Origin of the sequence: Halomonas sp. SSL-5 (genome assembly GCF_030708455.1) — a bacterium.
Taxonomy (GTDB): Bacteria; Pseudomonadota; Gammaproteobacteria; order Pseudomonadales; family Halomonadaceae; genus Halomonas.
Genome location: NZ_JAUYWF010000004.1, coordinates 1 through 55,290, shown reverse-complemented (window position 1 = coordinate 55,290; position 55,290 = coordinate 1). Strand labels below are relative to the sequence as shown.

Genomic DNA, 55,290 nt, shown 5'->3' with positions numbered 1-55,290 from the left:
AGCATGGATTGGTCATGGCTGCCCGAGTAGACCACCTCGTAGTCCTCGCCGGGGACGATGCCCTCTTCCGGGAACAGGGCGCGCGGCGCCTGGTTGCCGGAGTTGGAGGTGGGCGAGGTATGGGCGACGCGCTTGCCCTTGAGGTCCTCCATCTCGTCGATGCCGGAATCGACGTGGGTATAGAGCTGCAGGGTGTAACCGAAGCGTCCATCATCCGAGCCCATCAGGGCGAAGGGGACGGCACCGGCCAGGTTGACGGCGAAGGGCGTCGGGCCGGTGGAGAAGCCGGCGATATGCAGGCGGCCGCTGCGCATCGCCTCGACCTGAGCCGAGTTGGACTGCACGGCGAAGAAGCGCACGTCGCGGCCGGTCACGTCCTCGAGGTGGTCGATGAACGGCTGCCAGATGTCGGAGTAGATGGCCGGATCCTCGACCGGTGTGTAGGCGAAGATCAGGGTGTCGGGGTCAACCCACTTGGATTCATCCGCCGGGCGGTCGGCGACCATGTCGCCGTTCTCGTCGCAATAGATGGCGTCCAGGGCGCCGCGTTCGCACTCCTGCTGAGCCTGCGCCGTACCGGCGCTGAGCAGGGCGAGGGGCAGCAGGGCGGTGAGGGCACGGCAGGCGAGAGGGCGCCCGTGGCGTCCGGCGAGAGGGGTAGGCATGGCGTACCTCGCGTTTGTTGTTATCGTTGCGTTATGTTCGGTTATCGACACGCATGAGCGGCGATGGTTATTTCCGAATTGCCTCATCAATTTAGGGTCGGCGCCAACACCATGTCAAACTCCCTCTCCCTCGCCTCTCGCCCCCTGCACAATGCCTATCTGCTGATGCGACACGGTCACAGCGAGGCCAATCTGGCGGGCATTATCGTCAGTACCCCGGCGCGTGGACTCGACGGCTTCGGCCTCTCGACGCAGGGGCGCGACCAGCTGGCCGCCGTGCTGGCCGAGTGGCGCTGGGCTCCGCCGCATCGCGTGGTGCACTCGGACTTCCTGCGCACCACCGAGACGGCCGAGCGCATCGCGCGCCGCTTCGGGCTGGACGCCGAGGCGGAGCCGCGCCTGCGGGAGCGTCACTTCGGTGATCTCGAGGGGGAGGGGGACGCACGCTATGCCGAGGTCTGGGCACGGGACGCCCGCGACCCCACCCACCGGCACGCCGGCGTCGAGCCGGTGGTGGAGGTGGCCGCGCGGATGACGGCGGTGATCGAGGCGCTGGAGCGGGCCCATGTCGGCGAGACGCTGCTGCTGGTCAGCCACGGCGACCCGCTGCAGATCCTGCTCACCGCCCTGGCAGGCCGCGAACTGACCCGGCACCGTGACCGGGAGCCGCTGGCGCCGGCCAGCATCACGCCATTGCGGGGGCCCTGAGGTCGCAGCGTTCGGCGAGGTAGTCGGAGAGACGCCGGCGCTCGCCCGGGGTGACGCGCATGTCGAGCTTGGTGCGCCGCCACAGGATGTCCTCGGCCGTGCGCGCCCACTCCTGCGCCACCAGGTAGCCGACCTCGGCGGCGGTGAGCCCGGCGCCGAAGGCCTCGCCCAGGTCCGCCTCACGACGCGCATCGGCGAGGAACTCTCGGCACAGGCTGCCGTAGGTGCGCGCGAAACGGGCCGCCCGCGCCTCCCCCAGCCAGGGGTAGGCGCCAAGCAGCTGGGCGCGAAGGGCGGCCTGGCTCTCGATGTCGCCCCCCGGCAGCGGGGTGTGCTCGGTCCAGGCGGGGCCCATGGCGGGCAGGTGCGGGGCGAGGCGTGTAAGCGCGGCCTCGGCCAGCTTGCGATAGGTGGTGATCTTGCCGCCGAACACCGACAGCAGGGGCGCGCCCCGGGTATCCAGATCGAGGGTGTAGTCGCGGGTCATCGCCGCGGGGTCGGTGGACTCGTCGTCGCATAGCGGCCGCACGCCGGAGAAGGTGCGCAGCACGTCGCCGCGGTCGAGTCGGCGACGGAAGTGGGCGTTGACCACCTCGAGCAGGTAGTCGATCTCCTCCGCGCTCGCCTCGACCCGCGACGGGTCACCCGCGTAGCGCCGGTCGGTGGTGCCGATCAGGCTGAAATCCTGCTCCCAGGGCAGCACGAAGACGATGCGCCCATCGTGATGCTGCAGGATATAGGCGCGCGGCTCCGCGTGGAGGCGCGGCACGATCAGGTGGCTGCCCTGGATCATGCGCACCGCGTAGCGCGGCGTGCGCCCCGTCCGCTCGCGCACCACCTCCTCGACCCAGGGGCCCGCGGCGTTGACCAGGGTGCGCGCCCGGCGCGTGACGCGCACGCCGTCGTGGCGCTGCTCCAGGGTAAGCTCCCACAGGCCGTCCACCTCGCGTGCCGCGATGCAGCGGGTGCCCACCAGGATCTCGGCGCCGCCGTCGTGGGCCTGGCGCGCGTTGAGCACCACCAGGCGGGCGTCGTCGACCCAGCAGTCCGAGTACTCGAAGCCGCACCGGATGTCGTCCACCAGCGGGGAGTCGGTGCCGAAGCGCAGCCCGCGGGTGCCGGGGAGCGTCCGGCGCCCGCCGAGGTGGTCGTAGAGGAAGAGCCCGGTACGCAGCAGCCAGGCCGTGCGCAGAGGGGGGCGATGGGGCAGGACGAAGCGCAACGGCCAGATGATGTGGGGCGCCTTGGCGAGCAGCACCTCGCGCTCGCGCAGCGCCTCGCGCACCAGGCGGAACTCGCGGTGCTCGAGATAGCGCAGGCCGCCGTGGATCAGCTTGCTGCTGGCCGAGGAGGTGGCGCCGGCCAGGTCGCCCTGTTCGCAGAGGCTAACGGTGAGGCCGCGGCCGGCGGCATCGTTGGCGATGCCGGTGCCGTTGATGCCGCCGCCGATCACGAACAGGTCGAAGGGGCGAGCTTCGGCTTCTTGGGCCATCCTGATCTCCGACGTCTGTGCGAGTGAAGAATCACACGTTCTATTGTGAACCCATGGAGTTCACAATAGAACATCGAGGGCCGCGCCGAGGGGTTGCGGTGGAACCTGGAGTGGTCCGCGGCCAGGTAGACAGGCGCGTCTTGCCGCGACCATGATCGTAGGGATTTCCGCACAGGGTGCCTTAGCCTGGCCCGCTGGAAACGAATCTGCCGTAGGAGCCTGCATGGCCGACTATCTGCTCGCTATTGACCAGGGCACCACCAGCTCCCGCGCCATCCTCTTCGATCGCGAGGGCCAGGCCGTGGCCACGGCGCAGCGCGAATTCCCGCAGCACTTTCCCCACGATGGCTGGATCGAGCATGAGCCCGAGGAGATCTGGGAGTCCGTGCTCACCACCTGCCGCGAGGTGCTCGCCGAGAGCGGCGTGGCGCCCGAGGCGATCGCCGGGGTGGGCATCACCAACCAGCGTGAGACGACACTGCTGTGGGATCGCGCCACCGGGGAGTCACTTCACAACGCCATCGTCTGGCAGGATCGTCGCACCGACGAGGCCTGCCGCACGCTGCGCGGGGCGGGCCACCTGGAGGATGTCCAGGCGCGTACGGGATTGCTGATCGACCCCTACTTCTCGGCCACCAAGCTGGCCTGGCTGCTGGACAATGTCGAGGGGGCCCGGGCGCGGGCCGAGCGGGGGGAGCTGGCCTTCGGCACCGTGGACAGCTTCCTGATCTGGCGGCTGACCGGGGGGCGGGTACATGCCACCGACGCCACCAATGCCTCGCGCACCGCCCTGTTCAATATCCATGAGCAGTGCTGGGACGAGACGCTGCTGGCGCTGTTCGACATTCCGGCGAGCCTGCTGCCGGAGGTCAAGGACTCCAGCGACGACTTCGGCCGCGTCGATGCCCGCTGGCTGGGGGGCGAGCTGCCCATCGCCGGGGTGGCGGGGGACCAGCAGGCCGCGCTGGTCGGCCAGGCCTGCTTCGCGCCGGGCATGGGCAAGAGCACCTACGGCACCGGCTGCTTCATGATCGTCAACACCGGAGAGAGCGCCGAGACCTCCCGCAATCGCCTGCTGACCACGGTGGCCTATCGGCTCGACGGCAAACCCACCTTCGCCATGGAGGGCAGCATCTTCGTGGCCGGGGCCACGGTACAGTGGCTACGTGACGGCCTGCGGCTGTTCGCCGACGCCGCCGAGACCGAGGCCCTGGCGCGCCAGACGCGCAGCGGCCATAGTGTCTACCTGGTGCCGGCCTTCACCGGCCTGGGCGCACCGCACTGGGACCCCAAGGCCCGGGGGGCCATCTTCGGCCTGACCCGCGACACCGGCATCGCCGAGATCGTCGCCGCCGGCCTGCAGGCGGTGTGCTACCAGACCCGGGACCTGCAGGTCTGCATGGACGACGACATGTCGGCCACGCCGGGCATCCTCAGGGTCGATGGGGGCATGGTGGCCAACAACTGGGTGATGCAGTTCCTCGCCGACATGCTGGGTGTCCCGGTGGATCGTCCCACGGTGCTGGAGACCACGGCCCTGGGGGCGGCCTATCTCGCCGGCCTGCGCCTCGGCTGGTACCGCGACCTCGACGAGATTGCCGCGCTGTGGCGCTGCGAGCGGCGCTTCGAGCCGCAGATGGAGGAGGCCGAGCGCGAGCGCCTCTATAGTGGCTGGAAGGAGGCCGTCGAGCGGGTGCGTACCGAGTAGCGTGACGTCGTTCAAGATGCTGATTCGCCGGCATTGGCGGGTGACATCAGGGCTTGCATTCCCGGGGCGGATGGGTAGAATACGCATCCGTTGCCGCGACGAAGTCTTGTCGCAGCGGAGATTCAGGACCATAGCTCAGTTGGTTAGAGCGCCACGTTGACATCGTGGAGGTCGGCGGTTCAAATCCGCCTGGTCCTACCAGATTCCGAATGGCCCCCGCAGCCCTTGCTGCGGGGGCCATTTGTTATGTGCTATCACGGCCGGCGAGGTCGCTGCGCTCGATGAAGGTGGCCACCAGGGCCTCGATGCCCGCGCGGTCCGCGTCGGTGAAGCGTCCCTGGTGCGGGCTGTCCAGGTCCAGCACGCCCCACAGCCGGTCATTCACCACGATGGGCACCACCAGTTCGGCGCGGGAGGCGGCGTCGCAGGCGATATGGTCGGCCACGGCGTGGACGTCATCCACGCGCTGGGTCTGGCGGCTGCGGGCGGCGGCACCGCACACCCCCTTCGAGAAGGGGATGGGGTGGCAGGCGGGTTTGCCCTGGAAGGGGCCCAGGGAGAGCAACTCGGGCTGGCGCTGCAGATAGAACCCGACCCAGTTGAGGTCGGGGACCTGCTGCATGATCAACGCGCAGGTCTGGGCGCTGTTGGTCAGCCAGTCGCGGGTATCGAGCAGGGCCTCGAGCTGGCGGGACAGCAGGGGATAGTCCGGTGTCATCACGGCTCCTTTAACGAAAGGGGCCGGCACAGTGGCCGGCCCCGAACTCATGATTTTCTAGATAGCTGAAGAGGGAAATTCACTCACTTCCAGCCGGGCACTGCCTGGGCCCCGAACAGCTCCTCGGCCTTGGCCTCGACCTCCTCGGTCTGGTAGGCCTTGACCAGCTGCTGGATCGCTTCGCGCTCTTCGTCACCGCCGCGTACCGCGATTAGATTGACGTAGGGCGACTCGGGGCCCTCCTTGATCAGGGCGTCATCCAGGGTCAGGCCGGCGGGCTGAGCGAAGGTGTTGTTGATGAAGGCCAGGTCGACGTCGGGCAGCACCCGCGGGAGCTGGGCGGCCTCGATCTCGCGAAACTCGAAGTCACGCGGGTTGGCGGCGATGTCCAGCGGCGTGGCTTCCAGGTTCTCGGGGTCGGTAAGCTCCAGCATGCCGAGGTTGTGCATCAGGATCAGCGCACGGCCCTCGTTGGAGGGGTCGTTGGGCAGGGCGATGGTGGCCCCGTCCGGCAGCGCCTCGATGCTGTCGTACTTCTCGGAGTAGGCGCCGATCGGATAGACGAAGGTGTAGCCTGCGATGGCGAAGTCGTAGCCGCGATCCTCGACCATGGAGCGCATGTAGGGCTCGTGCTGGTAGGCGTTGGCGTCGAGGCTGCCGTCGGCCAGTGCGGCATTGGGTGTCACGTAGTCGGTGAACTCGATGATCTCCACCTCGAGACCGTATTCGCGCTCGGCGATCTCGGCGGCCACTTCCATGACCTGGGTCTCGGGACCGGCCACGGTGCCGACCTTGATGGCGTGATCGTCGGCCAGGGCGCTGCCCAGGGGCAGGGTGGAGGCCAGCAGGGTGGCGAGCAGTGTCTTGCGCATGGAATCGCTCCTTCTGTTGTGTCGTTACGATACTAAAGGAATAACTGCTGTAATTTTAATAGTATTTTGATATCGATAGAGGCCCGGCTCGGCTACTTGTGGTCGCTCTTTCTTACCAGGTAATCCCCCAGGCTCTGGAAGCCCTGCACCATGACCACCAGGATGGCCACGGTGATCAGCATGATGGTGGGGTTGAAGCGATTGTAGCCGTAGCGGATGCCGAGGTCGCCCAGGCCGCCGCCGCCCACGGCGCCGGCCATGGCCGAGTAGCTCACCAGGGTGACGATGGTCACGGTGAGCGCGGTGAAGATGCCGCCGCGGGCCTCGGGCAGCAGCACCTTGAGGATGATCTGCCAGGGCGTGGCCCCCATGGACTGAGCGGCCTCCACCAGCCCCGGGTTGATCTCGTTGAGCGCCCCCTCGACGAGGCGGGCGATGAAGGGGATGGCGGCGATGGTCAGCGGCACGGCGGCGGCATTGGTGCCGATGGAGGTGCCCACCAGCATCCGCGTGAAGGGGATGATCGCCACCATCAGGATGATGAAGGGGATCGAGCGACCGATATTGGTGACGATCCCCAGCACGCCGCTGAGCACCGGCTGGGCCAGCACCTGGCCCGGGCGGGTGACATACAGCAGCACCCCCAACGGGATGCCCACCAGGGCAGAGATCACCCCGGAGATGGCCACCATGTAGAGGGTGTCGAGGGTCGCCTCGAGGATCAGTTCAAGCATCGCGCTGGACATGGCCGAGCACCTCCACCTGCAGGTCGTGGGATTCGAGATAGTCGAGGGCCTCGCGGGTCTTCTCGGCGGGCCCCATCAGTTCGGCGATCATCAGGCCCAGGGTGCGTTCCTGGATCGACTCCACCTTGGCCTGCAGGATGCTGACGTCGACGCCGCACTCCCTGGCCAGGCGCGACACCAGCGGCGCGGCCACGGCGTCGCCGCGGAAGGCCAGGCGCACCACCGGGTGGGTGTTGTGGCCTGGGGCCTCCTCGAGCCGCTCGATCAGTGCCCGGGGCGGCTCCAGCTTGAGGAAGTCGTTGAGGAACTCGCGGCCCAGTCGCGTCTTGGGGGCGGTGAAGAAGTCGCCCACGTCGGCCTCCTCCACCAGCTCGCCGTCGGAGATCAGGCTCACACGGTGGCAGATCGACTTGACCACCTCCATCTCGTGGGTGATCAGCAGGATGGTCAGGCCGAGCTTGTGGTTGATGTCGCGCAGCAGGGCGAGGATCGAGCCGGTGGTCTGGGGGTCGAGCGCCGAGGTGGCCTCGTCGCACAGCAACACCTTGGGGCGGCTGGCGAGTGCCCGGGCGATGGCCACGCGCTGCTTCTGGCCGCCGGAGAGCTGGGCCGGATACTGGCTCGCCTTGTCGGCCAGTCCCACCAGCTCCAGCAGCGGGGTGATCCGGCTGCGGATCTCGGCGCGAGGCATGCCCATCAGCTCCAGGGGCAGGGCCACATTGGCGAAGACCGTGCGGTTGGTGAGCAGGTTGAAATGCTGGAAGATCATGCCCATGCCGTGGCGCGCCTGGTTCAGCGCCTGGCGCGACAGGCCGGTGAGTTCGCGGCCGTCCACGGTGACGGTGCCGGTAGTGGGGCGCTCGAGCAGGTTGACGCAGCGGATCAGGGTCGATTTGCCGGCCCCGGAGAGGCCGATCACGCCATGGATCTGGCCCGCGGGCACGTGGAAGTCGACGTGCTTGAGCGCCGGCACCGTCCTGGCGATGCCGCCCTGTCGGCCCTTGAGCACATAGGTCTTGGAAACGTTGTCGAGTCGGATCATGGATGCCACCGCTGTGGGCGCCGAGGCGGGCGGTGCAGGGCAGGGGCCAAAAAAAGGCCACCCTTGCGGGTGGCCATCAACGCTGGACACACCCTTTTAGCTGCACTTCACGCCATGACGAGTCATGTCGCGGGCGCCCGCAAGCCGGGTTCAAATCGGCGCCATTCAATGTAGCCGGCAAGGATAGGGGCAGGCCATGGGTCTGTCAATCACGCCGGCGGGCCTCCTGGTCTTGCGCCGTTCAGGCCGAAATATCCTTTGTCGATATCGCGAAATATGGTGGATCTTGTGGTGGCTGGCGGCGATGGACGGGAAGGGACAGAATTCCCTACACTCGTCCATCTTCCCGCCCCGCTGTGGGGCACCCGTAGCCAAGGAGACGCCATGTTCACTGGCATCGTGCAGGGCACCGCCGAGGTGGTGGCCATCCAGGAGGCCGAGGCCTTCCGTACCCATGTCGTCGTGCTGCCCGAGAATCTGGGGGAGGGGCTCGCGATCGGTGCCTCGGTGGCCCATAACGGCGTCTGTCTCACGGTGACCGCCATCGACGGCGAGCGCGTCAGCTTCGACCTGATGCGCGAGACGCTGCGGGTCACCAACCTGGGCGACCTGGCGGTGGGCGGTCGCGTCAATATCGAGCGCGCGGCGCGCTTCGGCGACGAGATCGGCGGGCATGCCATGTCGGGACACGTCATGGCCGTGGCCGAGCTGGTCGAGCTCGACGAGGCGCCCCATAATCGCCGGCTGTGGTTCGAGCTGCCCCATGCCCTGGGTCGCTTCCTGTTCGACAAGGGCTATATCGGCGTCGACGGGGCCAGCCTGACCATCGGCGAGGTGCGCCGCGCCAGCCCCGAGCATGGGCCGCGCTTCTGCGTCGACCTGATTCCCGAGACCCTGCACCGCACCGTCCTGGGCGAGCGTGTGCCCGGCGATCGGGTCAATATCGAGATCGACCCCCAGACCCAGGCCATCGTCGAGACGGTGGAGCGGGTGCTTGCGACCCGTGGCCTCTAGCGTTGGTGGCGGCGGCTGACGCCGCTACCGTCAGCTGCTTAACTTGGCAGACGCTGCCGCCTCGCATCGCCGTGAGGCTTTGGGTACCATGTGCGGCTTTTCCGCACCCAGGATCGCAGCACCGTCCACGCGCCCAGGAACGACACCATGCTGAATCGCCTGATCGAACGTCAATTCAAGCTCTCCGAGCACAAGACCTCCGTCAAGACGGAGGTCATCGCGGGGTTCACCACCTTCCTGACGATGGCCTACATCATCTTCGTCAACCCCAGCATCCTCTCCGAGGCGGGCATGGACTACGGTGCGGTGTTCGTCGCGACCTGCCTGGCCGCGGCACTGGGCTGCCTGGTGATGGGGTTGTGGGCCAATTATCCCATCGCCCAGGCGCCGGGCATGGGGCTCAACGCCTTCTTTACCTACGGCGTGGTGCTGGGCATGGGCTACACCTGGGAGGCGGCACTGGGTGCGGTCTTCTTCTCGGGCCTGACCTTCTTCCTGCTCAGCATCTTCCGTGTTCGCGAGTGGATCATCAACTCGATCCCGCTCTCACTGCGCCTTGGCATCGCCGCGGGTATCGGCCTGTTCCTGGCGATGATCGCCATGAAGAACGCCGGCATCGTGGTCGCCAATCCGGCCACCTATGTCGCGGTGGGCGACCTCTCGGAGCCGTCGGCGCTGTATGCGCTGCTGGGCTTCTTCGTGATCACCGCGCTCTCCTACATGCGGGTCACCGGGGCGGTGATGATCGGTATCCTCGGCATCACCCTGCTGGCCATGCTGCTGGGCCATAACGAGTATGGCGGCCTGATGTCCATGCCGCCCTCCATGGCCCCTACCTTCATGGCCCTGGATCTGGCCGGTGCGCTGGATGTAGCGATGCTCAGCGTGATCTTCGCCTTCCTGTTCGTCGACCTATTCGACACCTCCGGCACCCTGATCGGCGTTGCCCACAAGGGTGGGCTGCTCGACAAGGACGGCAAGCTGCCGCGCATCGGCCGGGCGATGATGGCCGACAGTACCGCTTCCATGGCCGGCGCCGTGCTGGGCACCTCCACCACCACCAGCTACGTGGAATCCACCGCGGGCATCGCCTCGGGCGGGCGCACCGGCCTGACCGCCGTGGTGGTGGCCGTGCTGTTCCTGATCAGCCTGTTCTTCGCGCCGCTGGCGGGCTCCATCCCGGCCTATGCCACCGCCGGTGCGCTGCTCTATGTGGCGGTACTGATGGCCGGCAGCCTGGCCCATGCCAACTGGGAAGACCCCACCGATGCCGCTCCGGTGCTGATCGCCGCCCTGGCCATGCCGCTGACCTTCTCCATCGCCGAGGGAATCGCCCTGGGCTTCATCAGCTTCGTTGCCATAAAGGCGCTCTCCGGCCGCTTCCGTGACCTCAACCCCGCGGTGGTCGTACTGGCGCTGCTGTTCGCCGCCAAGTTCCTGTTCCTCGACTGATCATTCATTACCGGTATCCTCCATGAGCATCTACGGCGACTACATCAAGTCCGTCATCCGCACCGTCCCCGACTGGCCACAGCCGGGGGTCAACTTCCGCGATATCACCCCGTTGCTGCAGAACAGCGCCGCCTTCCGCAAGCTGGTCGACAGCTTCGTGCACCGCTATCAGGAGATGGATATCGACGCCGTGGCGGCCATCGACGCCCGCGGCTTCATCGTCGGCGCACCGCTGGCCTACGAGCTGGGTTGCAGCTTCGTGCCGGTACGCAAGAAGGGCAAGCTGCCGTTTCGCACCATCAGCGAGACCTACACCCTGGAATACGGCGAGGCGGAGGTGGAACTGCACTCCGATGCCTTCAAGGCGGGCGACCGCATCCTGATCGTCGATGATCTGATCGCCACCGGCGGCACCATGCTGGCCGCCGCCAAGCTGATCAGCCGCAGCGGCGGCCAGGTGGTGGAGACCGCCACCATCGTCGACCTGCCGGACCTCGGCGGATCCCAGCGCATCCGCGAGGCCGGCTACGGTGTCTTTGCCGTCTGTTCCTTCACCGAGGACGAGTGATCCCATGAGCAGCAATCGTTATCATCAGCACTTCACCGTCTCCTGGGATCAGCTGCACCGCGACGTGCGCGAGCTCTGCCACCGCCTGGTGGAGCGTGACTTCAAGGGCATCATCGCCATCACCCGCGGCGGGCTGATTCCCGCGGCGCTGATCGCCCGCGAACTCAACGTCCGGTTGATCGACACCGTCTGCATCAGCAGCTACGACCATATGGATCAGGGTGGCCTGGAGGTGATGAAGGGCGTCGATCACGATGGCGACGGCTGGCTGCTGGTGGATGATCTGGTCGATACCGGCAAGACCGCCCGCAAGGTGCGCGAGCTGCTGCCCCGGGCCCACTTCGTGACCGTCTACGCCAAGCCCGAGGGCAAGCCGCTGGTCGACCAGTACCTCACCGAGGTGGCCCAGGACTGCTGGATCCAGTTCCCCTGGGACATGGGCGTGGCCTATGTCGAGCCGCTGGCCGACCAGGTCAAGCGCTGAGGCGAGGAGGACAGGCATGGCCGCACCGCTACCCGCCGATTGGCAGCAGTGGCTCGAGGAGGAGCTTAAGGCCTCCTACATGCAGGCGCTGCGCGATTTCCTGGCCGCCGAGAAGGCCGCCAGGAAGGTGATCTACCCCCACTCCTCGGAGTGGTTTCGCGCCTTCGAGCTCACCCCCCTGGAAAGGGTCAAGGTGGTGATCCTCGGCCAGGATCCCTATCACGGCCCCGGCCAGGCTCATGGGCTCTGCTTCTCGGTGAGGCCCGGGGTGCGCATCCCCCCGTCGCTTGCCAATATCTACAAGGAGCTCGCCGCCGACGTCGGCGTCCAACCCGTGTCCCACGGCAACCTGGAGCACTGGGCGCGCCAGGGGGTGCTGCTGCTCAACGCCTCGCTGACGGTGGAGCAGGGCAACGCCGGCTCCCATCGCGGCCGCGGCTGGGAGGCCTTCACCGACCGCGCCATCGAGACGGTGAGCGAGCATGCCGAGCCCTCGGTGTTCCTGCTCTGGGGCAGCCCGGCACGCAAGAAGAAGGCACTGATCGATACCTCGCGCCACCTGGTGCTGGAGTCGCCGCACCCCTCGCCGCTCTCCGCCCATCGTGGCTTCTTCGGCAACCATCACTTCTCCCGGGCCAATGCCTTCCTCGTCGAGCACGGACGTGAGCCCATCGACTGGCAACTGCCCGAGCAACCGGACGCGAGCGCGCCTTAACCTCAACGCAGGATGCGGGTAGAATGGCGCGCAATTTGTCACCGCGGTCCATGCGACCAAGGTCGACCGGTTCCCGTCGCCCGTAATCCCCCGTCGCACCAGTGAAGAGGTCCCGCCCATGAGCGTCCATGCCATCCAGCACCCCCTGGTCCAGCACAAGCTGGGCCTGATGCGCGAAGCCGGCATCAGCACCAAGAGTTTTCGCGAACTGGCCGGCGAGCTGGCCAAGCTGCTCACCTACGAGGCAACCAGCGACCTGGAGCTCCAGGAGCAGGAGATCGATGGCTGGAGCGGCGAGAAGATTCCGGTCAAGCTGCTCAAGGGCAAGAAGGTCACCATCGTGCCGATCCTGCGCGCCGGCCTGGGCATGCTCGACGGCGTCACCGACCTGATCCCCAGTGCCCGGATCAGCGTGGTGGGCCTCTATCGCGACGAAGAGACCCTCGAGCCGGTGCCGTACTTCGCCAAGTTCGCCAATGATCTCGACGAGCGCATGGCCATCGTCATCGACCCCATGCTGGCCACCGGCGGGACCATGGTGGCGACGCTGGACATGCTGCGCGAACGGGGCTGCAAGCATATGAAGGTCATCGTGCTGGTGGCCGCCCCCGAGGGCATCACGCGGGTGCAGGAGGCCTACCCGGATATCGAGATCTATACCGCCGGCGTGGATGAGCGCCTCGACGAGAACGGCTATATCGTCCCCGGCCTGGGCGATGCGGGCGATAAGATCTTCGGCACGCGCTAACCCCTTGCGAACCTGTCATCACGCCCCTGAGACCTCGCTCCAGGGGCGTTTTCATGGAGACCCGTCTTATGAGTGACTCTTCAACGGCCGTCACGCGACCCGCCGACTCCCTGCCACGCACGCTGCTCACCGGCGTGCAGATGCTGTTCGTCGCCTTCGGCGCCCTGGTGCTGGTGCCGCTGCTCACCGGCCTGGACCCCAGCGTGGCGCTGTTTACCGCCGGTATTGGCACGCTGCTGTTCCACGGGGTGACGCGGCTGACGGTGCCGGTCTTCCTGGCCTCGTCGTTTGCCTTCATCGCGCCGATCCAGGGATCCATCGCCAACTTCGGTGTGTCGGCCACCATGGGCGGGCTGATGGCCGCCGGCCTGGTCTATGTGGCGATCTCCCAGGCCGTTCGCCTCAAGGGCACCGCCTGGCTGCACCGCCTGCTGCCGGCGGTGGTGGTGGGACCGGTGATCATGGTGATCGGCCTGGCCCTGGCGCCGGTGGCGGTGAGCATGGCGACCGGCGAGACCAGCGATCATATCGACTACGGCCCGGCGCTGTTCCTGTCGATGGCAAGCCTGCTGGTGACCCTGGTGCTGGCGGTGTTCGGGCGCGGTATCGTGCGTCTGGTGCCGATCATGGGCGGCATCGTCACCGGCTATGTCCTGGCATTGATCATGGGGCTGGTGGATTTCACGCCGGTGCGCGAGTCGGCCTGGCTGGCCATTCCCGAGTTCACCGCGCCAAGCTTCCATTGGGCGGCGATCCTGTTCATGATCCCGGTGGCCATTGCCCCGGCGGTGGAGCATATCGGTGACATGGTGGCGATCGGCTCGGTGACTCGTCGCAACTACCTGGAGAAGCCCGGCCTGCATCGCACCCTGCTCGGCGATGGCCTGGCCACCACCGCGGCGGCGCTGTTCGGCGGTCCGCCCAACACCACCTATTCCGAGGTGACCGGGGCGGTGACCCTGACCCGCGCCTTCGACCCGCGCATCATGCTGGTGGCGGCCTGCACCGCCATCGTCCTGGCCTTCATCGCCAAGCTGGGAGCGTTCCTGCAGACCATCCCCGGGCCGGTGATGGGGGGGATCATGACGCTGTTGTTCGGCTCCATCGCCGTGGTGGGCATGAACACCCTGGTGCGCGCCGGCCACTCGCTGACCGCGCCGCGCAACCTGGTGGTGATCTCGCTGATCCTGGTGTTCGGCATCGGCGGCATGCAGGTGGGCGGCGGCCAGTTCACCCTGCAGGGGGTGAGCCTGGCCGCGCTGGTGGGCATCGTCCTCAACTGGGTGCTGCCCGGCGCCGAGGAGGACGAGTAGACAGCAGCCAAACAGGCTCGTCGCCGGGCTTTACCGGCGGCAGGCCTGCCAGGAGGCGCTGTGAATACGTCCCTGTACGCTACCTCGGCCATCCCTGGTCCTCGGACCTCCTCTTCGGCCTGCCCCCGGCGCCCTCGGCTTGCCCGCTGTTTCGGTCTCAGTCTCGATAGCGGCGGGTCAGGTCGCCGTAGGCGTCGACGCGGCGATCCCTGAGGTAGGGCCAGATGCGTCGCACGTCCTCGCCGCGGCCCATATCCAGGGTCACCAGCAGGCGCTCGGCCTGGGTGCCGGCGTGGGCCAGCAGCTCGCCCTGGGGGCCGGCGATGAAGCTGCCGCCCCAGAAGTCGACGCCGCGCCCGACCCCGGAGTGGTCCGGCTCGTGGTCGACGCGGTTGGCCACCACCACCGGCACCCCGTTGGCCACCGCGTGGCTGCGCTGGATCAGCGTCCAGGCGTCCTTCTGGCGTGACTTCTCGGCATCGTCGTCGGCGGGGTCCCAGCCGATGGCGGTGGGGTAGAGCAGCAGTTCCGCGCCGGCCAGGGCCATCAGGCGCGCCGCTTCCGGGTACCACTGGTCCCAACACACCAGCACGCCGAGCCGGCCTACCGAGGTGTCGATGGGGGCGAAGCCCTGCCCGGCGCCGTCGGCGTCCCCCGGGGTGAAGTAGAACTTCTCATAGAAGCCCGGGTCGTCGGGGATATGCATCTTGCGGTAGTGCCCGACGGCGCCACGCTTGCGGTCATAGACCACCGCGGTGTTGTGGTAGAGCCCGGCGGCGCGGCGCTCGAAGAGCGAACCCACCAGCACGATATCGAGTTCGGCGGCCAGCGCGGCCAGGCGACTGCCGGTGGGGCCGTCCAGGGGCTCGGCCAGGTCGAACAGCTCGGTGTCTTCGTACTGGCAGAAGTAGTGGGTGGCGTGCAGTTCCTGGAGCATGACCAGCTCGGCGCCGGCGGCGGCCAGCTCGCGGATGCCGGCCTCGCTCTCGGCGAGGCTCCTGGCCTTGTCGGGCCAGGCGGGCTGCTGGACCAGGCCGACCTTCAGATGGCGGGACATGGTGAACTCTCCTCGTGTCTGGTTACTCTGGATTCACTTAAAGGCTGTCATCGCCGCTCGGGGCTTTTCTGGCGACAAGCCCCGGAGCGCCGGACCGTCGAGGAGGCGCTGTGAATACCTCCCTCCCTGTACGCTACCGACGCCCTGCGGCGCTCTCGCATCCTGCGCCGCTTGCAGGGCCGGTGCTGACCATCCATGGTCAGCCCGTTCGGAGCTTCGCTCCTCACCCCTGGCGTAGGACCTCCTCTTCGGCTTGTCCCCAGCGCCCCTGCTGGTGTGGCTATGAGACAGTTTTCAGGCCTGTTTGCTTAGGCTGCCGCGGGGCAGCTGCATGGTCAGGCAGTGCAGGCTGCCGTGCTGGCGGATCACGCTGCGACAGTCGATGGGCACGATATCGCGGTCCGGGAAGGCCTCTGCCAGGGCGGCCAGGGCCCGGGCGTCGGCGGCGTCGCCGTAGGTGGGCACCAGCACGGCGCCGTTGAGGATCAGGAAGTTAGCATAGGTGGCCGGCAGGCGGTGGCCGTCCTCGGGATCCAGGCAGGCTTTGGGCCAGGGCAGGGGCACCAGACGGTAGGGCTGGCCGTCGGCGCGGCGCATCGCCTCGAGCTCCGCCTCCATGGCGGCAAGCGCCGGGTAGTGGGGATCCTGCTCGTCGTCGCAATGCACGTAGGCGATGGTGGCCGGGTCGCAGAAGCGGGCCAGGGTATCCACGTGGCTGTCGGTGTCGTCGCCCTCCAGGTGCCCGTGGGACAGCCACAGCACCCGCGTCACGCCGAAGTCCGCGTGGAGCCACTCCTCCACGGCGCGGCGGTCGAGCCCGGGGTTGCGATTGGGGTTGAGCAGGCAGGCCTCGGTGGTGAGCAGGGTACCCTCGCCGTCGCTCTCGATGGCGCCGCCCTCCAGTACCAGGCCACGCTCGCTGACCGGGCAGGCATAGGCGCCGGCTGCGGCGAGGCGGCGGGTCAGGGTGTTGTCCCTGGCGGCGGGAAATTTCCCGCCCCAGCCGGTGAATACATAGTCGTTCAGTACCAGCCTGCCGTCGCACTCCACGGCCAGGGGGCCATGGTCGCGAGCCCAGGTGTCGTCCGCCTCGGCGACCACCAGCGTCAGCCGCTCGGCAGGGACACCCAGCAGGGAGAAGCGTCGCGCGAGGTGGGTGCGGACAAGCGTGGTGGGCACGCTGATCAGCACGCTCTCGTAGCGGGCAATGGCCACCACCATCGCCTCCAGGGTCGCCTCGATGCGCTCCAGCATCGATGCCCAGTCGCTCTCCGGGCCGGGCCAGGTCAGTTGGACGGCATCCTGGGGATGCCACTCGGGGAGCAGGCGTGTGGCCATCGGGTCGTGTCCAGATCGTTAGGTGTCAGGCGGCGAATGTAGGCGGCCCGGTCGCGCTATGCAAGAGTACGGGGCGGCACAGCCCTAGCTGGTCTTCCCCCCGGGCGGTGGTATCCTGACGGCATCGACGACCGTTCCGGGTCGCTAAGGAGTTGCATGCGCGCCAGTTCCCTGCTTTCCGTGATCACCGTGCTGGGTCTGACGCTCGGCGGCTGTACTACGCTTCCCGACCGCGAAACGGTGGCCGCCACCTCGAGCGACTGGCTGACGCGTTCCGGCGAGGCGATCAGCGCCCAGGGCCAGCGCCTGGCGGGACTCTTCGAAGGCGATGATGCCGAGTCGGTGGCGTTGGCCCAGGAGCGTCGCGAGGAGCGCCAGGCGCTGTTCGACCAGCCCTGGATCGATCCGCTGACCCGCTACCTGGAGGAGCATGGCGAGGATCCTCGCTATGCCGAGGTGCTGACCGATATCTCACGGGAGCGTGACCGCCGCTGCGCCGCCATTGCCGACGAATACGCCGAGCGCCCCGCCAATCGCGAGACCCTGGCGCGTCTTCGGCAGGGCTACCTCTACTCCTGCCCCGCGGAGGTCAATGCCTTCTATGCACGGGTGCGCCAGCAGGAGCCACGCCGTGCCGCCGCGGCACCGGCACCCGTTGCCGTCGAGGCGCCCGCCGAGCCCCTGAAGGAGCGTGATGCGCAGGAGGAGGAGGCGGTGGATCGGCGCCAGGCCAACGACTGCTATCTGCTGTTCACCATCCGTAACCTGCGGCAGGCCCGCGAGGCCTGCCTGGTATCCGCAGAGCAGGAGGATCCCCGTGCCCAGCGGCACCTGGGCAGCATGGCCGAACTGGCAGGCGAACGGGAGGAGGCGCTGGGCTGGTTCCGGCGTGCCGCGAGCAATGGCGATAGCCAGGCGAAGGCGCGGCTCGAGGCGCTCACCGCCCCGCCCGGTGCCGCCGACCCCGAGGTCGACCGGTGAAGAGACAGCGCCCCTTCCTCGGGCGCCGACCCCTGATCATGCTGCTGCTGGCGCTGCTGGTGGCTCTGTTCTGCGGTGGCATGTGGCTGCTCTCGACCCTCAATCTGCGCTTCGCGGAAGGTGCCCTCTCGGAGCTGCGTGAGCGGCAGATCGTCGATACCTTCCATGCCAACCTCGACCGTATCGACGCCCACCATCGGCGCATGGAGCAGAACAGCCGCGGGCTGGCCCGGGCGGGAGTGCTGCTTACCGAGATGGAGACGGGGGAAGCCAGGGTATCCGAGGCCCTGGAGCAGGCCCTCGAGGAGTTTCCCGACGCCCGAGGGGCGACCCTCTGGCTTACCCGGCTATCACCGCCTGCCGCGATGTTCGCGCGGCGCGAGGGGCCGCGAGTGGTGGTCGAGCCACTGGAGGCCGGCTGGGCCCAGGCTGAGTGGTTGCAGACCCGCCTGGCGGGGTGGCGAGAGGGCAACGGCCAGCCCCACTGGACGGCCACCTACTTCAAGCCGCGCATCGACGATGCGGTGATCAGCGTCAGTACCCCTGTCCGCGATGCGGCGGGACGCGTGCTGGGCATGGCCGCCAGCGACTGGGTGGCCGATGACATCATCGGCCTGGTCAGCGATGTGCAGGTCACGCCCAGCACCTTCGCTTTCCTGGTCGATCGCGAGAATCGCAACCTCTCCAGCCTGGCCCGTGCCGAGGACCAGCAGCGTGCCCAGCGTCTCATCGAGGCGGTGTCGGCGCTGGCGCTGCATCAGGATGCCGGTGAACTGGCCGCTCTGAAGGGCATGGTGCGTCGCGATCTGGACCTCGGAGGAGAGCCCTGGTCGCTGTATCACGACGCCACCCGTGCCGGCATGGTCTTCGGCATCGCCGTGCCCCAGGCCGAGATCGATGCCGTGCTGACCCCCATGCGCGAGGTCAATCTTCAGCTGCTGGTCGGCATCGGGCTGGTCCTGCTGCTGCTCGCCGGGATGATCCTGTTCCTGGTAGCGGGGCTGCTGCGCCAGCTGCGCACTCTCTATACCGATCCGCTGACCCGGCTGCCCAACCGCGCGCGACTGCTGGCCGACCTCGAGGCGGGCCGGGCGGGCTCGCTGATGCTGGTCAATGTCGACGGCTTCAAGCAGATCAACGACCTCTTCGGCCATCGGTGTGGCGACAGGGTGATCCAGCGCCTGGCGGAGCGCCTCGAGGAGCTGCTCAAGGCGAGTGGCTGGCGCGACTGCCGGCTCTATCGCATGCCGGGGGATGAACAGGCCGTATGGCTCCCCGGCACCGTGGCGGACGCCGCCCTGCAGGCCACGGTCGAGACCCTCTACCAGGCCCTGAGCGGCCTGCGGCTCGACTGGCGCGGTCAGGAACTGCCGCTGCAGATGACCCTGGGCGTGGCCTCGAGCTGGCAGCTGGAGAACGGCCCCGATGGTGACGAGACCCTGCTCTCATCGGCCAATATCGCCCTCAAGCAGGCCCGTGCGGCGCAGCGGCCCTACGCCTTCTATGACCCGGCGACCCGGGTGCGACGCGACTACGAGCGCAACCTGGCCTGGGCCAATCGGCTGGCCGAGGCCCTCGATGATGGCCGGGTCGTGGCCTATTTCCAGCCGATTCTCGAGGTGGCGAGCGGGCGGGTCGGCAAGTTCGAATGCCTGGTGCGGATGCTTGATGAAGAGGGCGAGCCGGTCAGTCCCGGCGTCTTCCTCGAGGTGGCCCGGCGCAGCCGGCTCTATCGCCGACTGACGCTGACCATGATCGACCGCTGCCTGGCGGCACTGGCCGAGAGCCCCCACGAGTTCTCCCTGAACCTTTCCGGCGAGGATATCGTCGATGCCGCGATCAGCGAAGCGCTGCTGGCACGGGTGGCCGAGAGTGGCGTCGGCGAGCGGCTGATCTTCGAGATCCTCGAATCCGAGGGGATCGACAACTATGCCGCGGTCAGCGCCTTCATCGATCGCGCCAAGGCGCTGGGCGTGCGGATCGCCATCGATGACTTCGGCAGCGGCTACTCGAACTTCGAGCACCTGCTGCGCCTCGACGTGGACCTGCTCAAGATCGACGGCAGCCTGGTGCGTCAGCTCGATACCGACCCCGGTGCCGAGACGCTGATTCGCGGTATCGTGGGGTTCGCCCGCGAACTGGGCATCACCACGGTGGCGGAGTTCGTGCACAGCGAGGCGGTGCTGGCCCGGGTGCGTGCCCTGGGAGTCGACTTCGCCCAGGGGGCCTGCATCGGCATGCCCGGGCCGCATCCCGAGTTCGAGGCCGCCGTCGGTGAGGGCCGTGCAAATCCCGTGGATTAGCCCCTCCCGGCGATGCAGCGCCACCGCAAAAGCCTTACCATGGGCGCCCGCTGCCTTGCTGCAGGGCTCTCCGCCTGACGCCAGGGTTCTCGCCGCCTTGCTCCAGGGCTATCGCCGCCTTGCTCCAGGGCTATCGCCGCCTTGCTCCAGGGCTATCGCCGCCTTGCTCCAGGGCTATCGCCGACAAGGAACGCCATCAATGCTGGATAGACTGCCCTTCCTGATCGGGTTGCGCTATGTGCGCGCCAAGCGCCGCAACCATTTCATCTCCTTCATCTCGTTGACCTCCATGCTGGGCCTGATGCTCGGCGTGGCCGTGCTGATCCTGGTGCTCTCGGTGATGAATGGCTTCGATCACGAGCTGCGCACGCGCATCCTCGGCATGGTGCCCCACACCAAGATCGAAGCGCGCACCGGCATGGTCGAGTGGGAAGGGCTGGCCGAGCGCCTGATGGAGCGCGAGCGGGTGATCGGCGCCGCCCCCTACGTGGAACAGCAGGGCATGTTCTCGGTAGGCGGCAACAACCAGGGCGCCATGGTCAACGGCATCCAGCCCGAGTGGGAGGACCGGGTGTCGATCATCGGCGATAACATGCAGCAGGGCAGTCTCGCCGACCTCGAGCCCGGCGAATGGAACATCGTGCTCGGCTCGATCCTGGCGCGACGCCTGGGGGTGGGGGTCGGCGACAGGGTCACCCTGCTGGTACCCGAGGCCTCGATCACCCCGGCCGGGGTATTTCCGCGTCTCAAGCGCTTCAACGTCAGCGGCATCTTCAGCGTCGGCGCCGACCTCGACGCCGCCCTGGCCTACGCCCATATCGAGGACATGCAGACCCTGGCGCGCCTGGGCGACGCCGTGGGCGGCCTGCGCCTGGAGCTCGATGACCTGTTCGCGGCGAGCGCCGAGACCCGTGCGATCGTCGATGAGCTGGGGCCTGGCTACCGCGGCTACGACTGGACCTTCTCCCACGGCAACCTGTTCCAGGCGATCCAGATGGAGAAGCGCATGATCGCGCTGCTGCTCACGGTGATCATCGCCGTGGCGGCCTTCAATATCGTCTCGACCCTGGTGATGGTGGTCACCGACAAGCACGCCGATATCGCCATCCTGCGCACCATCGGCGCCACGCCGCGCTCGATCATGGGCATCTTCGTGGTCCAGGGTCTGGCCATCGGGGTGATCGGGATCCTGGTGGGCGTGGGGCTCGGGGTGTTGCTGGCGCTGACCATCTCCGACGTCATCGACTGGGTCGAGGCGGTGTTCGGCATCCAGTTCCTCGACGCCGGCGTCTACTTCATCAGCAATCTTCCCTCGCGGCTGCACTGGGAGGACGTCGGCAATATCGTCGCCGCGGCCCTGGTCCTGACCTTCCTCTCCACCCTCTATCCGGCATGGCGCGCCGCCCGCGTGCAGCCGGCGGAGGTGCTGCGCTATGAATGATGCCCGCCACGCCCCGAGCCCCCACCAGGAGACAACCATGCAACGCACCGCCGGGCAGACGATGCTGGAGTGCCACGACCTGACCCGCATCTATCGCGAGGGGCCGCAGGACATTACCGTGCTCGATGGGCTCACCCTCACCGTCAATGCCGGTGAGCGGGTGGCTATCGTCGGCAGCTCCGGCTCCGGCAAGACCACGCTGCTCAACCTGCTGGGCGGGCTCGACCGGCCCAGTCGCGGCGAGGTGAGGATCGCCGATGAGTCGCTGCTCAACCTCGGCGAGGCCGCCCTGGGGCGCTTCCGCAACCGTCACATCGGTTTCGTCTACCAGTTCCACCATCTACTGGCCGAGTTCACCGCGGTCGAGAACGCGGCCCTGCCGCTGATCGTGCGCGGCCAGCACAAGAAGACAGCCGAGGCCAGCGCCCTGAGGCTGCTGGAGAAGGTGGGCATGGCGGCGCGCGCCGATCACAAGCCCGGCGAGCTTTCCGGTGGCGAGCGCCAGCGGGTGGCCATCGCCCGTGCGCTGGTCACCGATCCCAGCCTGGTGCTGATGGACGAGCCCACCGGCAACCTGGACCAGCACACCGCGGCCGGCATCCTGGCCCTGATGGATGAGCTGGCGCGCACCACCGCCTGCGCCTTCGTCATCGTCACTCACGATACGGCCATGGCCGCCCATCAGGACCGCGTCATGCGCCTCGACGAGGGCCGGCTGAGCGAGCAGCCGCGGTCGTCGACCGCGGACTGAGCGCGACACCTTCGCTGTGCCGACGGCCGCCTCTCGAGGCGGCCGTCGGCATGTCGGGGCCGGGTTGGTGGGACTGGAGGCGAGGGCTACAGGGCGTCGTCGCAATCGGCGCGGCGCCGCCGTCGATGACGGGCCTTCCAGCTGCGCGAGACCTGCCAGCGCCACAGCAGCCGCACCGCCAGGTTGGCGGCGAGGGCCAGCGCTACCGCCGTGACCACCGAACCCAGCGCCAGGGCGGGCAGGATGTCGCCCAGCCGCTCGGCGACCCAGTGGGGGGAGAGGCGCTCGGGGGCGTCACGTGCCGGCACATCCATCAGCCAGGCCCCGAGGCGGTAGTTGGCGTAGAAGATCAGCGGCATGGTCAAGGGGTTGGTGACCCATACCAGGCCCACCGAGAGCGGCAGGTTGCAGCGTGCCAGCCAGGCGCCGCAGGCCGCCACCGCCATCTGCAGGGGGATCGGCAGCATGGCGCTGAACAGGCCCACCGAGAAGGCGTTGGCCACGCTACGGCGACTCAGCATCCATAGCGCGGGATTGCCGATCAGGCCGTTCATGAAGCGCAGCGAGCGCTGTCGCCTCAGGGCGTCGGGGTGGGGCATGTAGCGCTGTAGCAGGCGGCGCGGCATGGGCACTGGCTCGCGGCATCGTGACCTGGCCTATTATCCATACAAGGCGGCGGGACCGCACCCGCGGCCTTTCACGCTGCTGGGGATCGGCCCCGTTTGTCGGAGCCAGGCAATGCCGAGAGGATGGGCACTTCCCCTGGCCCTTGCCGTGCTTGCGGGCATCGGGCTGGGGGCCAGTCCGCCACCGGGCCTCGCCGAGGGGCTGGGCCTGGCGCTGCTGTTCACGCTGGCACTGCGCCGCCCGGCGGCGGTGGCGGGTGTGCTGCTGGTCGCCTGGATGGCGGGCGCCGTGCTGACGGTGCAGGGCGGGCAGCTGCCGCCGGGGCTGGGGGGTGTCGACCTGGTGCTGGAGGGGCGGCTGGAATCGGTGGCGCCCCAGGGGCGGCTGACACGCCTCGGCGTGGCCGTGGAGCGGTGTCGGCCCATTGCCTCGCCGCGGCTGCCCTGCGGGGAGCTGAGGCGGGTCCGGCTCAATGCCTATGCGCCGCCTGCCATGCTGGCGGGCGAGCGCTGGGCGCTCGCCGTCAGGCTGCGACCGCCCGGCGGTCTCGCCAACCCGGGTGCCTTCGACTACCGCGCCTGGCTGTGGCGCGAGGGCATCCAGGCGACCGGCTATGTGCGCGATTCACCGGCCCCGCAGCGTCTCGCGACGGCGTCGCCCGACCCGCGCCGCCTGTCACTGGCGCTGCTCGACGAGCAGAACCTGCCACCACGCCCGGCTCGTTGGCTGGCGGCCCTGACCCTGGGGGCCGGCGACCGGCTCTCCGATGATGACTGGGCGCTGCTCAACGCCAGCGGCACCACCCACCTGATGGTGATCTCCGGACTCCACGTGAGCCTGGTGGCGGGCTTCGTGCTGCTGCTGGGCCGCGGCGTCGCGCGCCTGGTGGCACCGGGTCGCTGGCGGCTGGCGGTATGGCCCTGGTGGCTGGCGGGGCTCGGGGCGAGTGGTTATGCGCTGCTGGCCGGGCTCGAGCCGCCGGCCCTGCGCGCACTGACCATGACCCTGGTGGGCCTCTGGGTGGCCAGCGGGCGCCATGCGCCGGGAGCATGGCAGGGCTGGTGGCTGGCCCTCGCCGTGGTGCTGCTGATCGACCCGCTCAGCGCCTGGCGGCCGGGGCTATGGCTCTCCTTCGGGGCGGTGGCCATGCTGATCCTCATCTGGCAGGGCAGGCCGCGCCCGCGCGGGGTGCGCGGCTGGCTATGGGGGCTGGTGCGCACCCAGCTGCTGCTGGCCCCGGCGATGGCGGCCGCCGTGCTGCTGGCCTTCGATCGGCTGGCGCCGGGGGCACCGCTGGTCAACCTGGTCGCCGTGCCGCTGGTGGGAAGCCTGCTGGTTCCCCTGGGGCTGCTGGGCTGGCTGCTGACCCCCTTGCCGGGGCTGACCCAGGCCTGTTGGTGGCTGTTTGCACGGCTGGCGGAAGGGCTGGCCCGGCTGCTGGAAGCGACGGCGGCGTGGCTGCCTCCCTGGCACCCCCAACCCGCCCAGACGCTGCCGGTGGCGCTCTCGCTGCTGGTGCTGGCCGCGCTGTGGGGGCTGCCCGGCCTGGATCGGCGCCTGCGGGTGGCGGCCTCGCTGCTGCTGGGGCTGGTCCCGCTGCTGTGGCAGCCCGACCGCTTGCCGTCAGGCGAGCTTGAGGTCAGGGTTCATGACGTGGGCCAGGGCCAGCTGGTGGAGCTCGCTACCGCCGACTATCGGCTGCTCTACGATACCGGTCCACGCTTCGCCTCGGGCTTCACGCCGCTGGAGACGCTGTGGCCACCGGGGCAAGCCTTCGACACGGTGATCGTCAGCCACGCCGATGGCGACCATGCCGGTGGCGTGGCGGGCCTGGAAGCGCAGCATCGCGTCGCGCGCTTCCTGGGGCCCCCGGCAGCATTGCCGGCGGCCCGTGGCGAGCCCTGCGCGGCGGGGCGCGAGTGGCGTCGTGACGGCGTCGCTTTCCGCCTGTTGTGGCCACCCCACGACGTGCGGGGATTCTCGGACAACGACCGCTCCTGCGTGCTGGAGGTCACCGCCGGCGAGCATCGCCTGCTGCTGACCGGCGACCTGGGCAAGGCACAGGAGCGCCGGCTGCTGGGTGAAGTCGCCGCCCCCGTGAGCCTGCTGCTCGCCGGTCACCACGGCAGTGCCACCAGCTCGGGCCCCGCGCTGGTAGAGGCGCTGGCCCCGCGCCACCTGGTCTACAGCGTGGGGCGCCATAACCCCTTCGGCCACCCGGCGCCCGAGGTGGTCAGGCGCTTCCGGCGCGCCGGGGCCTGCCAATGGAGCACCGGCCTGGACGGCGCCCTGACCTTCCGGCTCGGCGGTGACGAGTTGCCGGGGCCCGAGACGGCCCGACCCGGCGTCCGGCCCGGTGTCGATTGCGGGCACCTTGCGTTAGAATCGCCGTGAACGCGGCGGGACTCCCGCGGCCACCGGAGAGGATGAGCGCATGGATATGATGGAGGCCCTGATCGCCGGGGGCTGGCTGATGCTGCCGCTGCTCGGCTGCTCGCTGCTGGCCACGGTGATCATCATCGAGCGCCTGTGGACGCTGCGCGCCGGGCGCATCGCCCCGCGCGGGCTGGGCCAGGAGGTGTGCACCCTGATCACCCGCGGCCAGGTCAACCTCTACTGGCTGGAGAGCCATTCGCCGCTGGGCGGGGTGCTGGCCGCGGGGCTGCGCAATGCCCGGCTCGGCCACGAGCAGGTCAGGGCGCGCCTCACCGAGGCCGCCACCGCGGTGATCCACGACATGGAGCGCTTCCTGAGCCCGCTGGGCACCATCGCCGCCATCGCCCCGCTGATCGGCCTGCTGGGCACCGTGGTCGGCATGATCGAGGTGTTCGCGGTGATCGTCTCGGGTGACGGGGCGAGCCGTACCGCCGATCTGGCCGGCGGCATCTCCCAGGCCCTGGTGACCACCGCGGCAGGCCTCACCGTGGCGATCCCCGCGCTGATGTTCCACCGCTACTTCCAGCGCCGGGTGGAGGATATCACTGTGCGCATGGAGGAGCAGGCCGGCCAGGTGGTGGAGTTCCTGGCCCACTATGGTGACGACATCACGCTGGCCGAGCGCCAGGAACCGGCCCGTGACGCCGAGCGCGTCGAGGCCGATGGTCGGCTCGCCCCCGAGGTGAGGCGCCCGTGAGGTTCCCTCGACGCCGCCGTGACCCGGTGGAGGTGAATCTCACCCCGCTGATCGATGTGGTGTTCCTGCTGCTGATCTTCTTCATGGTCTCCACCACCTTCGAGACCCGCCAGGCGCTCGAGCTCACCCTGCCGGAGTCGGTCAGCGGCGTCGCCGCCGAGCCATCGCCGGTGACCCTGGTGGTCAGCGCCGAGGGCGTCTATCGGCTGGGAGGGCGCGAACTGGCCCCCGAGTCGCTGGGCGCGGCGCTGGCCGCCGAGGCACAGCAGGCCCGCGAGCATGGCCTGGTGGTGGAGGCCGATGCGCAGGCCCGCCATGCCGACGTGGTGCGTGCCCTCGACCAGGCCGGCCTGCAGGGCATCCAGCGCGTGCGCATTGCCACCACCGAGAGCTCGCCGAGCGATTCCTTACCCAGACCAGCGGAGACGCCGTGACCCCCATCGGGACTTCCCAACACGCTTCCCGGCAGTCGGGCCTGACGCTCTATCGCCGCCTGCTCAGCTATGTGCGCCCCTACTGGCGCTCCTTCGCCCTGGCCATCGTTGGCTACGCCATCTATGCCGCCTCCAGCACCGCCCTGGCGGAGATGATGAAGCGCCTGATCGATGGCATCCAGGAGCCCGACGCCGCCTTCCGGCTGTTCCTGCCGCTGTTCGTGGTCGGGATGTTCGCCGCCCGGGGGCTGGGTACCTTTCTCGGCACCTACTATATGAGCAACGTGGCACGCAACGTGGTCCATGCGCTGCGCTGCGATGTCTTCAACCATATGTTGCACCTGCCGGGGCGCTTCTTCGACAGCCACTCCAGCGGCCACCTGATCTCGCGGGTCACCTACCACGTGGAGCAGGTCACCGGCGCCGCCACCAAGGCGTTGACCATCCTGCTGCGCGAGGGGCTCTTCGTGATCGGCCTGGTGAGCTACCTGCTGTGGACCAACTGGATGCTGACGCTGCTGTTCCTGGCCGTGACGCCGCTGATCGGCGGGGTGGTGAGCTATACCAGCAAGCGCTTCCGGCGCATCTCGGGGCGCATCCAGGCCTCCATGGGGGAGGTCACCCACGTCGCCTCCGAGGCGCTCTCCGGCTACCGGGTGGTGCGCACCCACGGAGCCGAGAGCTTCGAGAAGGCCCGCTTCGCGATGGCCAGTGACTACAATCGCCAGCAGAGCCTGAAGGAGGCACTGACCAAGGCGATCAGCACCCCGGTGATCCAGCTGCTGGTGGCCCTGGCCCTGGCGGTGCTGGTGTGGCTCGCCATGTCACCGGCACTGATGGCCGACATGACCGCCGGCGAGTTCGTGGCCTTCATCACCGCCGCCTCGCTGTTGGCCAAGCCGGTGCGGCAGCTCACCGAGATCAACAGCGAGATCCAGAAGGGCCTGGCCGCCTCGTCGGAGCTGTTCGGGCTGCTCGAGGAACCCCCCGAGCCCGACGAGGGGACCCACGAGCCCTCGCGGCTCGCCGGTCGCGTCACCCTGGAGGGGGTCTCCTTCCGCTATGCCGATGGCCAGCCGGAGGTGCTCAAGGGCATCGATCTGGAGGTGGCCGAGGGCGAGATGGTGGCGATCGTAGGGCGCTCGGGCAGCGGCAAGTCGACGCTGGTGGGGTTGCTGCCGCGCTTCTATCGTCCCAGCGCCGGGCGCGTGCTGATCGACGGCGTGCCCCTGGATGACTATCGGCTGGCGCCGCTGCGCCGACAGATCGCCCTGGTCTCCCAGCAGGTGACCCTGTTCAATGCGAGCATCGCCGACAACATCGCCTATGGCGTGGAGAACGCCGACCCGGCGGCCATCGAGGCGGCGGCACGTTCCGCCCACGCCCATGAGTTCATCGAGCGCCTGCCCCAGGGCTATGCCACAGTGGTGGGTGATAACGGCGTGATGCTCTCCGGCGGGCAGCGTCAGCGCCTGGCCATCGCCCGGGCGATCTTCAAGGATGCCCCGCTGCTGATCCTCGACGAGGCCACCTCGGCGCTGGATACCGAGTCCGAGCGCCATATCCAGGCGGCGCTGGAGGAGGTCTGCAAGGGGCGCACGACCCTGGTGATCGCCCACCGCCTCTCCACCATCGAGCGCGCCGACAGGATCCTGGTCATGGAGCAGGGCGAGATCATCGAGCAGGGCAGCCACGCCGAGCTGCTGGCCCGTGACGGCGCCTATGCCGCGCTGCACCGCCTGCAGTTCCAGGAGGTCGACCCGGCATGAGTACCTTGCAGGAAGCCCAGCCGACGGCGGCCTGTATGGCCGCGCTACACCGTCAGCAGTTCCAGGAGGTCGACCCGGCATGAGTACCTTGCAGGAGACCCAGCCGACGGCGGCCTGTATGGCCGCGCTGCACCGCCTGCAGTTCCAGGAGGTCGACCCGGCATGAGTGGCCTCGGCGAGCGCTGGCTTACCGCCGCCTACCGGGGTGACGCCTGGCTCACGCTCCTGCGGCCGCTGGAGGCGCTCTACCGCTGGGCGGTGGCGCGCCGCGCCGCTGCCTATGCCAGCGGGCGCCGCCAGGCCTGGAGCGCGCCGGTGCCGGTCATCGTGGTCGGCAACCTGACCCTGGGCGGGACCGGCAAGTCGCCGCTGGTGGCATGGTTGGTGGAGCGGCTCGCCGCGCAGGGCTGGCGGCCGGGCATCCTGTCGCGGGGTTATGGCGGCAAGGGCGCCGACCATCCGCTGCTCGTGGAGCCCGCGACGCCGGCCGCGGCCTGCGGCGACGAGCCCCGCATGCTCGCCGACCAGACCGGCGTGCCGGTGGTGGTGGACCCCGACCGTCCCCGCGGCGCCCGGCGACTGCTGGAGGTCGGCTGCGACATCCTGGTCAGCGATGACGGCCTGCAGCATCTGGCCCTGGCCCGCGACCTGGAGCTGGTGGTGGTGGATGGTGCGCGGGGCTTCGGTAACGGCCGCTGCCTGCCGGCGGGGCCGCTGCGCGAATCCTTGTCGCGCCTGGACAGCGTCGATGCCATCCTGGTCAACGGCGAGCCGCAGGGCCCCTTGCCTCTCGCCGCCAGGCGCATGGCACTGGCGCCATCCGCCTGGCGTCGCCTCGGCGATGGCCGGCGCTACCCCATCGCGCCGCCGCCGTTCTCGGGGCCGGTCCACGCGGTGGCCGGCATCGGTCGGCCGCAACGCTTCTTCGAGACCCTCGAGGCGCTGGGTATCGAGGTGATTGCCCACCCCTTCGGCGACCATCATGCCTTCCGCGCCGACGAGCTGCGCTTCGCCGATCATCGGCCGCTGGTGATGACCGCCAAGGATGCCGTCAAGTGCCGCGACCTGGCCCCCGGGGAGAGCTGGGTGCTGGAGGTGGAGGCGTCGCCCGAGCCTGCCTTCGTCGCCTGGCTCGACCAGCGACTCGCGGCGTTGAAGGCCCGCCCGGTATCCGGCAACGATGACACGAATCCGCGAGCCGGCGTGATGCCGGCTCATCCCCCGACGTGAGGTGAATACGATGGACAAGGAACTGCTGGCCATGCTGGTCTGCCCGCTGTGCAAGGGCAAGCTCAAGTACCACCGCGAGGCCGACGAGCTGCACTGCCTCTTCGATGGCCTGGCCTATCCGGTCCGCGATGGCATTCCGGTGATGCTGGCCGAGGAGGCGCGACAGCTCTCCGTCGACGAGAAGCTGCACGACTCTCCCGGGCGCACGGGAGAGTCCTGATGGCGGAGGGGAAAGGCAAGTATCCCAGGGAGTTCATCGCGGTCATCCCGGCGCGCTTCGCCTCGTCGCGGCTGCCCGGCAAGCCGCTGGCCGAGATCGCCGGTGAGCCCATGCTGGCCCACGTCTGGCGGCGCGCCGGGCAGAGCGCGGCGAGCCGGGTGGTGGTGGCCACCGACGATCCGCGTATCGAGCAGGCCATGGCGCCGCTGGGTGCCGAGGTGGTGATGACACGTGCAGACCACCCCTCCGGCACCGACCGGCTGGCCGAGGTGGCCGAGCGCCTGGGGCTCGCCGACGATGCGGTGCTGGTCAATGTGCAGGGCGACGAGCCGCTGATCCCCCCCGCGCTGATCGATCAGGTCGCCGAGCGACTGTTCGACGACCCTGGCGCCTCCATCGCCACCCTGGCTGAGCCGATTAGCGAGGTGGCATCGCTGTTCAACCCCAACGTGGTGAAGGTGGTGCGCGCCCTGGATGGCCGCGCCCTCTACTTCTCCCGGGCACCCATCCCATGGGATCGCGATGCCTTCGCCACGCGGCCCGAGTTGCTCGAGACCGATGCCTGGCTGCGCCATATCGGCCTCTATGCCTACCGCGCCGGCTTCCTCGCCGAGTACCGCGACTGGCTGCCGTCGCCCCTGGAGCGCCTGGAGCATCTCGAACAGTTGCGTGCGCTGCATCACGGACATGCCATCCAGGTGGCGCTGGCCCGGGAGCCCCATCCCGCGGGGGTGGACACCGCCGAGGACCTGGCCCGAGTGCGGGCCCTGCTGACAACCGACGACGCTGAATCGGGAGGCCACTGATGCGCGTGCTCTTCGTCTGTCTGGGCAATATCTGCCGCTCGCCCACCGCAGAGGGGGTCTTCCGTCGCAAGCTGGAGGAGCGGGGACTGGCTCACCGGGTCGCGGTCGACTCCTGTGGCATCGGGCCCTGGCACGCGGGCAAGGCGCCGGATCAGCGCGCCCGGGAGGCGGCCGCCCGGCGCGGCATCGACCTCTCGGCACTGCGCGCCCGCCAGCTGCAGGGGGCCGACTTCCATGGCTTCGACTATCTGCTGGCCATGGACCACGACAACCTGCTGGCCATGCGCGAGCAGGCCCCCGAGGGACTCGACGCCCATATGGGGCTCTTCCTCGAATTCGCGGGCCTGCCGGACACCGCCGTGCCGGACCCCTACTATGGCGGCGAGGAGGGGTTCGAGGAGGTCCTCGACCTGATCGAGCGTGCCGCCGACGGCCTGCTCGAGGAGATCACCGTGCGCCTTGAGGCACCGCGGTGAATCTGGTGCGTTTTTCCCCGCGTGAGCTGACCCGTGCCAATACCCTGGGCCTGCCCTGTGTGGCGGAGCGCTTCAGCGCCCCCGGGAGCCTGGCCGAGCTGCAGGCCTCCCTGATCGAGGCGCGGGAGCGGGGCTGGCCGCTGACCCTGCTCGGCGGCGGCAGCAACCTGATCCTGCCGCCGCGCCTGGCGGGCCTGGTGGTGCAGCCGGCCATGGCCAACTGGTGGCAGGAGGAGGGCGAGGAAGACTCGGTGCGGATCCATGCCGAGGCCGGAGTGAACTGGCACGAGCTGGTCATGGCGCTGGCCGCCCGGGACCTGTGGGGCACCGAGAACCTGGCGCTGATTCCCGGCCGCTGCGGTGCCGCACCGATCCAGAACATCGGCGCCTACGGCGTGGAGCTGGCCGATGTGCTGGAGGCGGTGGAGGTGGTCCATCTGGCGGATGGCAGCGTGAGCCGGCTGAGCCCAGAGGCGTGTCGATTCGGCTATCGCGACAGCGTCTTCAAGGGGGCGATGGCGGGACGAGTGGTGATCACCCGACTGGTGCTGCGCCTGTCTCGCCGGGCCCAGCCGCGCCTCGGCTACGGCGATCTCGCGAGCCGCACGGGGGCGTCGCCCACGGCGCTCGAGGTGGCCGAGGCGGTGTGTGCCATCCGCCGTGAGAAGCTGCCTGACCCCGCGCAGCTGGGCAATGCCGGCAGCTTCTTCAAGAATCCGCAGGTGACGAGTGGGCTGGCCAAGCGATTGCTGGCCGAGCACCCCGACATGCCGCATTTCCCCCAGCCGGACGGTCGGATCAAGCTGGCTGCCGGCTGGCTGATCGACCAGTGCGGCCTCAAGGGGTGGCGGGAGGGCCACTTCGGCGTGCATGACCGCCAGGCGCTCGTGCTGGTGCATTTCGGTGGTGGCAGTGCCACCGAGCTGCTGGCCTTCGCCGATCGGGTGGCCGGCCGTGTCGCCGAGCGCTTCGGCGTCGAGCTCGAGCGCGAGCCGCGCCTGGCCCGGGGACAGGCGCCCCGCTGACCCCGTGAGCCAGGGCCCGCGGCCGGGGCAATCAAAACGACAGCGCCCGCAGCCATGGCTGCGGGCGCTGTGCCTTCCAGGGGAGGAGCGGGGCCTCAGCCCTGCTTGCCCTCCTGCTCACGACGGCGGATCTCCCGCGGGTCGTTGTGGGCACGACGGCGACGGCGGTTGGCGCGGCGCTCGGCCGGGGTCTCTGCCTTGGGCTCGGGCTGCTGCTCGGCCTGGGGCGCTTCCGCCTTGGGCTCGGGCTTCGGCTCCGCCTGGGGCGTCTCTGCCTTGGGCTCGGGCTTCGGCTCCGCCTTGGGGGCTTCTGCCTTGGCTTCGGGCTTCGGCTCCGTCTTGGGTGCTTCGGCCTTGGGCTTCGGCTCCGCCTTGGGGGCTTCGGCCTTGGGCTCGGGCTTCGGCTCCGCCTGGGGCGCCTCTGCCTTGGCCTCGGGCTTCGGCTCCGCCTTGGGGGCTTCGGCCTTGGGCTCGGGCTTCGGCTCCGCCTTGGGCGCCTCGGCCTTGGCTTCTGGCTTCGGCTCGGACTGGGGCGCCTCTGCCTTGGCTTCGGGCTTCGGCTCCGCCTTTGGGGGTTCTGCCTTGGCTTCGGGCTTCGGCTCCGCCTGGGGCGCCTCGGCCTTGGCTTCGGGCATCTGCTGGGCCTGATCCGCGGTCACGGCCTGGGCGGCTTCCGCCTGCAGGCGCTGCTGCTCTTCCAGGGCCTTGGGATTGATGGCGTGCTGGCGGCTGCGGTTGCGCGGATTGTTGCGCGCGCGCTTGGGCTTGCCGTCATCCACCGGCGCATCGGCCCTGGTGTCGGCCGGCTTCCTGCCTTCCTCCTGCTTCTGGGGCTCGGCCGGTTTCTGGGCGGCACGCGGGTCACGCTTGTCGCCACCGTTCTGGCGGCGGCTGTCGTCGCGTCCCTTGGCGGCGTCCTGCTGACGGGGCTGGCGGCCCTCTTCCTGGCGATTGCCGTCCTGACGGCCACGGTTGCGGCCTCCGCGGCTGCCACGATTGTCACGGCTGTCGCCGCCTTCCGCCTTGCCGTCGCCGCGCTCATTCTCCTGGCGCGGCGAGCTGCGCCGTTCGTCGCTGCGTGGGCGGCGCTGACGGCTGTTGCGTCCGCCGCGCTCCTCCTCGCGGGAAACCGGCTTGCGCTCGCCCTTGTCGCTGCCTGCCGATGCGGGCGCGGTTGTCGGCTTCCGGGAGGCGTCGCTGGACGGCGCCTCTTCGCCGCCGAGCAGCTTGGAGAGTCCCTTGACCAGGCGGCCAAGCACGCCGCCCTGGGGCTCCATGGCCACCGGCGGTGTGCTGCGACTCGGGGCGGCGGCCTTGGCGGGGGCCGGAGGCGCCTTCTGCTGCCGCGGGGCCTCTTCCTGTTTCTGCGGCGCTTCCTCCTGCTGCAGCGAGGCGGGCGCGGGCTCGTGGTGAATCACGGTCTTCACCGCCGCCTCCGCACGCTGCACCGGCTTGCCGAAGGAGGCTTCCGGCTCCTTGCCCACCTCGGTGTCGAGGGGGAGCTCGAAGCTCGACTTCTGGCTGCCGTCTTCCTCGACGTGGTCATCGCGCAGGCGCTGGACGTCGTAGTGCGGGGTGTCCATGTCGGGGCTGGGCAGCAGCACGACACGCACATCCTGGCGGCGCTCTATGTCGGCCAGCACCTTGCGCTTCTCGTTGAGCAGGTAGGTCGCCACCGGCACCGGCAGGATGGCGCGGATCTGGGCGCTGCGCTCCTTCATCGCCTCTTCCTCGATGAGGCGCATGATGGAGAGCGAGATGGAGCGCACGTCGCGGATGGTGCCCTGGCCGTTGCAGCGCGGGCAGACCACACCGCTGGTCTCGCCAAGCGACGGGCGCAGGCGCTGGCGCGACATCTCCATCAGGCCGAAGCGCGAGATGCGGCCGATCTGCACCCGGGCGCGGTCGAGTTTGAGGGCGTCGCGCATGCGGTTCTCGACCTCGCGCTGGTTGCGCGCGGGGCTCATGTCGATGAAGTCGATCACCACCAGGCCGCCGATATCGCGCAGGCGCAGCTGGCGAGCGGTCTCGTCGGCCGCCTCCAGGTTGGTCTGCAGGGCGGTCTCCTCGATATCGCTGCCGCGGGTGGCGCGGGCGGAGTTGATATCGATGGAGACCAGCGCCTCGGTATGGTCGATGACGATGGAGCCACCGGAGGGGAGCTTGACCTCACGCTCGTAGGCGGTCTCGATCTGCGACTCGATCTGGAAGCGCGAGAAGAGCGGCACCTCGTCGACGTAGAGCTTGATCTTCTGCTGGTAGGAGGGCATCACCTGGCGGATGAAGGCCAGCGCCTCCTCGTGTACCGCGGGGCTGTCGATCAGCACCTCGCCGATATCCTGGCGCAGGTAGTCGCGCATGGCGCGGATGATGACGTTGGATTCGCGGTAGATCAGGAAGGGGGCGGGGCGCTTGCCGGCCTCGGCGGTGATCGACTCCCACACCTGCACCAGGTAGTCCAGGTCCCACTGCAGCTCCTCGGGGCTGCGGCCGATGCCGGCCGTGCGCACGATCAGGCCCATGCGGTCCGGCACGCTGAGCTGGTTCATCGCCTCCTTGAGCTGGCTGCGCTCCTCACCCTCGATGCGCCGCGAGATGCCGCCGGCCTTGGGGTTGTTGGGCATCAGTACCAGGAAGCGGCCGGCCAGGGAGATGAAGGTGGTCAGGGCGGCGCCCTTGTTGCCACGCTCCTCCTTGTCGACCTGGACGATCACTTCCTGGCCCTCCTTCAGTACCTCCTTGATGCTGGGGCGGCCGTCGGGGTCCTTGACGAAGTACTCGCGGGAGATCTCCTTGAGCGGCAGGAAACCGTGGCGCTCGGCGCCGAAGTCGACGAAGGCGGCTTCGAGGGAGGGTTCTATGCGGGTGATCTTGCCGCGATAGATATTGGCTTTCTTCTGTTCCCGGGCACCGGATTCGATGTCCAGATCGTAGAGGCGTTGACCATCGACCAGCGCGACGCGCAGCTCTTCGGGCTGGGTCGCATTGATGAGCATCCGTTTCATGTTGACTCGCACTATATGGCGCCGGCGAGCGCGACGTGGCGAACCGCTGTGTGCTGCGTGCCTGTGCTCAGCGCATGTCACGGATGCGCAGCTGCGTCCGACCGCGTCGCTCCCGGTGGGGCAGCGCCGCGGCATGAGCCTGTTGAGTACGTGGCGGGGGCAGGACATGTTTCGGTGGGCGTCACCCATCCGGCCCTGCGGTCACCGCCAACACCTGGCATTCATCGATTCGCCTACGCCGGCCTCCGGCACGCTGTTGAACGTGTCCCGTGGCCTGCCGTCGCTCCGTGACTGAGGTAGCGGCGGGGGGATACGGGCGTGGCGCGTTTATCGCTGTATCACTTGTCTCTTGCAACCGGCGGCGGGACGTCTTGGCGTCGTCGCGGCCTGATCTTTTCGCTCCGGCCTGCGTGTCTGTCGGGCAGGCGCCTTGCGGGTGCAATGATGCCCATTGGAGCGACTTGGCAATATAACAGCAAGCGCCATGGGCAGCAATTGGCGCCGCGTGGGGCACAGTGCGTTAGAATGCGCCCTTTCGCAGTTTCTGATCAGTGGAGTCTCGGCATGGCCGAAGGGCGCGACGTACAGTGGGTGGAGGTGACGGAAGGGCAGGATGGCCAGCGGGTCGACAACTTCCTGATGACGCGCATCAAGGGAGCGCCGCGGGCGCTGATCTACCGCATCGTGCGCAAGGGTGAGGTGCGCGTGAACAAGAAGCGCGTCAAGCCGGATACCCGCCTTGCCACGGGCGACCTGGTGCGCATCCCGCCACTGAAGCTGTCGCCTCGCGAGGCGGTGCGCGAGGTGAGTGACAACCTGCGCAACCTGCTGGCCGGCAGTGTGCTGGTGGAGGGGCGTGACTGGCTGGTGATCAACAAGCCCTCGGGGCTGGCCGTTCACGGTGGCAGCGGGGTCAAGATCGGCCTGATCGAGGCGCTGCGCCAGGTGCGCGAGGATCTCGACTTCCTGGAGCTGGTGCACCGGCTGGATCGTGATACCTCGGGCTGCCTACTGCTGGCCAAGTCGCGTCCGGCGCTGCTGGCGCTGAACGCCGCCCTCAAGCAGCAGCAGATGGACAAGCGCTATCTCGCCCTGGTGGCCGGTCGCTGGCCGGCGCGGCGCGACTACGTGGCGGCGCGGCTCGACCGCTATACCCTGGCCAACGGCGAGCGTCGGGTCCGGGTCGACCCGGCCGGGAAGGTCTCGCGCACCCTCTTCACGGTGCGCGAGGCCTTCCCGAGGGCGACCCTGCTGGAGGCCGAGCCGGTCACCGGCCGAACCCACCAGATCCGAGTTCACGCGGCCCATGCGGGGCATCCGCTGCTCGGCGACGACAAGTACGGCAGCCGCGAGAGCCAGGCGATGGCGGCGCGGCTGGGACTCCCGCGGCTCTTCCTGCATGCCGAGTCGCTGGCCTTTCCCGAGCCCACCAGCGGTCGCGAGGTCCGCATCCGGGCGCCGCTTCCCGATGACCTTCAGGTGGTGCTTGCCCGTGCCCGCGAGGCCAGCTGAGGAGTGATGATGCGTTATCGACTGGTGATCTTCGACTGGGATGGCACCCTGATGGACTCCGCGGCGCGGATCGTCGCCTGCATGCAGGCGGCTTCCCGGGATGCCGGCTGGGGTGAGCTCGCACCGGCGAGTATCCGCAATATCATTGGCCTGGGGCTTCCCGAGGCGATCGCCTCCCTGTGCCCGGGCATCGACCCCGACCGCGCCGAGCTGCTGCGTAGCCGCTACGCCTGGCACTTCGTGGAGGGCAACGACACGCCCATGGCCTTCTTCCCCGAGGTGGAGGCGGGTATCGCCGCCCTGCGCGGTCATGATGGCAGGCGCCTGGCGGTGGCCACCGGCAAGAGCCGGCGCGGCCTCGATCGCGTCTTCCAGGAGAGCGGCAGCGGTCACTGGTTCCATGCCAGCCGGACCGCCGACGAGACCCGCTCCAAGCCCCATCCGCTGATGCTCGAGGAACTGCTGGCGGAGCTCTCCGTGCCGCTGGCGGAGGCGGTGATGGTGGGGGATACCGAATATGACCTGGAGATGGCCCGGGCCATCGGCATGGATCGCGTGGCGGTCACCTGGGGCGTGCATGCGCCCGAGCGCCTGGCGGCGAGTCGGCCGGCCTTCACCGCCGAGGCGGTTCCCGAACTGTTCGACTGGCTGCAAGGGAGATAGACGATGTCCGATGAGCGCAATGAGCACGAAGAGGGCCGGGATCCCTGGACCCATGGGCCGGAACTGAGCCGCGACGAGGCCAGGGCGCGTCGCCAGGCGGTCGGCCCGGACGAGGTGTCTGCCGGCGAGGATGCCGAGGCCCTGCGCGAGCGTCAGCGCCTCGAACAGACGGCGATGATGGGGCGCTGGATCGACGGCGTGCTCGCCGAGCAGCGGCGCGCGCGGCGCTGGAAGCTGTTCTTCCGTTTCCTGTTTGCAGCGCTGATCCTGGCCTCGCTGTCGATTACCCTCTATGGCCTGCTGGCTGGGGCACCCTCGGTGGGTGGGACGGAGGGGCCGCACCTCGGAGTGGTCAAGGTGGAGGGCGTGATCGAGGCCGATGGAACCGCCAGTGCACAGCGCATCAATGCCGGCCTGAAACGCGCCTGGGAGGCCGAGCAGAGCCGTGCGGTGGTGCTGCATATCAACAGTCCCGGGGGCAGCCCGGTGCAGTCCCAGCGCATCTTCGACGAGGTGATGCGGCTGCGCGGCGAGGGTGACAAGCCGATCATCGCGGTGATCGAGGATATCGGTGCCAGCGGTGCCTATTATATCGCCGCCGGTGCCGATGAGATCATCGCCGCCCCGGCCAGCCTGGTGGGTTCCATCGGGGTGATCTACGCAAGCTTCGGCTTCAAGGAGGCGATCGACCGCCTGGGCGTGGAGCGCCGCGTCTATACCGCCGGCGACAACAAGGCCTTCCTCGACCCCTTCTCGGAGGTGGCCCCGGAGCAGCGCGAGTTCTGGCAGTCGGTGCTGGACAGCACCCACGACCAGTTCATCGCCGCGGTACGCGAGGGGCGCGGCGAGCGGCTGAGCGATGACGACGCCCTGTTCAGCGGCCTCGTCTGGAGCGGTGAGCAGGCCCTCGAGTTCGGTCTGGTGGACTCCCTGGGTAGCCTCGATACCCTGGCGCGAGAGCGGCTCCCCGAGCCCAGGCTGCGCGACTACACTCCGCGCCTGGATCCCTTCGAGCGTCTGTCGCGGCAGTTTGGCCGGGTGGCCATGGAGTGGCTGGGGGTGCCGCGGGCCGAGTCGCCGGTGCGTTATCAGCTACCTTAAGAGCGCCGAGCTTCAAGCGCCGAACAGGCTGGCGGCACTGATCCGAGCGGCGCCGGGGACAAGTCGTAGAGGGGGTCCTATGCCATGGATGGCATCGGTAGCGCCCAGGGAGGGGTTCACAGCGCCCCCTCAGAGACTTGTCGCCGGAAAAGCCGCGGCTTCAGGCTGCGGGCCCCAGCGGGTCCAGGCCCGCCTCGCGCAGCAGGGCGCAGAGTCGAATCAGCGGCAGGCCGATCAGGGTGTTGGGGTCGTCGCCCTCGAGGCGTTCGAAGAGGGTGACCCCGAGCCCCTCCATGCGGAAGCTGCCGGCGCACTCCAGGGGCTGTTCCCGTTCCACATAGTTCGCGATCTCGTCTTCGCTGAGGGTGCGAAACACCACGTCATAGGTCTCGTGGCAGACCCGGTGGCGGCCGTGGCGGGTATCCACCAGCGCCAGGCCGGTCAGGAAGTGCACCCGGTTGCCCGAGAAGCGTGCCAACTGGGCGCGAGCGGCGGCGAGGTCGGCGGGCTTGCCGAGGACTTCGCCGTCGAACAGCGCCACCTGGTCGGAGCCGATGATCAGGTGCTGTGGCCACTCGTCGGCCAGATGCTGCGCCTTGGTGAGTGCCAGGCGATGCACCAGGCCGCTGGGCGACTCGCCGGGGCGGGGGCTCTCGTCGATGTCGGGGCTCTGCCAGGCATAGGGGAGCCCCAGGCGGTCGAGGAGCTGGCGTCGCCAGCGTGATCCGGAGGCGAGGACGAGGCGTGGCATGTGGGTTCTCCAGGCTGTCGGTAACGCCGCAGGTTAGCACGCTGTCCGGTGCCACGGCGGCTTTGACAGGGGCGGGGCGAGTGCCTATCATTGCGCGCCTATGTTGACCACACGACTCCCTGGCAGGGTCGAGCCCTACAAGCTCGCCGCCCGTGCCGAACACCTGGAAGGGCTGATGGCCCTGGACGCCTTCGAGCGACTGACCGAAGCGGTCGGTCAGCAGCAGGGCGATGTCGAGGTGTGGCTGGATTTCACCATCGACCCCCAGGGCCGCCGCGAGATTCACGGGCGGCTGCACGCCGTGCTGCAGTTGCCCTGTCGGCGCTGCCTGCGCCCCATGGCGCAGGACGTCGAGAGCGAGTTTCTGCTCGGCATGGTCACCAGTGACGCCCTGGCGGCCGAGTTGCCCAGCACCCATGAACCGGTGCTGGTGGAAGACGAACAGCTGAACCTGCTGACGGTGGTCGAGGATGAACTGATCCTCAGCCTTCCCCAGGTGGTTTACCACGACGAGGCCGACTGTGCGGTCTCTCGCGACCAGCTGACCAGCGGGGAGGATGCCGTGGCATCCCGCGAGCCCGCAGCCAGCCCCTTTGACGTGCTCCGGCACCTCAAGGGCAAATCCTGATTCATTACCGATTCACTCTGGAGTGACATCCCATGGCAGTTCAAAAGAACCGCAAGACCCGTTCCAAGCGCGGCATGCGTCGCAGCCACGACGCCCTGAGCGCCCCGGCCCTGTCCCAGGACAAGGAGACCGGTGCCACTCACCTGCGTCACCACGTCTCTCCGGATGGCTTCTACCGTGGTCGCAAGGTCGTCGACGCGTAAGTCGACGACGCGACCTGCGGTGACCCCCGGCCCCTGATCCCCTCATGCGAATCGCCATCGATGCGATGGGGGGAGACCTCGGGCCCCGTGCCACGGTGCGCGGCGCGGCCGGGGCGGCCCTCCAGGATACTCGTCTCGCGCTCCGCCTGTTCGGCCCCCGGGCCCGACTGGAGCGCGAGATCGCCAGCCTGCCGCGGCGTCTCGCCGCGGCGGGTTCGCGTATGGAGGTCGTGGATGCCGCCGGCGAGATCGCCCCGGGGCAGCGCCCCTCCGAGGCGTTGCGCCATGGCGACGACAGCAGCATGGCGCGCATGCTCGACTGCGTGGCCTCGGGGGAGGCCTCTGCCGGCGTCAGCGGAGGGAATACCGGGGCCTTGATGGCCCTGGGGCGGCGGGCCCTGGGCACCGTGGCCGGCATTCCCCGTCCGGCGATCAGCACCGCGATCCCCACGCGCGAACAGGGGCGCTGCTACCTGCTCGACCTGGGCGCCAATGTCGAGGCCTCCGCCGACCGCCTGGTGGACTTCGCCCGCATGGGCGAGGTGATGGCACGCCATGTGGATGGCCTGGCGCGGCCGCGGGTGGCGCTGCTCAACGTCGGCGTCGAGGGCATAAAGGGCACCGCCAGCGTGCGCCAGGCGGACGCCCGGCTGCGCGAGCTGCCGGAGTTCGACTACCGCGGCTACGTCGAAGGCGACGGTATCTTCGCCGGGGCCGCCGACGTGGTGGTGTGCGACGGCTTCGTCGGCAACGCCGTGCTCAAGGCCAGCGAGGGCCTGGCGCGGATGCTGGTGGCGCGGGTCCAGCAGACCTTCGAGGCCCACTGGGGCAGCCGCCTGGTGGGGTTGGCGGCGCGGCCGGCGCTGCGTCGGCTGCGCGCCGAGCTCGACCCGGTGCGCTACAACGGGGCCAGCCTGCTGGGGCTTGCGGGTATCGTGGTGAAGAGCCACGGCGGCGCCGACGCCGAAGGGTTCCGCTATGCCGTGCTGCGCGCCATGCAGGAGGTGGAGCACGACCTCCCGCGGCGACTGGCGCGGGAGCTGGGCGGCGCTCCACGGCATTCTACTTCTCGCGCCGGTGCGACCGGCGGCGATGACAGGCAATAAAAGCAAAGGTGACCAAGATGACTCAACCGCTCGCCCTCGTGTTTCCCGGACAGGGTTCCCAGCAGGTCGGCATGCTGCGGGAGCTGGCGGAGCGCTACAGCGTGGTGGGCACGACCTTCGAGGAAGCCTCGGAGGCCCTCGGTTACAACCTCTGGCAGGTGGTCCAGGAGGGACCCGCCGAGGCGCTCAACGCCACCGCCTGCACCCAGCCGGCGCTGCTCACCGCCAGCGTGGCGATCTGGCGCATCTGGCAGGAGCTCGAGGGGCCGCGCCCCGGTGCCATGGCCGGCCACAGCCTCGGCGAGTACAGCGCCATGGTCTGCGCCGGGGTGATGCCCTTCGCCGAGGGAGTCAGGCTGGTCAAGCTGCGCGGTGAGGCCATGCAGGCCGCGGTGCCGGCGGGGCAGGGCGCCATGGCGGCGATCCTGGGGCTCGACGATGCCGTGGTGGAACAGGCCTGTGCCGAGGCGGCCCAGGGCGATGTGGTCTCGGCGGTGAACTACAATGCCCCGGGGCAGGTGGTGATCGCCGGCAGCAAGGCGGCCGTCGAGCGCGCCATCGCGGCCTGCCAGGAGGCGGGCGCCAAGCGTGCCATGCCGCTGCCGGTATCGGTGCCTTCCCACTGTGCCCTGATGGAGCCAGCTGCCGAGCGCCTGGCCGCCGCGATGGGCGAGGTGACACTCAAGGCACCGCGCTATACCGTGTTCCAGAACGTCGACGCCCAGGCCCATGCCGACATCGATACCCTGCGCACGCGGCTGATCGAACAGCTCTATCGCCCGGTGCGCTGGACCTCGTGTGTCGAGGCCATGAGCCAGCGGGGCGCCGAGGTGTTCATCGAGTGCGGGCCGGGCAAGGTGCTCACCGGCCTGGGCAAGCGAATCGCCCGTGGCAGCAAGGGGCTGGCGGTCAATGATCCCGACAGCCTCGACGCCGCCCTGGAGCTGGCACGCGGTGCGGCCGCAAGCAACGGTTGACCTCTTTCCACCGGATGAAGGCGTAATTCACATGACTAGCGAAACCAGAGTCGCCCTGGTCACCGGGGCCAGCCGCGGCATCGGCCGGGCCATCGCCCACGAGCTGGGCCGCCAGGGGCGCATCGTGATCGGTACCGCGACCAGCGACGCCGGCGCCGAGAAGATCGATGCCGACCTCAAGGCCCAGGGCATCCAGGGTGCCGGTCGGCGCCTCGATGTCACCGACCAGGAGAGCGTCGACGGCCTGGTCAAGGCGATCGGCGAGGAGTTCGGGGCGCCGACCATCCTGGTCAACAATGCCGGGATCACCCGCGACAACCTGCTGATGCGGATGAAGGAGGGGGAGTGGGACGACGTCGTCGACACCAACCTCAAGTCGGTCTATCGCGTCAGCAAGGCCTGCCTGCGCGGCATGACCCGCGCGCGCTTCGGCCGTATCGTCAGCATCAGCTCGGTGGTGGCGAGCATGGGCAACCTGGGGCAGACCAACTATGCTGCCGCCAAGGCGGGCATGGAGGGCTTCACCCGTGCCCTGGCCCGTGAAGTGGCCTCGCGCGCCATCACCGTCAATGCCGTGGCGCCGGGCTTCATCGCCACCGACATGACCGGGGCCCTGCCCGAGGAGCAGCACAAGGCGCTGCTCGCACAGATTCCGCTGGCGCGCCTCGGTCAGCCCGAGGAGATCGCCGCGGCGGTGGGCTTCCTCACCGGCGAGACGGCCAGCTATATCACCGGCGAGATTCTGCATGTCAACGGCGGTATGAACATGCGTTGAGAGGTGCCGGGTCCGGCGGTTGCGCCGGCCCCGGGGGCTCTATACACTACCCCGCAGCTTCCGGCTTGCGGATCTGGAACCCCAAACGGCTGGTCATCTGGACGGCCAATGTGAACGACTGGAGTACGTCATAATGAGCACCATCGAAGAGCGCGTTAAGAAGGTTGTGGCCGAGCGCCTGAACGTCAAGGAAGAGGACATCCAGAACAGCTCCTCCTTCACCGAGGACCTGGGCGCCGACTCCCTGGACACCGTCGAGCTGGTCATGGCGCTCGAGGAGGAGTTCGACACCGAGATTCCCGACGAGGAAGCCGAGAAGATCACCACCGTTCAGGAAGCCATCGACTACGTCAACGCCCACCAGTAAGCCTGGTGGCGGTCGATACCGCTTGCTGATGCTCGGGGCCGTCCTCGCCGGAACGGCCCCTGGAAAGCCGCCCCAAGGGGCGGCTTTTTCGCACCCGAACGGCACGCGTGTGGCTTGTCGGGGCGGCATGTCGCGGGGAGACTCGTTATAATGCGCCGAAACAGGCGGCCCGCTCGGGCCGCAATCATCCTGGACGCCTGGAGGAACGCTGATGACACGTAGACGGGTAGTGGTGACGGGCCTTGGCCTGGTCACGCCGGTGGGGAATAGCGTGGAAGAGAGCTGGCGCAACATCGTGGCCGGCAAGAGCGGCATCGCCCCCATCCAGCACTTCGATGTCAGCGGCTTCAACACGAGCTTCGGCGGTTCGGTGAAGGACTTCGATATCAGTCCCTATCTGAACCCCAAGGAAGCCCGCAAGATGGATCTGTTCATCCAGTACGGCATGGCGGCCGGGGGGCAGGCGATCCAGGATGCCGGTCTCGAGTGCACGGAGGAGAACGCCGGTCGCATCGGGGTGGCCATCGGCTCCGGCATCGGCGGGCTGCCGATGATCGAGCACAACCACAACGCCCTGCTGAAGAGCGGGCCGCGGCGCATCTCGCCGTTCTTCGTGCCCGGTTCGATCATCAACATGATCTCCGGTAATCTGGCGATCCAGCATGGCTTCCGCGGTCCCAATATCGCGATCACCACCGCCTGCACCACCGGCACCCATAACATCGGCTACAGCGCGCGGACCATCGCCTATGGCGACGCCGACGTGATGGTCTGCGGTGGCGCCGAGATGGCCACTACGCCGCTGGGCCTGGGTGGCTTCTCGGCGGCACGGGCGCTGTCTACCCGTAACGATGACCCCCAGGCCGCCAGCCGCCCCTGGGATCGCGACCGCGACGGCTTCGTGCTCTCGGACGGTGCCGGCGTACTGGTGCTGGAGGAGTACGAGCATGCCAAGGCGCGCGGGGCGACCATCTACGCGGAAATGGCCGGTTTCGGCATGAGCGATGACGCCTATCACATGACAGCCCCCCCCGAGGACGGCAGCGGCGCGGCCCTGTCCATGGCCAACGCCGTGCGTGATGCCGGCCTCGACCCGGCGGCGATCGACTATATCAACGCCCACGGTACCTCGACGCCCGCCGGGGATCTCGCCGAGAGCCGCGCCGTCAAGCGCGTGATGGGCGAGTCGGCCAGGTCGGTGGCGGTGAGCTCCACCAAGTCGATGATCGGCCACCTGTTGGGCGCCGCCGGTGCCGTGGAGGCGGTGTTCTCGATACTGGCGATCCGTGACCAGGTCGCGCCGCCCACCATCAACCTGGACAACCCCCAGGAAGGCTGTGACCTCGACTATGTGCCGCATACCGCCCGGGAGATGAAGATCGACGTGGCGCTGTCGAACTCCTTCGGCTTCGGTGGCACCAACGGCACCCTGGTCTTCACCCGGGTCTGAGGAGGGTGAGCCCCGCGTGAGTGAGCAGGCTGCCTGGCCGCTGGACGATCGCGGCGCCGCCTATGGTGATGGCCTCTTCGAGACCATCCTGGTCAGGGGTGGCCGCCCGCTGCTGTGGGACGAGCATCTGGCGCGGTTGGCCCGGGGATGCCATGTTCTGGGCATTCCCATGCCGGCAGAGCATGACCTGGCCGCCCCCCTGGCCGAGGCCGGCCCCGGGCTCGAGGTGCTCAAGCTGACGCTCACCCGGGGCAGCGGCGGGCGCGGCTATCGTCCGCCGGCATCCCCCCGGCCGCGGCTGCGCTGGCAGCTTGCCGACTTTGCTCCCGTCGAGTCGCGCTGGCAGATGGGGGTGCGGGTGCGCCACTGTCGGCTGCGCCTCGCCAGCCAGCCGCTGCTCGCCGGGATCAAGCATCTCAATCGCCTGGAAAACGTGCTGGCGCGGGCCGAGTGGAGCGACGACGGCATTGCCGAGGGGCTGCTCAGCGATGAGGCGGGGCGCCTGATCGAGGCCACCGCCATGAATCTCTTCTGGCAGCGTGCCGGGCGGCTGGAGACCCCGCGTCTCGAGCGCTGCGGGGTGGCGGGCACCCTGCGTGAGGCGTTGATCTCGCGCCTCGATATCCACGAGGTCGAGGCGGGAGACGAGGCGCTGGTGGGTGCCGAGGCGGCGTGGCTGGGCAACTCCGTGCAAGGCGTCTGGCCGGTCGTGCGCCTCGATGATGCGGCAGGTGCCGAGCGCTGCCGCTGGACGCTCGGCGCCGCACATCGCTCCTTCCAGGCCGAGGCCCACGCCCTGCTGGGCTACGCCTGCCCCTGACCCCTATCGACTCACGAGGACTCCGATGCGGCGAGTGCTGATCTTCCTGCTTGTGCTGGCCATGGTGGTTGCGACGGCCCTGTTCGGGGGCTATCGCTACTGGCAGTCGCGCCTGGCGGCCCCCATCGCGATCAGCGAGACGATGCTCTATGAGGTGCCCCGCGGGGCCGGCTACCATCGTGTGGTGGGCGACCTGGCGGCCCAGGGCGTGATCGAGGATGACTGGGCCTTCCGCGCACTGGCGCGCCTCGAGCCCGAGAGCCTGCCGCGGCTGCGCCCCGGAGAGTTCCGGCTGGAGCCCGGCATGAGCGGTCGCGAGCTGCTCGAACTGCTGGGCAGTGATCGTATGGTGACCTATCCACTCACCATCCCCGAGGGCTGGACCTTCCGCCAGATGCGTGATGCCCTGGATGCGGCGCCCAAGCTCGAGCACCGCACCGACGGGCTCGATGCCGAGGAGGTGATGGCGCTGCTCGACCGCGAGGGGGAGCATCCGGAGGGCTGGTTCTTCCCCGACACCTACCTCTATCACAAGGGCAGCAGCGACCTGCAGATCCTCGAACAGGCGCTCACCCGGATGGAAGCGACCCTCGAGGCGGTGTGGGCCGAGCGCGCCGACGACCTGCCGCTGGAGAGCCCCTACGAGGCGCTGATCATGGCCTCGCTGATCGAGCGCGAGACGGGCGCCCCCGAGGAGCGTCGCGAGATCGCCGGGGTCTTCAAGCGTCGCCTGGAGCGCGGCATGCGCCTGCAGACCGACCCCACGGTGATCTATGGCATGGGCGAGCGCTACGCGGGCAACATCACCCGCGCCGACCTGCGCGAGGCGACCCCCTACAACACCTACGTGATCGACGGCATGCCGCCCACGCCGATCGCCCTGCCCGGGCGGGATGCGCTGGAGGCGGCGGTCGACCCGCTGCCCGGCGAGACGCTCTACTTCGTGGCTAAGGGCGACGGCACGCACCACTTCTCGCGCACCCTGCGCGAGCACAACAACGCGGTGAATCGGTATATCCGCAATCGCCAGTAAGGAGAGCCACATGGCCGAGCGCGGACGCTTTATTACCCTGGAAGGAGGCGAGGGGGTGGGCAAGTCCACCAATCTCGCGCGGGTCGTCGGCTGGCTCGAGGCACGCGGCCTGGAGGTCGTGCAGACCCGCGAGCCCGGCGGCACGCCCCGCGCCGAGGCAATCCGCCGCCTGCTGCTCGACCCCGATGAGCCGGAGCCACTGGATGACGACGCCGAGTTGCTGCTGGTGTTCGCCGCCCGCGCCCAGCACCTGGCCCGGGTGATTCGCCCGGCGCTCGCTCGCGGCGCCTGGGTGGTATGCGACCGCTTCACCGATGCCACCTTCGCCTACCAGGGCGGGGGGCGGGGCATCGACGGCGCGCGCATCGCCGAGCTCGAGGCCTTCGTCCAGCAGGGCCTGGCGCCCGACCTGACCCTGCTCCTCGACATGCCCATGACGGCGGCCCAGCGGCGCCTGGATCGGCGCGGCGAGCGGCGTGACCGCTTCGAGCAGGAGCGTGCCGAGTTCTTCGAGGCGGTCCGCCGGGCCTACCTGGCGCGAGCGGCCGATGCGCCGCAGCGTTTCGCCGTCATCGACGCCGCCCAGTCACTGTCGGCGGTCGGCGAGCAGATCGAGGCGGTGCTCGAGGCAAGGATGGCAACATGGCAGAGCTGAACGCGACGCCGATCACCACCCTGGAGCCGCTGCCCTGGCTGGGCGAGCGCTTCGCCGAGCTTGGCCGCCTGGCCGACAGCGGACGTCTGCCCCACGCGCTGTTGATCTCCGGGCCGCGCGGCGTGGGCAAACGCTCGCTGGTGGATGCCCTGGCCGCCCGCACCCTGTGTGCCGAGCCCGGCAGGCTGGCCTGCGGTCACTGCCATGGCTGTCGCATGCTGGCGTCCGGCTATCATCCCGACCTGATGAGCATCGAGCTCGAGGAGGGCAAGCGCCAGATCCGCATCGACGCCATCCGCGAGATCAACCATTTCGTCTCCCAGACCGCCCAGCAGGGCGGCTACCGGGTGATCCTGATCGCACCCGCCGAGGCGCTTAACGTGGCGGCCGCCAACGCGCTGCTCAAGAGCCTCGAGGAGCCCGGCGAGCGGACCCTGTTCCTGCTGCTCTCGGATATTCCCTCCCGGCTGTTGCCGACCATTCGCTCGCGCTGCCAGCACTGGAACCTGGCGACGCCCGCCGCGGCCGACTGCCTGCCCTGGCTGACCGAGCGCCTCGGTGACGCCCAGAAGGCACGCTTCTGGCTGACCGTGGCCGGCGGCATGCCGCTCGAGGCGCTGCGGCTGGCCGACCCCGAGGCCAGGGCCCTGCGCCAGCAGCTGGTCGAGACGTTCGAGGCGCTGGTGCGGGGTGCCGAGCCCGTGGCCGAGGCGGCCCGGCTCGACCGCCAATCCATCGATGCCATCCTGTGGTACGGTATCGCCTGGCTCGAGGACCTGATTCGCCTGGGGCTCTCCGGCGAGAGCGGTGGCTTGTGCAATCCCGACCTGTTGCCGCTCTATCGTCAGGCGGTCAAGAATGCCCGGGTGCGCGACTGGTTCCGCCTGCTCGATTACGCTCGCGAGGAGCGCCGGCTGCTGGCCGCCGGCGGTAATCCCAACCCCCAGCTGGTGCTGGAAGCCTGGTTGGTGCGCTGGTCCGCGCTGCTGCGCTCGTGATGCGGCGCCCGATAACGTTAAGGAGGGGCCCATGGCCGCCCAGAAGGCTCTGTCGCTGAACATCCAGGACGTCCAGACCCTGCTGTCGGCGTATATGCCGGCGCTCGAGCGGGGCGGCATCTTCGTGCCCACTCGCGAGCGCTATGAACTGGGCCAGCAGATCTACCTGCTGCTGACGCTGCCCGGCGAGAGCGAGCGCGTGCCGGTCACCGGCCAGGTGGTGTGGGTCTCGCCGGAGGGTGTCACCGGCCGCCGCATGCCGGGGGTGGGCATCCACTTCAGCGCCGCCGACCAGACCGTGCGTGACCGCATCGAGAACCTGCTCGCCGGGCATCTCGACAAGGGCATGCCGACCTATACGCTCTGAGCCTCGACCGGAGCCATTCACTCTATCGGTACTTCACTGCATGTTCGTTGATTCCCACTGCCATCTCGACCGACTCGACCCCTCCACCCACAACGGCGACCTCGCCGCCACCCTGGAAGCCGCCCGGGCACGCGGGGTCAAGCAGTTCCTGGCCATCGGCGTCACCCTGGATGACGTTCCCGGCGTCGCTGCCATCGCCCGGGAGCATGCTGACGTGGTGATCTCCGCCGGTGTCCACCCCCTGCACCGGGTTGCCGAGGAGCCGACCCTCGAGGCCATCAAGGAGACCGCCGACCGCTACGGCGCGGTGGCCATCGGCGAGTGCGGGCTGGACTATCATTATCTGGAGAAGGCGCCGGACCAGGTGCCCTCCCGGGAGGTCCAGCGCGAGCGCTTCCGCCGCCAGCTGATCGCCGCCAGCGAACTGGAACTGCCGGTGATCATCCATACCCGGGAGGCACGCGACGAGACGCTGGCGCTGATCCGGGAACATACCGATCCCGCTGTCGGCGGCGTGCTGCACTGCTTCACCGAGGACCTCGAGATGGCCCGGGAGGCGGTGCGCCACGGTTTCTATATCTCGCTGTCCGGGATCGTGACCTTCCATAGCGCCAAGGCGCTGCGCGAGGTCGCCAGGCAGGTGCCCCTGGACCGGCTGCTGATCGAGACCGACAGCCCCTACCTGGCGCCGGTGCCCCATCGCGGCAACCCCAACGAGCCGGCCTGGGTGGTGGAGGTGGCCGAATGCATCGCCGCCGAGCGCGGTATCAGCGTGGATGAGGTCGCCATGCAGACCACCGCCAACTTCTATCGACTGTTCCGTGCCGCCGCCCCGGAGGCCTCCGAGGAGATGCGTGGCATCCTGCAGGGCGCCGGACTGGTCAAGTAGGAGGAAGACGATGGACCTGGAACCGCTGGTCGCACGCATCGACCCCGAGGGCGAGATTCCTCCGGTGGGGGACTGGCACCCCGAACACGCCGGCGAGATGGACCTGGTGATCGCCGCCGATGGGCGCTGGATCCACGAGGGCACCGTCATGTCGCGTCCGCGGCTGGTGCGCCTGCTCTCCACCATCCTGCGTCGGGAGGCCGATGGCCGCCATGCGCTAGTCACTCCGGTCGAGAAGCAGCTGATCCAGGTCGAGGACCGCGCCTTCCTGGTGGTCGACGCCGAGCGAGGCGCCGACGGCCTCTGGTGGCTGACCACCAACATGGGCGACCGCCTGGCGCTGGATGCCGATCATCCCTTCACCCTCAGCGAGACGCCCGCCGGCGAGTGCGTGCCCGAGGTCCCGGTGCGCTTCGGCCTGGCCGCGCGCCTCGGTCGCAACGTCTTCTACCGGCTGGTCGAGGAGGCCGTGCCGTTCACCCTGGGTGACGGGCGCGACGCCCTGGGACTCGAGAGCGGAGGCGCCTGGCATCCGCTGGGCCTGGCCGACGGCGAGGCCACGTGCGGCTGACCGATGAACAGCGCGCCGTGGTCGAGCATGGCGCCGGGCACGCGCGTGTCGCCGCGGTGGCGGGATCCGGCAAGACCACCACCATGGTGGCGAGGGTGCTGCACCTGCTCGAACGGGGGGTGGCGCCGCAGCGTATCCTGGTGCTGATGTTCAACCGGTCGGCACGCGAGGACTTCCAGGCGCGCCTGGCGGCCATGGCCCCCGCGGGCCAGCGGCTGCCGGATGTGCGCACCTTCCACTCCTTGGGCCACCGGCTGAGTGGCAGCCTGACCCGCTGGGGGGCGCTGGCGCCCCGCCAGCTGCTCACCGCCGACTGGCAGCTCGAGCGCCTGCTGCGCCAGGCCACCCAGCTCTCCCTGGGGGACCAGGACGCCGAGGCCAGGGAGTCGGCGCTGGATGCCGATCGACTCGAGGCCCTCGCCCACTTCTGTGCCCTGGTGAAGGCCGAGATGCTGCCCGCCGCCGAACTCCACGAGCGGCTGGATTACGGCGAGGAGACCCGCTACTTCCCGGCCGCCTTCGAGCGGGTCGAGGCGCTGCTGGAGCAGCATGGCCTGATGGGCTATGCCGACCTGCTCTATCGCCCCCTGCGCGCGCTGGAAGCGGATGGCGGCCTGCGCGGTCGCATCCAGGGCTACCTCGATCACGTGATCATCGACGAGTATCAGGACATCAACGTCGCCCAGCAGCGGCTGCTGGCGCTGCTCGCCGGCGAGCGTGCCGAGGTGATGGCGGTGGGGGATGCCAACCAGTGCATCTACGAGTGGCGTGGTGCCCATCCGGAGACCATGCTCCAGCGCTTCACCGCCACCTTCGGGGTGGCCGTGGACTATCCGCTCTCCACCACTTTCCGCCACGGTCATGCCCTGGCGCTGGCGGCCAACCACGCCATCGAGGCCAACCGACGTCGCCCCGACCAGCAGTGCCTGGCGGCCCCCGGCAACCCGCTGACCCGGATCGAGGCCGGCCAGGGCAGTCGTGGCCTGCTGGATGGCCTGGCCGCGTGGCAGCGGGAGGGCCGGGCGCTTGCCGAGGCCTGTGTGCTGGTGCGCAGCTGGGCCCTCTCCGTGCCGCTGCAGCTGGCGCTGCTGCGCGAGGGAATCCCCTTTCGCCTGGCGCGGGAGGACCGCTTCGTCTTCCGCCTGCCGCTTGTGCAGGCGCTGGCCGGCTACCTGCGCCTGGCATGTGACCCAGGCCTGCTGCGTGATCCCGCGCATCTCGCGTTGCTGTTCGGTCAGCCGACGCCCTTCGTGGCCCGCGAGCGCCTCGAGGCACTGGCCCGGCAGCTGGCCCAGAGCCAGCGCTGGCCGGGGCCCCATGACCCGCTGCTGGCTCCCTTGAGGCCCCACCAGAAGCGTACCCTCAAGAAGCGCTGGGCGCTGCTCTGTGAATTGCCACGGCTGGCGACCCGCCCCCCGGTCGAGTTGCTCGAGTACGTGGTGGCCGAGGTCGATGCCGAAAAGGTGCTCAAGCGTGCCGCGGCGCGTCGCGACAAGGGCGAGGAGGATGTGCGCCTGCTCGACGTGCTCAAGGAGCAGGCCGGCGAGCTGGGCAACGATACCGAGGCCTTCGTGGAACTGCTCAGCCGCCCGGTGGAGAACCGCGATGATGGCGTGCTGATCAACACCGTGCACGGTGCCAAGGGGCTGGAGTGGCCCCTGGTGGCCCTCGCCGGCGTCAACGAACAGGACTTTCCCCACTACACCCGCGACAACCCGCTGTCGCCGCAGCGGCTCGAGGAGGAGCGCAGGCTCTTCTACGTGGCGATCACCCGGGCCCGGGAGCGGTTGCTGCTGCTGCATGATGGTGGCGACCATCGTCCCAGCCGCTTCCTCGCCGAGAGTGCCTGGGAGGAGTGTGATCGCCTGGCCCGACGACTGGGCGGGGAGGGCGAAGGGGCCATCGAGGTGTCGCGTCCCGCGCTGGTGCGTCACTACCTGGCGAGGCTGGGCCACGAGCTGCCGCTGGTCGACAGCGGCGATGGAGTCGCCGAGGCCAGGCGTGACTACCGCGACTTCGACGTGGGCCAGCGCCTGCGCCATGCTGTGTTCGGTGAAGGCGAGATCGACCTGGTGGAGGGGGATCCGGACAACCCGGTGATCGAGGTGCGCTTTCGCCATGCCGGCCGACGACGGTTGATCGCTCGCCGGGCGCCCATCGAACTGCTCAACGGAGAACGCGCATGAGCCAACCCTTGATCGCCGCCTGGGAGCTGGAGGAGGCCCTGGAGGGGGCACGACCCCCGCGGTTGCTGGACTGCCGGGCCCGCCTGGGGGATCCCGATGCCGGCCACGGCCTGTGGTGGAAGGCCCACCTGCCGGGCAGCCACCACCTCGACCTGGATCGTGACCTGGCGGCGCCGCCGGGGGAGGGCGGGCGTCATCCCCTGCCGCGACAGGAGGCGTTTACCGCGACCCTCCAGCGCCTGGGGGTGAGGCCGGATGTGCCGGTGGTGGTGTACGACGACATGGGCGGGCAGCTGGCCGCCGCACGGGCCTGGTGGATGCTGGCCTGCTGGGCCGGTCACCCCGATGTGCGGGTGCTGGACGGTGGCATCCAGGCCTGGCTGGGACACGGTGGTGAGCTGCGCGAGGGCGATGACGTGGCGCCGCGTCCCGCCGACTGGTCTCCCGCCTATCGCGACGATGCCTGGGTCTCGGCGGAGCAGGTCTTCTCGGGACGCGCCCTCAAGCTGGATGCCCGCAGTCGCGAGCGCTTCAGCGGCCAGGCCGAGCCCATCGACCCGGTAGCCGGCCATGTCCCGGGAGCGATCTGCCGCCCCAGCGCCGAGAACCTGGGCGCCGATGGTCACTTCAAGAGTCCCCCACGACTCGACGAAGAACTGCCCCGGGCCGAGCAGGCCGTGGCCTACTGTGGCTCCGGGGTCACCGCCTGCCACACCATCCTCGCCTATGCGGTGGCCGGCCGGCCGCTGCCGCGCCTCTATCCCGGCTCCTGGAGCGAGTGGATTCGCGACCCGGCGCGTCCGGTGGCGACCGGCGACTGAGCCGGGCTTCGTCCGGAGCTGTCAGCCATACACTTGAAGCTGGAAGAAGAATCGCCCCCATGGTCTTTCCATGGGGGCGATCGTCATTACGCTACTTGCTGGCTTGCAGCTTACATATTGGGGTAGTTCGGCCCGCCGCCGCCCTCCGGCGCCACCCAGGTGATGTTCTGGGCCGGGTCCTTGATATCGCAGGTCTTGCAGTGCACGCAGTTCTGGAAGTTGATCTGGAACTTGGGGTTACCTGCGTCATCCTCGACCACCTCGTAGACCCCGGCCGGGCAGTAGCGGCTTGCCGGCTCGGCGTACTCCGGCAGGTTGTCGCGGATCGGCAGCTCCGGGTCGGCCAGCTTCAGGTGGCAGGGCTGGTCCTCCTCGTGGTTGGTGTTGGAGAGGAACACCGAGGAGGGCTTGTCGAAGGAGAGCTTGCCGTCGGGCCTGGGGTAGTCGATCTTCTCGAATTCGCTGGCCGGCTTCAGTGCGGCATGGTCCGGGGTGGTGTCGTGGACGGTGGGCAGCTTGCCCCGCAACAGCTGGTCGGCGAAATTGTAGGCGCCGCCCATGACGGTGCCGTACTTGTGGATTGCCGGGCCGAAGCTTGAGCTCTCCTTGAGCTCGGCGTAGGCCCAGCTTGATTCCCACTTCTCGGTGAAGGCGGTGAGTTCCTGGCCGCCCTCGTCGCCCCTGGCCACCGCCTCGAACACCGCCTCGGCGGCCACCAGTCCGGACTTCATGGCGGTGTGCAGGCCCTTGATCTTGGCGAAGTTGAGGGTGCCGGCGTCGCAGCCGATCAGCAGGCCCCCGGGGAAGGTCATCTTCGGCAGGCAGTTCAGCCCGCCCTTGGCGATGGCCCGGGCGCCGTAGGCGACCCGCTTGCCGCCCTCGAGGTGCTTGGCCAGCACCGGGTGGTGCTTCATGCGCTGGAACTCGTCGAAGGGCGAGAGCCAGGGATTCTGGTAGGAGAGGTCCATGATCAGCCCCACCACCACCTGCTGGTTGTCGCCGTGGTAGAGGAACCAGCCGCCATGGGTGTGCTTGTCCAGGGGCCAGCCGGAGCCGTGCAGCACCAGGCCGGGCTCGTGCTTCTCGGCGGGCACGTCCCACAGCTCCTTGAGGCCGATGCCGTAGTGCTGGGGGTCCTTGCCCGCGTCGAGGCGATACTCCTCGATCAGGCGCTTGCCGATATGCCCCCGGGCGCCCTCGGCGAACAAGGTGTACTTCGCCCGCAGCTCCATGCCCGGCATATGGCCGTCCTTGGGCTGACCATCGGCGCCCACGCCCATGTCGCCGATCAGGATGCCCTTGACCACGCCCTCCTCGACGATCGCCTCCTGGGCGGCGAAGCCCGGGAAGATCTCCACGCCCAGCCCCTCGGCCTGCTCGGCCAGCCAGCGGCACAGGTTGCCGGCGCTGATCACGTAGCGCGTGATCTCGCCACCGGTGTTGTGCATGGAGGGGGGCACCAGGGCGTTGGGCAGCTTCTGGCCCTTCTCGGCGTCCTTGAGCAGGTAGACCTCGTCGCGGCTGGCCGGGGTGGTCAGCGGTGCGCCACGCTCCTCCCAGTCGGGAAACAGCTCCTGCAGGGCGCGGGGCTCGAAGATGGCGCCGGAGAGGATATGGGCGCCGACCTCGGAGCCCTTCTCCACCACGCACACGGAAAGCTCCTGTTGCGCCTCGCTCGCCTGCTGCATCAGCCGGCACGCCGAGGCCAGCCCGGAAGGGCCCGCGCCGACGATGACGACATCGAATTCCATGGATTCGCGTTCGACTTGTTCTTCCATCTGTTCTCTCCTGGCTGCCCGAATCGACGGTGATGTGCCTGCCACCAACGTCGAACCAATTTAAAACGGTCGTTTGCTTCTAGCCTATCCCCATGATAGGCATAATAGGTCAATGAGGTCACCCCTGCGATCGCCCAATGCCGGTGTCATGCCGGTCGGGGATTCGGAGAGGGGGCCAATATTGGGATTGTTGCCGTGCGCAAGGGTATGGCACATTGGAAGAGTTTTTTCGATGCGGCGCCTATCAAACGCTCGCATGAAACATATAAGAGCATGCCACGCCGTTCTATGCGGCCTGTTTCAGGTAGGTGCGAAGTGCAGTTCCGCACCATTGGATTTGTGATGGTTCAACTCCCGAGAACCAAGCGAGGAAATCATGAAAGTACTCGTCGCGGTCAAACGCGTCATCGACTACAACGTCAAGATCCGCGTCAAGCCGGATAACTCCGACGTCGACCTCACCAACGTCAAGATGGCCATGAACCCCTTCTGCGAGATCGCCGTGGAAGAGGCGGTGCGCCTGAAGGAAAAGGGCGTGGCCACCGAGGTGGTCGCCGTGACCGTCGGCCCCAAGGCCGCCCAGGAGCAGCTGCGTACCGCCCTGGCGCTGGGCGCCGACCGCGCCATCCACGTCGAGACCGACGAACGCGTCGAGTCGCTGGGCGCGGCCAAGGCCCTGGCCAAGCTGGTGGAAGAGGAGCAGCCGGGCCTGGTGATCCTCGGCAAGCAGGCCATCGACACCGACAACAACCAGACCGGCCAGATGCTCGCCGCCCTGACCGGCCTGCCCCAGGGCAC

Annotated in this window: 54 protein-coding genes and 1 tRNA gene (1 of these 55 only partly in view); 43 read left to right on the top strand and 12 right to left on the bottom strand. The window is 68.9% G+C overall.

The window, feature by feature from the left end; all coding sequences use genetic code 11:
* Window positions 1–665, bottom strand: the 5' portion of a protein-coding gene (gene phnD, locus RAN53_RS05525; RefSeq protein ID WP_305795821.1) for a phosphate/phosphite/phosphonate ABC transporter substrate-binding protein. Its footprint begins 340 nt before the window's first position; 665 of the gene's 1,005 nt are visible here — the first part of the coding sequence; its start codon is at window positions 663–665; its stop codon lies off the left edge, out of view.
* Between the two features lie 111 nt (window positions 666–776).
* Between phnD and RAN53_RS05520 the strand changes: the two genes are divergently transcribed.
* Window positions 777–1,373, top strand: a complete 597-nt coding sequence (locus RAN53_RS05520; RefSeq protein WP_305795820.1) for a histidine phosphatase family protein — start codon at window positions 777–779, stop codon at window positions 1,371–1,373.
* On the opposite strand, the gene glpD is transcribed toward RAN53_RS05520, so the two are convergent.
* Window positions 1,351–2,865 carry a glycerol-3-phosphate dehydrogenase gene (glpD, locus tag RAN53_RS05515; RefSeq protein WP_305795819.1) on the bottom strand — a complete coding sequence of 505 codons (1,515 nt, stop codon included), beginning with the start codon at window positions 2,863–2,865 and terminating at the stop codon, window positions 1,351–1,353. The two genes, RAN53_RS05520 and glpD, sit on opposite strands and share 23 nt — an antisense overlap.
* Before the next feature lie 223 nt (window positions 2,866–3,088).
* Between glpD and glpK the strand changes: the two genes are divergently transcribed.
* Both glpK and RAN53_RS05505 read left to right on the top strand, forming a co-directional pair.
* A complete protein-coding gene (gene glpK, locus RAN53_RS05510; RefSeq protein WP_305795818.1) occupies window positions 3,089–4,573 on the top strand; it encodes a glycerol kinase GlpK in 1,485 nt (494 codons plus the stop codon).
* Window positions 4,574–4,697: 124 nt separating this feature from the next.
* A tRNA-Val gene (locus tag RAN53_RS05505) sits at window positions 4,698–4,774 on the top strand.
* A 43-nt stretch (window positions 4,775–4,817) separates the two neighbouring features.
* Here RAN53_RS05505 and RAN53_RS05500 read toward each other — a convergent pair.
* From RAN53_RS05500 to RAN53_RS05485, 4 genes are all read right to left on the bottom strand, one after another.
* Window positions 4,818–5,291, bottom strand: a complete 474-nt coding sequence (locus RAN53_RS05500) for a GAF domain-containing protein (protein WP_305795817.1) — start codon at window positions 5,289–5,291, stop codon at window positions 4,818–4,820.
* An 83-nt stretch (window positions 5,292–5,374) separates the two neighbouring features.
* Entirely contained in the window at window positions 5,375–6,163 is a 789-nt protein-coding gene (locus RAN53_RS05495) for a MetQ/NlpA family ABC transporter substrate-binding protein (protein ID WP_305795816.1), read from the bottom strand.
* 92 nt (window positions 6,164–6,255) lie between these two features.
* Window positions 6,256–6,909 carry a methionine ABC transporter permease gene (locus RAN53_RS05490; protein WP_305795815.1) on the bottom strand — a complete coding sequence of 218 codons (654 nt, stop codon included), beginning with the start codon at window positions 6,907–6,909 and terminating at the stop codon, window positions 6,256–6,258.
* On the bottom strand, window positions 6,890–7,951 hold the full coding sequence (locus RAN53_RS05485) for a methionine ABC transporter ATP-binding protein (RefSeq protein ID WP_305795814.1): 1,062 nt from the start codon (window positions 7,949–7,951) through the stop codon (window positions 6,890–6,892). Before RAN53_RS05485 ends, RAN53_RS05490 begins: the two co-directional genes overlap by 20 nt.
* A 384-nt stretch (window positions 7,952–8,335) precedes the next feature.
* On the opposite strand from RAN53_RS05485, the gene RAN53_RS05480 reads away from it, so the two are divergent.
* From RAN53_RS05480 to RAN53_RS05450, 7 genes are all read left to right on the top strand, one after another.
* On the top strand, window positions 8,336–8,965 hold the full coding sequence (locus RAN53_RS05480; RefSeq protein WP_305795813.1) for a riboflavin synthase subunit alpha: 630 nt from the start codon (window positions 8,336–8,338) through the stop codon (window positions 8,963–8,965).
* Window positions 8,966–9,112: 147 nt separating this feature from the next.
* The gene (locus RAN53_RS05475; protein ID WP_305795812.1) at window positions 9,113–10,417 is read left to right on the top strand and encodes an NCS2 family permease; all 1,305 of its coding nucleotides are present in this window, start codon (window positions 9,113–9,115) and stop codon (window positions 10,415–10,417) included.
* Between the two features lie 22 nt (window positions 10,418–10,439).
* On the top strand, window positions 10,440–10,985 hold the full coding sequence (locus RAN53_RS05470; protein WP_161432323.1) for an adenine phosphoribosyltransferase: 546 nt from the start codon (window positions 10,440–10,442) through the stop codon (window positions 10,983–10,985).
* A 4-nt stretch (window positions 10,986–10,989) separates the two neighbouring features.
* Window positions 10,990–11,469, top strand: a complete 480-nt coding sequence (gpt, locus tag RAN53_RS05465; RefSeq protein WP_305795811.1) for a xanthine phosphoribosyltransferase — start codon at window positions 10,990–10,992, stop codon at window positions 11,467–11,469.
* A 16-nt stretch (window positions 11,470–11,485) separates the two neighbouring features.
* Window positions 11,486–12,184, top strand: a complete 699-nt coding sequence (gene ung, locus RAN53_RS05460; RefSeq protein WP_305795810.1) for a uracil-DNA glycosylase — start codon at window positions 11,486–11,488, stop codon at window positions 12,182–12,184.
* Between the two features lie 118 nt (window positions 12,185–12,302).
* Window positions 12,303–12,932: a uracil phosphoribosyltransferase gene (gene upp, locus RAN53_RS05455; protein WP_305795809.1), complete on the top strand. Its 630-nt coding sequence runs from the start codon at window positions 12,303–12,305 to the stop codon at window positions 12,930–12,932.
* Window positions 12,933–13,000: 68 nt separating this feature from the next.
* Window positions 13,001–14,245 (top strand): uracil-xanthine permease family protein, encoded by a 1,245-nt coding sequence (locus RAN53_RS05450; protein ID WP_305795808.1) that lies wholly within the window; start codon window positions 13,001–13,003, stop codon window positions 14,243–14,245.
* Window positions 14,246–14,402: 157 nt separating this feature from the next.
* Here the strand turns inward: RAN53_RS05450 and RAN53_RS05445 are convergent, their stop codons facing one another.
* Both RAN53_RS05445 and RAN53_RS05440 read right to left on the bottom strand, forming a co-directional pair.
* A complete protein-coding gene (locus RAN53_RS05445) occupies window positions 14,403–15,302 on the bottom strand; it encodes a carbon-nitrogen hydrolase (protein WP_305795807.1) in 900 nt (299 codons plus the stop codon).
* 294 nt (window positions 15,303–15,596) lie between these two features.
* On the bottom strand, window positions 15,597–16,640 hold the full coding sequence (locus tag RAN53_RS05440; protein WP_305795806.1) for an agmatine/peptidylarginine deiminase: 1,044 nt from the start codon (window positions 16,638–16,640) through the stop codon (window positions 15,597–15,599).
* A 156-nt stretch (window positions 16,641–16,796) separates the two neighbouring features.
* Here RAN53_RS05440 and RAN53_RS05435 point away from each other — a divergent pair, with 156 nt between their 5' ends.
* The 4 genes from RAN53_RS05435 (at window position 16,797) to RAN53_RS05420 (ending at window position 22,116) form a co-directional block, all read left to right on the top strand.
* Complete coding sequence (locus RAN53_RS05435; RefSeq protein ID WP_305795805.1) at window positions 16,797–17,621, top strand: hypothetical protein; 825 nt, start codon at window positions 16,797–16,799, stop codon at window positions 17,619–17,621.
* On the top strand, window positions 17,618–19,924 hold the full coding sequence (locus RAN53_RS05430) for an EAL domain-containing protein (RefSeq protein WP_305795804.1): 2,307 nt from the start codon (window positions 17,618–17,620) through the stop codon (window positions 19,922–19,924). The genes RAN53_RS05435 and RAN53_RS05430 overlap by 4 nt, the downstream gene beginning before the upstream one ends.
* Before the next feature lie 199 nt (window positions 19,925–20,123).
* Complete coding sequence (locus RAN53_RS05425; protein ID WP_305795803.1) at window positions 20,124–21,365, top strand: lipoprotein-releasing ABC transporter permease subunit; 1,242 nt, start codon at window positions 20,124–20,126, stop codon at window positions 21,363–21,365.
* Between the two features lie 37 nt (window positions 21,366–21,402).
* Window positions 21,403–22,116 (top strand): ABC transporter ATP-binding protein, encoded by a 714-nt coding sequence (locus RAN53_RS05420; RefSeq protein ID WP_305795802.1) that lies wholly within the window; start codon window positions 21,403–21,405, stop codon window positions 22,114–22,116.
* An 86-nt stretch (window positions 22,117–22,202) separates the two neighbouring features.
* On the opposite strand, the gene RAN53_RS05415 is transcribed toward RAN53_RS05420, so the two are convergent.
* Window positions 22,203–22,742, bottom strand: coding sequence for a DUF2062 domain-containing protein (locus tag RAN53_RS05415; RefSeq protein ID WP_305795801.1), 540 nt, complete (start codon window positions 22,740–22,742; stop codon window positions 22,203–22,205).
* A gap of 112 nt (window positions 22,743–22,854) precedes the next feature.
* On the opposite strand from RAN53_RS05415, the gene RAN53_RS05410 reads away from it, so the two are divergent.
* The 9 genes from RAN53_RS05410 to murB all read left to right on the top strand — a co-directional run bounded on the left by RAN53_RS05410 (window position 22,855) and on the right by murB (window position 31,836).
* Window positions 22,855–25,137, top strand: coding sequence for a DNA internalization-related competence protein ComEC/Rec2 (locus RAN53_RS05410; RefSeq protein ID WP_305795800.1), 2,283 nt, complete (start codon window positions 22,855–22,857; stop codon window positions 25,135–25,137).
* Window positions 25,138–25,177: 40 nt separating this feature from the next.
* Window positions 25,178–25,876 (top strand): MotA/TolQ/ExbB proton channel family protein, encoded by a 699-nt coding sequence (locus RAN53_RS05405; RefSeq protein WP_305795799.1) that lies wholly within the window; start codon window positions 25,178–25,180, stop codon window positions 25,874–25,876.
* The gene (locus tag RAN53_RS05400) at window positions 25,873–26,310 is read left to right on the top strand and encodes an ExbD/TolR family protein (RefSeq protein ID WP_305795798.1); all 438 of its coding nucleotides are present in this window, start codon (window positions 25,873–25,875) and stop codon (window positions 26,308–26,310) included. The genes RAN53_RS05405 and RAN53_RS05400 overlap by 4 nt, the downstream gene beginning before the upstream one ends.
* Window positions 26,307–28,079 (top strand): lipid A export permease/ATP-binding protein MsbA, encoded by a 1,773-nt coding sequence (msbA, locus tag RAN53_RS05395; RefSeq protein ID WP_305795797.1) that lies wholly within the window; start codon window positions 26,307–26,309, stop codon window positions 28,077–28,079. Before RAN53_RS05400 ends, msbA begins: the two co-directional genes overlap by 4 nt.
* Before the next feature lie 162 nt (window positions 28,080–28,241).
* On the top strand, window positions 28,242–29,309 hold the full coding sequence (lpxK, locus tag RAN53_RS05390) for a tetraacyldisaccharide 4'-kinase (protein ID WP_305795796.1): 1,068 nt from the start codon (window positions 28,242–28,244) through the stop codon (window positions 29,307–29,309).
* Between the two features lie 10 nt (window positions 29,310–29,319).
* Entirely contained in the window at window positions 29,320–29,529 is a 210-nt protein-coding gene (locus tag RAN53_RS05385) for a Trm112 family protein (RefSeq protein WP_305795795.1), read from the top strand.
* Entirely contained in the window at window positions 29,529–30,335 is an 807-nt protein-coding gene (kdsB, locus tag RAN53_RS05380; protein WP_305795794.1) for a 3-deoxy-manno-octulosonate cytidylyltransferase, read from the top strand. Before RAN53_RS05385 ends, kdsB begins: the two co-directional genes overlap by 1 nt.
* Window positions 30,335–30,811: a low molecular weight protein-tyrosine-phosphatase gene (locus RAN53_RS05375; protein WP_305795793.1), complete on the top strand. Its 477-nt coding sequence runs from the start codon at window positions 30,335–30,337 to the stop codon at window positions 30,809–30,811. The genes kdsB and RAN53_RS05375 overlap by 1 nt, the downstream gene beginning before the upstream one ends.
* Complete coding sequence (gene murB, locus RAN53_RS05370; protein ID WP_305795792.1) at window positions 30,808–31,836, top strand: UDP-N-acetylmuramate dehydrogenase; 1,029 nt, start codon at window positions 30,808–30,810, stop codon at window positions 31,834–31,836. The genes RAN53_RS05375 and murB overlap by 4 nt, the downstream gene beginning before the upstream one ends.
* Window positions 31,837–31,931: 95 nt before the next feature.
* On the opposite strand, the gene rne is transcribed toward murB, so the two are convergent.
* Complete coding sequence (gene rne / locus RAN53_RS05365) at window positions 31,932–34,841, bottom strand: ribonuclease E (RefSeq protein ID WP_305795791.1); 2,910 nt, start codon at window positions 34,839–34,841, stop codon at window positions 31,932–31,934.
* A gap of 564 nt (window positions 34,842–35,405) precedes the next feature.
* Here rne and RAN53_RS05360 point away from each other — a divergent pair.
* The 3 genes from RAN53_RS05360 to sppA are packed head-to-tail and all read left to right on the top strand — an operon-like array spanning window position 35,406 to window position 38,117.
* Complete coding sequence (locus RAN53_RS05360) at window positions 35,406–36,353, top strand: RluA family pseudouridine synthase (protein ID WP_305795790.1); 948 nt, start codon at window positions 35,406–35,408, stop codon at window positions 36,351–36,353.
* Between the two features lie 9 nt (window positions 36,354–36,362).
* Window positions 36,363–37,016, top strand: coding sequence for an HAD-IA family hydrolase (locus tag RAN53_RS05355; protein ID WP_305795789.1), 654 nt, complete (start codon window positions 36,363–36,365; stop codon window positions 37,014–37,016).
* Between the two features lie 3 nt (window positions 37,017–37,019).
* Window positions 37,020–38,117 (top strand): signal peptide peptidase SppA, encoded by a 1,098-nt coding sequence (gene sppA / locus RAN53_RS05350; RefSeq protein WP_305795788.1) that lies wholly within the window; start codon window positions 37,020–37,022, stop codon window positions 38,115–38,117.
* A 160-nt stretch (window positions 38,118–38,277) separates the two neighbouring features.
* Here the strand turns inward: sppA and RAN53_RS05345 are convergent, their stop codons facing one another.
* The gene (locus tag RAN53_RS05345; protein ID WP_305795787.1) at window positions 38,278–38,868 is read right to left on the bottom strand and encodes a Maf family protein; all 591 of its coding nucleotides are present in this window, start codon (window positions 38,866–38,868) and stop codon (window positions 38,278–38,280) included.
* Window positions 38,869–38,968: 100 nt separating this feature from the next.
* Here RAN53_RS05345 and RAN53_RS05340 point away from each other — a divergent pair, with 100 nt between their 5' ends.
* From RAN53_RS05340 to RAN53_RS05265, 16 genes are all read left to right on the top strand, one after another.
* Window positions 38,969–39,496, top strand: a complete 528-nt coding sequence (locus RAN53_RS05340) for a YceD family protein (protein WP_305795786.1) — start codon at window positions 38,969–38,971, stop codon at window positions 39,494–39,496.
* A gap of 32 nt (window positions 39,497–39,528) precedes the next feature.
* Window positions 39,529–39,699: a 50S ribosomal protein L32 gene (gene rpmF, locus RAN53_RS05335; RefSeq protein WP_305795785.1), complete on the top strand. Its 171-nt coding sequence runs from the start codon at window positions 39,529–39,531 to the stop codon at window positions 39,697–39,699.
* Between the two features lie 44 nt (window positions 39,700–39,743).
* Window positions 39,744–40,805 (top strand): phosphate acyltransferase PlsX, encoded by a 1,062-nt coding sequence (gene plsX, locus RAN53_RS05330; protein ID WP_305795784.1) that lies wholly within the window; start codon window positions 39,744–39,746, stop codon window positions 40,803–40,805.
* 17 nt (window positions 40,806–40,822) lie between these two features.
* A complete protein-coding gene (gene fabD / locus RAN53_RS05325; protein ID WP_305795783.1) occupies window positions 40,823–41,782 on the top strand; it encodes an ACP S-malonyltransferase in 960 nt (319 codons plus the stop codon).
* A gap of 31 nt (window positions 41,783–41,813) precedes the next feature.
* Entirely contained in the window at window positions 41,814–42,557 is a 744-nt protein-coding gene (fabG, locus tag RAN53_RS05320; protein ID WP_305795782.1) for a 3-oxoacyl-ACP reductase FabG, read from the top strand.
* Window positions 42,558–42,690: 133 nt separating this feature from the next.
* A complete protein-coding gene (acpP, locus tag RAN53_RS05315; protein WP_008956801.1) occupies window positions 42,691–42,924 on the top strand; it encodes an acyl carrier protein in 234 nt (77 codons plus the stop codon).
* A 211-nt stretch (window positions 42,925–43,135) separates the two neighbouring features.
* Window positions 43,136–44,374 (top strand): beta-ketoacyl-ACP synthase II, encoded by a 1,239-nt coding sequence (gene fabF / locus RAN53_RS05310; protein ID WP_305795781.1) that lies wholly within the window; start codon window positions 43,136–43,138, stop codon window positions 44,372–44,374.
* Window positions 44,375–44,390: 16 nt separating this feature from the next.
* The gene (gene pabC / locus RAN53_RS05305; RefSeq protein WP_305795780.1) at window positions 44,391–45,194 is read left to right on the top strand and encodes an aminodeoxychorismate lyase; all 804 of its coding nucleotides are present in this window, start codon (window positions 44,391–44,393) and stop codon (window positions 45,192–45,194) included.
* Between the two features lie 25 nt (window positions 45,195–45,219).
* Complete coding sequence (gene mltG / locus RAN53_RS05300; RefSeq protein WP_305795779.1) at window positions 45,220–46,227, top strand: endolytic transglycosylase MltG; 1,008 nt, start codon at window positions 45,220–45,222, stop codon at window positions 46,225–46,227.
* A gap of 10 nt (window positions 46,228–46,237) precedes the next feature.
* On the top strand, window positions 46,238–46,882 hold the full coding sequence (tmk, locus tag RAN53_RS05295) for a dTMP kinase (protein ID WP_305795778.1): 645 nt from the start codon (window positions 46,238–46,240) through the stop codon (window positions 46,880–46,882).
* Entirely contained in the window at window positions 46,870–47,880 is a 1,011-nt protein-coding gene (locus RAN53_RS05290) for a DNA polymerase III subunit delta' (protein WP_305795777.1), read from the top strand. Before tmk ends, RAN53_RS05290 begins: the two co-directional genes overlap by 13 nt.
* A 31-nt stretch (window positions 47,881–47,911) precedes the next feature.
* Window positions 47,912–48,247: a PilZ domain-containing protein gene (locus RAN53_RS05285; RefSeq protein WP_305795776.1), complete on the top strand. Its 336-nt coding sequence runs from the start codon at window positions 47,912–47,914 to the stop codon at window positions 48,245–48,247.
* A gap of 40 nt (window positions 48,248–48,287) precedes the next feature.
* Complete coding sequence (locus tag RAN53_RS05280) at window positions 48,288–49,136, top strand: TatD family hydrolase (protein WP_305795775.1); 849 nt, start codon at window positions 48,288–48,290, stop codon at window positions 49,134–49,136.
* A 10-nt stretch (window positions 49,137–49,146) separates the two neighbouring features.
* Complete coding sequence (locus RAN53_RS05275; RefSeq protein WP_305795774.1) at window positions 49,147–49,707, top strand: DUF1285 domain-containing protein; 561 nt, start codon at window positions 49,147–49,149, stop codon at window positions 49,705–49,707.
* Window positions 49,698–51,893: an ATP-dependent helicase gene (locus tag RAN53_RS05270; protein ID WP_305795773.1), complete on the top strand. Its 2,196-nt coding sequence runs from the start codon at window positions 49,698–49,700 to the stop codon at window positions 51,891–51,893. The genes RAN53_RS05275 and RAN53_RS05270 overlap by 10 nt, the downstream gene beginning before the upstream one ends.
* Entirely contained in the window at window positions 51,890–52,714 is an 825-nt protein-coding gene (locus RAN53_RS05265) for a sulfurtransferase (protein ID WP_305795772.1), read from the top strand. Before RAN53_RS05270 ends, RAN53_RS05265 begins: the two co-directional genes overlap by 4 nt.
* 110 nt (window positions 52,715–52,824) lie before the next feature.
* Here RAN53_RS05265 and RAN53_RS05260 read toward each other — a convergent pair whose 3' ends face one another.
* The gene (locus RAN53_RS05260; RefSeq protein ID WP_305795771.1) at window positions 52,825–54,492 is read right to left on the bottom strand and encodes an electron transfer flavoprotein-ubiquinone oxidoreductase; all 1,668 of its coding nucleotides are present in this window, start codon (window positions 54,490–54,492) and stop codon (window positions 52,825–52,827) included.
* A 376-nt stretch (window positions 54,493–54,868) separates the two neighbouring features.
* On the opposite strand from RAN53_RS05260, the gene RAN53_RS05255 reads away from it, so the two are divergent.
* A partial coding sequence (locus tag RAN53_RS05255; protein WP_305795770.1) for an electron transfer flavoprotein subunit beta/FixA family protein occupies window positions 54,869–55,290 on the top strand: 422 nt, incomplete at its 3' end.

What these genes read in the sequence shown, in the direction of transcription:
- RAN53_RS05520 (WP_305795820.1), top strand. Translation starts at nt 777, where the DNA reads ATGTCAAACTCCCTCTCCCTCGCCTCTCGCCCCCTGCACAATGCCTAT.
- glpD (WP_305795819.1), bottom strand. Translation starts at nt 2,865, where the DNA reads ATGGCCCAAGAAGCCGAAGCTCGCCCCTTCGACCTGTTCGTGATCGGC.
- glpK (WP_305795818.1), top strand. Translation starts at nt 3,089, where the DNA reads ATGGCCGACTATCTGCTCGCTATTGACCAGGGCACCACCAGCTCCCGC.
- RAN53_RS05500 (WP_305795817.1), bottom strand. Translation starts at nt 5,291, where the DNA reads ATGACACCGGACTATCCCCTGCTGTCCCGCCAGCTCGAGGCCCTGCTC.
- RAN53_RS05495 (WP_305795816.1), bottom strand. Translation starts at nt 6,163, where the DNA reads ATGCGCAAGACACTGCTCGCCACCCTGCTGGCCTCCACCCTGCCCCTG.
- RAN53_RS05490 (WP_305795815.1), bottom strand. Translation starts at nt 6,909, where the DNA reads ATGTCCAGCGCGATGCTTGAACTGATCCTCGAGGCGACCCTCGACACC.
- RAN53_RS05485 (WP_305795814.1), bottom strand. Translation starts at nt 7,951, where the DNA reads ATGATCCGACTCGACAACGTTTCCAAGACCTATGTGCTCAAGGGCCGA.
- RAN53_RS05480 (WP_305795813.1), top strand. Translation starts at nt 8,336, where the DNA reads ATGTTCACTGGCATCGTGCAGGGCACCGCCGAGGTGGTGGCCATCCAG.
- RAN53_RS05475 (WP_305795812.1), top strand. Translation starts at nt 9,113, where the DNA reads ATGCTGAATCGCCTGATCGAACGTCAATTCAAGCTCTCCGAGCACAAG.
- RAN53_RS05470 (WP_161432323.1), top strand. Translation starts at nt 10,440, where the DNA reads ATGAGCATCTACGGCGACTACATCAAGTCCGTCATCCGCACCGTCCCC.
- gpt (WP_305795811.1), top strand. Translation starts at nt 10,990, where the DNA reads ATGAGCAGCAATCGTTATCATCAGCACTTCACCGTCTCCTGGGATCAG.
- ung (WP_305795810.1), top strand. Translation starts at nt 11,486, where the DNA reads ATGGCCGCACCGCTACCCGCCGATTGGCAGCAGTGGCTCGAGGAGGAG.
- upp (WP_305795809.1), top strand. Translation starts at nt 12,303, where the DNA reads ATGAGCGTCCATGCCATCCAGCACCCCCTGGTCCAGCACAAGCTGGGC.
- RAN53_RS05450 (WP_305795808.1), top strand. Translation starts at nt 13,001, where the DNA reads ATGAGTGACTCTTCAACGGCCGTCACGCGACCCGCCGACTCCCTGCCA.
- RAN53_RS05445 (WP_305795807.1), bottom strand. Translation starts at nt 15,302, where the DNA reads ATGTCCCGCCATCTGAAGGTCGGCCTGGTCCAGCAGCCCGCCTGGCCC.
- RAN53_RS05440 (WP_305795806.1), bottom strand. Translation starts at nt 16,640, where the DNA reads ATGGCCACACGCCTGCTCCCCGAGTGGCATCCCCAGGATGCCGTCCAA.
- RAN53_RS05435 (WP_305795805.1), top strand. Translation starts at nt 16,797, where the DNA reads ATGCGCGCCAGTTCCCTGCTTTCCGTGATCACCGTGCTGGGTCTGACG.
- RAN53_RS05425 (WP_305795803.1), top strand. Translation starts at nt 20,124, where the DNA reads ATGCTGGATAGACTGCCCTTCCTGATCGGGTTGCGCTATGTGCGCGCC.
- RAN53_RS05420 (WP_305795802.1), top strand. Translation starts at nt 21,403, where the DNA reads ATGCAACGCACCGCCGGGCAGACGATGCTGGAGTGCCACGACCTGACC.
- RAN53_RS05415 (WP_305795801.1), bottom strand. Translation starts at nt 22,742, where the DNA reads ATGCCGCGCCGCCTGCTACAGCGCTACATGCCCCACCCCGACGCCCTG.
- RAN53_RS05410 (WP_305795800.1), top strand. Translation starts at nt 22,855, where the DNA reads ATGCCGAGAGGATGGGCACTTCCCCTGGCCCTTGCCGTGCTTGCGGGC.
- RAN53_RS05405 (WP_305795799.1), top strand. Translation starts at nt 25,178, where the DNA reads ATGGATATGATGGAGGCCCTGATCGCCGGGGGCTGGCTGATGCTGCCG.
- lpxK (WP_305795796.1), top strand. Translation starts at nt 28,242, where the DNA reads ATGAGTGGCCTCGGCGAGCGCTGGCTTACCGCCGCCTACCGGGGTGAC.
- RAN53_RS05385 (WP_305795795.1), top strand. Translation starts at nt 29,320, where the DNA reads ATGGACAAGGAACTGCTGGCCATGCTGGTCTGCCCGCTGTGCAAGGGC.
- kdsB (WP_305795794.1), top strand. Translation starts at nt 29,529, where the DNA reads ATGGCGGAGGGGAAAGGCAAGTATCCCAGGGAGTTCATCGCGGTCATC.
- RAN53_RS05375 (WP_305795793.1), top strand. Translation starts at nt 30,335, where the DNA reads ATGCGCGTGCTCTTCGTCTGTCTGGGCAATATCTGCCGCTCGCCCACC.
- rne (WP_305795791.1), bottom strand. Translation starts at nt 34,841, where the DNA reads ATGAAACGGATGCTCATCAATGCGACCCAGCCCGAAGAGCTGCGCGTC.
- RAN53_RS05360 (WP_305795790.1), top strand. Translation starts at nt 35,406, where the DNA reads ATGGCCGAAGGGCGCGACGTACAGTGGGTGGAGGTGACGGAAGGGCAG.
- RAN53_RS05355 (WP_305795789.1), top strand. Translation starts at nt 36,363, where the DNA reads ATGCGTTATCGACTGGTGATCTTCGACTGGGATGGCACCCTGATGGAC.
- sppA (WP_305795788.1), top strand. Translation starts at nt 37,020, where the DNA reads ATGTCCGATGAGCGCAATGAGCACGAAGAGGGCCGGGATCCCTGGACC.
- RAN53_RS05345 (WP_305795787.1), bottom strand. Translation starts at nt 38,868, where the DNA reads ATGCCACGCCTCGTCCTCGCCTCCGGATCACGCTGGCGACGCCAGCTC.
- RAN53_RS05340 (WP_305795786.1), top strand. Translation starts at nt 38,969, where the DNA reads ATGTTGACCACACGACTCCCTGGCAGGGTCGAGCCCTACAAGCTCGCC.
- rpmF (WP_305795785.1), top strand. Translation starts at nt 39,529, where the DNA reads ATGGCAGTTCAAAAGAACCGCAAGACCCGTTCCAAGCGCGGCATGCGT.
- plsX (WP_305795784.1), top strand. Translation starts at nt 39,744, where the DNA reads ATGCGAATCGCCATCGATGCGATGGGGGGAGACCTCGGGCCCCGTGCC.
- fabD (WP_305795783.1), top strand. Translation starts at nt 40,823, where the DNA reads ATGACTCAACCGCTCGCCCTCGTGTTTCCCGGACAGGGTTCCCAGCAG.
- fabG (WP_305795782.1), top strand. Translation starts at nt 41,814, where the DNA reads ATGACTAGCGAAACCAGAGTCGCCCTGGTCACCGGGGCCAGCCGCGGC.
- acpP (WP_008956801.1), top strand. Translation starts at nt 42,691, where the DNA reads ATGAGCACCATCGAAGAGCGCGTTAAGAAGGTTGTGGCCGAGCGCCTG.
- fabF (WP_305795781.1), top strand. Translation starts at nt 43,136, where the DNA reads ATGACACGTAGACGGGTAGTGGTGACGGGCCTTGGCCTGGTCACGCCG.
- mltG (WP_305795779.1), top strand. Translation starts at nt 45,220, where the DNA reads ATGCGGCGAGTGCTGATCTTCCTGCTTGTGCTGGCCATGGTGGTTGCG.
- tmk (WP_305795778.1), top strand. Translation starts at nt 46,238, where the DNA reads ATGGCCGAGCGCGGACGCTTTATTACCCTGGAAGGAGGCGAGGGGGTG.
- RAN53_RS05290 (WP_305795777.1), top strand. Translation starts at nt 46,870, where the DNA reads ATGGCAGAGCTGAACGCGACGCCGATCACCACCCTGGAGCCGCTGCCC.
- RAN53_RS05285 (WP_305795776.1), top strand. Translation starts at nt 47,912, where the DNA reads ATGGCCGCCCAGAAGGCTCTGTCGCTGAACATCCAGGACGTCCAGACC.
- RAN53_RS05280 (WP_305795775.1), top strand. Translation starts at nt 48,288, where the DNA reads ATGTTCGTTGATTCCCACTGCCATCTCGACCGACTCGACCCCTCCACC.
- RAN53_RS05275 (WP_305795774.1), top strand. Translation starts at nt 49,147, where the DNA reads ATGGACCTGGAACCGCTGGTCGCACGCATCGACCCCGAGGGCGAGATT.
- RAN53_RS05265 (WP_305795772.1), top strand. Translation starts at nt 51,890, where the DNA reads ATGAGCCAACCCTTGATCGCCGCCTGGGAGCTGGAGGAGGCCCTGGAG.
- RAN53_RS05260 (WP_305795771.1), bottom strand. Translation starts at nt 54,492, where the DNA reads ATGGAAGAACAAGTCGAACGCGAATCCATGGAATTCGATGTCGTCATC.